At 65.5% G+C, this 49,539-nt stretch carries 40 protein-coding genes and 2 pseudogenes; 9 read left to right on the forward strand and 33 right to left on the reverse strand.

What is annotated here, in order from left to right; all coding sequences use genetic code 11:
• The 12 genes and pseudogenes from G7007_RS22035 to G7007_RS17735 all read right to left on the reverse strand — a co-directional run.
• Positions 1-83: helix-turn-helix domain-containing protein (locus tag G7007_RS22035; RefSeq protein ID WP_143510986.1), on the reverse strand; the 83-nt coding region annotated here is incomplete at its 3' end.
• Positions 84-501: 418 nt separating this feature from the next.
• Positions 502-1,245, reverse strand: a complete 744-nt coding sequence (locus G7007_RS17685; protein ID WP_181103717.1) for a hypothetical protein — start codon at positions 1,243-1,245, stop codon at positions 502-504.
• Positions 1,246-1,845: 600 nt separating this feature from the next.
• Positions 1,846-2,151, reverse strand: a pseudogene (gene tmk / locus G7007_RS17690) (dTMP kinase); the annotation flags it as partial.
• Positions 2,152-2,160: 9 nt separating this feature from the next.
• A complete protein-coding gene (gene mltG / locus G7007_RS17695; protein ID WP_181103721.1) occupies positions 2,161-3,378 on the reverse strand; it encodes an endolytic transglycosylase MltG in 1,218 nt (405 codons plus the stop codon).
• Between the two features lie 3 nt (positions 3,379-3,381).
• Positions 3,382-4,197 (reverse strand): aminodeoxychorismate lyase, encoded by an 816-nt coding sequence (pabC, locus tag G7007_RS17700; RefSeq protein WP_181103723.1) that lies wholly within the window; start codon positions 4,195-4,197, stop codon positions 3,382-3,384.
• Positions 4,197-5,441: a beta-ketoacyl-ACP synthase II gene (gene fabF / locus G7007_RS17705; RefSeq protein ID WP_181103725.1), complete on the reverse strand. Its 1,245-nt coding sequence runs from the start codon at positions 5,439-5,441 to the stop codon at positions 4,197-4,199. Before fabF ends, pabC begins: the two co-directional genes overlap by 1 nt.
• A gap of 144 nt (positions 5,442-5,585) precedes the next feature.
• A complete protein-coding gene (gene acpP / locus G7007_RS17710; protein WP_027914361.1) occupies positions 5,586-5,822 on the reverse strand; it encodes an acyl carrier protein in 237 nt (78 codons plus the stop codon).
• Between the two features lie 195 nt (positions 5,823-6,017).
• A complete protein-coding gene (fabG, locus tag G7007_RS17715) occupies positions 6,018-6,758 on the reverse strand; it encodes a 3-oxoacyl-ACP reductase FabG (RefSeq protein WP_181103728.1) in 741 nt (246 codons plus the stop codon).
• 16 nt (positions 6,759-6,774) lie between these two features.
• Positions 6,775-7,713: an ACP S-malonyltransferase gene (fabD, locus tag G7007_RS17720; protein ID WP_181103731.1), complete on the reverse strand. Its 939-nt coding sequence runs from the start codon at positions 7,711-7,713 to the stop codon at positions 6,775-6,777.
• A gap of 119 nt (positions 7,714-7,832) precedes the next feature.
• On the reverse strand, positions 7,833-8,843 hold the full coding sequence (gene plsX / locus G7007_RS17725) for a phosphate acyltransferase PlsX (RefSeq protein WP_181103733.1): 1,011 nt from the start codon (positions 8,841-8,843) through the stop codon (positions 7,833-7,835).
• 3 nt (positions 8,844-8,846) lie between these two features.
• Positions 8,847-9,029, reverse strand: a complete 183-nt coding sequence (rpmF, locus tag G7007_RS17730; RefSeq protein WP_060394502.1) for a 50S ribosomal protein L32 — start codon at positions 9,027-9,029, stop codon at positions 8,847-8,849.
• Between the two features lie 12 nt (positions 9,030-9,041).
• Positions 9,042-9,569, reverse strand: coding sequence for a YceD family protein (locus G7007_RS17735; RefSeq protein ID WP_181103736.1), 528 nt, complete (start codon positions 9,567-9,569; stop codon positions 9,042-9,044).
• Positions 9,570-9,664: 95 nt separating this feature from the next.
• On the opposite strand from G7007_RS17735, the gene G7007_RS17740 reads away from it, so the two are divergent.
• On the forward strand, positions 9,665-10,243 hold the full coding sequence (locus G7007_RS17740; RefSeq protein ID WP_181103739.1) for a Maf family protein: 579 nt from the start codon (positions 9,665-9,667) through the stop codon (positions 10,241-10,243).
• 45 nt (positions 10,244-10,288) lie between these two features.
• Here G7007_RS17740 and G7007_RS17745 read toward each other — a convergent pair whose 3' ends face one another.
• From G7007_RS17745 to rluC, 3 genes are read right to left on the reverse strand one after another with little or no spacing between them, the layout of a single operon-like run.
• Positions 10,289-11,353 (reverse strand): S49 family peptidase, encoded by a 1,065-nt coding sequence (locus tag G7007_RS17745; RefSeq protein ID WP_375139504.1) that lies wholly within the window; start codon positions 11,351-11,353, stop codon positions 10,289-10,291.
• A 2-nt stretch (positions 11,354-11,355) separates the two neighbouring features.
• Complete coding sequence (locus tag G7007_RS17750) at positions 11,356-12,036, reverse strand: HAD family hydrolase (protein WP_181103742.1); 681 nt, start codon at positions 12,034-12,036, stop codon at positions 11,356-11,358.
• Positions 12,026-12,982, reverse strand: a complete 957-nt coding sequence (gene rluC / locus G7007_RS17755; protein ID WP_181103744.1) for a 23S rRNA pseudouridine(955/2504/2580) synthase RluC — start codon at positions 12,980-12,982, stop codon at positions 12,026-12,028. Before rluC ends, G7007_RS17750 begins: the two co-directional genes overlap by 11 nt.
• A 769-nt stretch (positions 12,983-13,751) precedes the next feature.
• Between rluC and rne the strand changes: the two genes are divergently transcribed.
• On the forward strand, positions 13,752-17,369 hold the full coding sequence (rne, locus tag G7007_RS17760; RefSeq protein WP_181103746.1) for a ribonuclease E: 3,618 nt from the start codon (positions 13,752-13,754) through the stop codon (positions 17,367-17,369).
• Between the two features lie 228 nt (positions 17,370-17,597).
• Positions 17,598-19,151 (forward strand): sensor histidine kinase, encoded by a 1,554-nt coding sequence (locus G7007_RS17765; RefSeq protein ID WP_181103748.1) that lies wholly within the window; start codon positions 17,598-17,600, stop codon positions 19,149-19,151.
• A 295-nt stretch (positions 19,152-19,446) separates the two neighbouring features.
• Here G7007_RS17765 and G7007_RS17770 read toward each other — a convergent pair whose 3' ends face one another.
• The 9 genes from G7007_RS17770 to G7007_RS17810 all read right to left on the reverse strand — a co-directional run bounded on the left by G7007_RS17770 (position 19,447) and on the right by G7007_RS17810 (position 30,294).
• A complete protein-coding gene (locus G7007_RS17770; RefSeq protein ID WP_181103750.1) occupies positions 19,447-23,271 on the reverse strand; it encodes an ATP-binding response regulator in 3,825 nt (1,274 codons plus the stop codon).
• Between the two features lie 177 nt (positions 23,272-23,448).
• Positions 23,449-24,468, reverse strand: a complete 1,020-nt coding sequence (gene murB / locus G7007_RS17775) for a UDP-N-acetylmuramate dehydrogenase (RefSeq protein ID WP_181103752.1) — start codon at positions 24,466-24,468, stop codon at positions 23,449-23,451.
• A complete protein-coding gene (locus tag G7007_RS17780) occupies positions 24,465-24,929 on the reverse strand; it encodes a low molecular weight protein-tyrosine-phosphatase (RefSeq protein WP_181103754.1) in 465 nt (154 codons plus the stop codon). Before G7007_RS17780 ends, murB begins: the two co-directional genes overlap by 4 nt.
• Entirely contained in the window at positions 24,929-25,693 is a 765-nt protein-coding gene (kdsB, locus tag G7007_RS17785) for a 3-deoxy-manno-octulosonate cytidylyltransferase (protein WP_181103756.1), read from the reverse strand. The genes G7007_RS17780 and kdsB overlap by 1 nt, the downstream gene beginning before the upstream one ends.
• The gene (locus G7007_RS17790) at positions 25,690-25,875 is read right to left on the reverse strand and encodes a Trm112 family protein (protein WP_060394512.1); all 186 of its coding nucleotides are present in this window, start codon (positions 25,873-25,875) and stop codon (positions 25,690-25,692) included. The genes kdsB and G7007_RS17790 overlap by 4 nt, the downstream gene beginning before the upstream one ends.
• Positions 25,876-25,927: 52 nt before the next feature.
• Positions 25,928-26,935 carry a tetraacyldisaccharide 4'-kinase gene (gene lpxK / locus G7007_RS17795; RefSeq protein WP_181103759.1) on the reverse strand — a complete coding sequence of 336 codons (1,008 nt, stop codon included), beginning with the start codon at positions 26,933-26,935 and terminating at the stop codon, positions 25,928-25,930.
• On the reverse strand, positions 26,935-27,369 hold the full coding sequence (locus tag G7007_RS17800; RefSeq protein ID WP_181103761.1) for an ExbD/TolR family protein: 435 nt from the start codon (positions 27,367-27,369) through the stop codon (positions 26,935-26,937). The genes lpxK and G7007_RS17800 overlap by 1 nt, the downstream gene beginning before the upstream one ends.
• Entirely contained in the window at positions 27,366-28,001 is a 636-nt protein-coding gene (locus G7007_RS17805) for a MotA/TolQ/ExbB proton channel family protein (RefSeq protein WP_181103764.1), read from the reverse strand. The genes G7007_RS17800 and G7007_RS17805 overlap by 4 nt, the downstream gene beginning before the upstream one ends.
• A gap of 67 nt (positions 28,002-28,068) precedes the next feature.
• The gene (locus tag G7007_RS17810; protein WP_181103767.1) at positions 28,069-30,294 is read right to left on the reverse strand and encodes a DNA internalization-related competence protein ComEC/Rec2; all 2,226 of its coding nucleotides are present in this window, start codon (positions 30,292-30,294) and stop codon (positions 28,069-28,071) included.
• A gap of 142 nt (positions 30,295-30,436) precedes the next feature.
• On the opposite strand from G7007_RS17810, the pseudogene G7007_RS17815 reads away from it, so the two are divergent.
• Positions 30,437-30,934: pseudogene (locus G7007_RS17815) on the forward strand (DUF2062 domain-containing protein); the annotation flags it as partial.
• A 12-nt stretch (positions 30,935-30,946) separates the two neighbouring features.
• Here the strand turns inward: G7007_RS17815 and G7007_RS17820 are convergent.
• The 3 genes from G7007_RS17820 to G7007_RS17830 all read right to left on the reverse strand — a co-directional run bounded on the left by G7007_RS17820 (position 30,947) and on the right by G7007_RS17830 (position 33,418).
• A complete protein-coding gene (locus G7007_RS17820; protein ID WP_181103773.1) occupies positions 30,947-31,726 on the reverse strand; it encodes an ABC transporter permease in 780 nt (259 codons plus the stop codon).
• Positions 31,723-32,655 (reverse strand): ABC transporter ATP-binding protein, encoded by a 933-nt coding sequence (locus G7007_RS17825; RefSeq protein WP_181103776.1) that lies wholly within the window; start codon positions 32,653-32,655, stop codon positions 31,723-31,725. Before G7007_RS17825 ends, G7007_RS17820 begins: the two co-directional genes overlap by 4 nt.
• Positions 32,656-32,794: 139 nt before the next feature.
• Positions 32,795-33,418: a glutathione S-transferase gene (locus G7007_RS17830; RefSeq protein WP_181103779.1), complete on the reverse strand. Its 624-nt coding sequence runs from the start codon at positions 33,416-33,418 to the stop codon at positions 32,795-32,797.
• A gap of 175 nt (positions 33,419-33,593) precedes the next feature.
• Between G7007_RS17830 and G7007_RS17835 the strand changes: the two genes are divergently transcribed.
• Positions 33,594-36,041 carry an acyl-CoA dehydrogenase gene (locus tag G7007_RS17835; protein ID WP_181103781.1) on the forward strand — a complete coding sequence of 816 codons (2,448 nt, stop codon included), beginning with the start codon at positions 33,594-33,596 and terminating at the stop codon, positions 36,039-36,041.
• A 318-nt stretch (positions 36,042-36,359) separates the two neighbouring features.
• Here G7007_RS17835 and G7007_RS17840 read toward each other — a convergent pair whose 3' ends face one another.
• Positions 36,360-37,310 carry an NAD(P)H-quinone oxidoreductase gene (locus G7007_RS17840; protein ID WP_181103784.1) on the reverse strand — a complete coding sequence of 317 codons (951 nt, stop codon included), beginning with the start codon at positions 37,308-37,310 and terminating at the stop codon, positions 36,360-36,362.
• 142 nt (positions 37,311-37,452) lie between these two features.
• On the opposite strand from G7007_RS17840, the gene G7007_RS17845 reads away from it, so the two are divergent.
• Positions 37,453-39,525 (forward strand): carboxy terminal-processing peptidase, encoded by a 2,073-nt coding sequence (locus G7007_RS17845; protein ID WP_181103787.1) that lies wholly within the window; start codon positions 37,453-37,455, stop codon positions 39,523-39,525.
• A gap of 139 nt (positions 39,526-39,664) precedes the next feature.
• On the opposite strand, the gene G7007_RS17850 is transcribed toward G7007_RS17845, so the two are convergent.
• The 5 genes from G7007_RS17850 to pap all read right to left on the reverse strand — a co-directional run bounded on the left by G7007_RS17850 (position 39,665) and on the right by pap (position 44,136).
• Positions 39,665-40,033, reverse strand: coding sequence for a hypothetical protein (locus G7007_RS17850; protein WP_181103790.1), 369 nt, complete (start codon positions 40,031-40,033; stop codon positions 39,665-39,667).
• Positions 40,030-40,383 (reverse strand): helix-turn-helix domain-containing protein, encoded by a 354-nt coding sequence (locus tag G7007_RS17855; RefSeq protein WP_060394525.1) that lies wholly within the window; start codon positions 40,381-40,383, stop codon positions 40,030-40,032. The genes G7007_RS17850 and G7007_RS17855 overlap by 4 nt, the downstream gene beginning before the upstream one ends.
• Positions 40,384-40,467: 84 nt before the next feature.
• Positions 40,468-40,908, reverse strand: a complete 441-nt coding sequence (locus G7007_RS17860; protein ID WP_181103793.1) for a YkvA family protein — start codon at positions 40,906-40,908, stop codon at positions 40,468-40,470.
• A gap of 709 nt (positions 40,909-41,617) precedes the next feature.
• Positions 41,618-42,388 carry an FKBP-type peptidyl-prolyl cis-trans isomerase gene (locus tag G7007_RS17865; RefSeq protein ID WP_181103796.1) on the reverse strand — a complete coding sequence of 257 codons (771 nt, stop codon included), beginning with the start codon at positions 42,386-42,388 and terminating at the stop codon, positions 41,618-41,620.
• 263 nt (positions 42,389-42,651) lie between these two features.
• Positions 42,652-44,136 (reverse strand): polyphosphate:AMP phosphotransferase, encoded by a 1,485-nt coding sequence (gene pap / locus G7007_RS17870; protein ID WP_181103799.1) that lies wholly within the window; start codon positions 44,134-44,136, stop codon positions 42,652-42,654.
• A 150-nt stretch (positions 44,137-44,286) separates the two neighbouring features.
• Between pap and mnmC the strand changes: the two genes are divergently transcribed.
• The 3 genes from mnmC to G7007_RS17885 all read left to right on the forward strand — a co-directional run bounded on the left by mnmC (position 44,287) and on the right by G7007_RS17885 (position 49,394).
• On the forward strand, positions 44,287-46,299 hold the full coding sequence (gene mnmC / locus G7007_RS17875) for a bifunctional tRNA (5-methylaminomethyl-2-thiouridine)(34)-methyltransferase MnmD/FAD-dependent 5-carboxymethylaminomethyl-2-thiouridine(34) oxidoreductase MnmC (RefSeq protein ID WP_181103801.1): 2,013 nt from the start codon (positions 44,287-44,289) through the stop codon (positions 46,297-46,299).
• Between the two features lie 358 nt (positions 46,300-46,657).
• Entirely contained in the window at positions 46,658-48,031 is a 1,374-nt protein-coding gene (locus G7007_RS17880) for a TolC family outer membrane protein (RefSeq protein ID WP_181103804.1), read from the forward strand.
• 172 nt (positions 48,032-48,203) lie between these two features.
• Positions 48,204-49,394 carry a benzoate/H(+) symporter BenE family transporter gene (locus G7007_RS17885; RefSeq protein ID WP_181103807.1) on the forward strand — a complete coding sequence of 397 codons (1,191 nt, stop codon included), beginning with the start codon at positions 48,204-48,206 and terminating at the stop codon, positions 49,392-49,394.
• The last annotated feature ends 145 nt before the right edge of the window (positions 49,395-49,539 follow it).

Here is a 49,539-nt window from a genome sequence, read left to right on the forward strand (position 1 = left end):
GCTCGCAGCGAGGCGCCTTGCATACGCATGATCATTAGCGTTACGCGCTCTTCGATGGTCAAGTGGGTGTAGTGAGTAGTCATGCAGCACCTTACCTCGGGTGTTGCACTTGGTCACTGAGACCGCCGAGCCTTCCTCACAAGTGGAATGAAATCGTTATCCGCGCACGACGGGCGGGAATACATCTAACGCGCCTTCCTTCTTACAAAATAATTGACGAGATCAGGATCGTCAACAACAAGATCAAACACCTCTATATTGTTGACAATACACTTTGCAAATACAAAGGATTTTCACAGCACAAGGGCAAGAAGATGAGCGCTGTGGATTATCGCGTTCATGAGTATGCGATCGGTGCGCATCATTTCATGAACAGAGTAATTTGCTCAATGGGGCCGACTGTTAGGTACTGATACCGCTCGGGTACCTTGGGCGAGAATATTGAGCTATATGTTCTCGCCTCTAGGCTCGTAGAATCACCTACCTAAGGCCCTATAAAGACTACCCAATACGAGTTCGAATTTCAGCACAGACGGCATCATATTCGCGTCTCATGGCCTTAACATTCTGCACCATTTCCTTTTGTGCCATTTCATAGTTGTAGATTTTTTTGTAAAACTCCATGTGATTAATCAGCGAGCCCTTCTTTCCGATTGTTGCCTCTTCCATTTTTTTGGCTTCAATACATGCCCGAAATGCGCGGGTTTCTTGGCGCGCCTGAGCACATATCTGAGAGCACTTATCGTAAAAAGCATCCGAGTAGTAGAAGGGACGATTCTTCCTCAGCCAGTCCATGCATGAGATAATTGACTCTTCAGCCTTGAGGACTAACTCCTCATCACGAGATGCATAATAGGTAGTATAGAGACTGCTCAAGCGAGCAGTGTCATCCAGAGCAGTATCAAGCTTCCCCCATGTCTCCTTGTATATCGAGACTTCAGCATTTTTGACACGCACTTGATGACTATATGTCAGATAATTATGGGTTGTATTGTTAACTACACCCAGTAGCATACAACAAAATCCAGCGATGTATGTCGAGGTGCCTAGAGGCTCAACTCCCAAATCAACGCCAAGAAAATGCTTCAGTAGAGCGTTCGCAAACATGTGAAGAAGCAGGGGTGCGGTAACAATACCAGCGCCTGTGATCAAAAGAAATCTGGTGACTTTGTTGGAGAATGGGCTACGAATTTTTTTGGAAACCCACTCTATCGCCAGATCCCACAACTGGTTGGACTTACTCACAGATGCCTCGTGCAGAAAGTATGAATTCAGATAGACGAGCCTACCGTCCTATAAACGGTGACCCAATTCCCAGCTCGTGCCCCTTCGGTTCTCAGGGACAGAGCACCGTTAGCCTTCGTCGACCGATGGGGGCGTCATGGATTTTCAATCGGATGTTGCGAGATCGGACTGCCATTTGCGGGCGATGCGAGTCTTCGAGCGATGCGTATTTTTAAAGATCTGAGGTGGGTGCCACGAATGAGGACGTAGGTGCCTGAGGGCCGATGCCTCATCGGGAGGTGTGCTGCGATACGGCAGTAGACAGGCCTTAATCTGCCAGCCCGTGCTGGATCAATATGATCCATGAGGGGAAGGCTGAGAGGCAGGTTTACATTTTTGTGCCCAGCGCTTTCTGAATGAAGCGATTTCGGACAAAAAGCGTTTACATTCTAGCGAAAGGGCTAGTTAGACGGCTACAGGTTTACATTTTTACATGAAAAAACGGTGGCCGACGCTTTGAGAGGAGGAGAGCTTTAAAGAACCCTTGATTTCACGGGTTGAAGCTGACTATGCTGAGAAAAATTCGTAAGTCTTCATAGGTTTACAGTTTGAAGGCCTCCGAAATAGGGCGTCAGTGAAGCGATCGCACAGCACCACCGCACCGCGCGCCAGGGCCGGACGAATGACTTCGGCCAGGTGCTGGGCACGCGCGGCGAACACCAGCAGCAGTTCGGTGTCGGCGGCCATGGTTTCCTGGCTCGGGGCGAGCAGCAGTTCACGCACCTGCTCGGCCAGTGGCGTACCGCCTGGCTCACGGGTCAGGACCACGTCCAATCCCTGCTCGCGCAGACGCGCCGCCAGGTAGTCACGGTTAGTGCTCTTGCCCGCGCCTTCGGGGCCTTCCAAGGTAATGAACAAACCGCTCACGCGCAGTCCTTATCGAGAATGGGGCGCGTCCGCTTGCGGGGAACGCGCAGGTTCAACGGAATCGGGCGAGCCCTCGACCGGCGCCTGTTCAGGGGCCGGTTCGGTGGCATCGGTACGCGGCCCGGGTGTCGTGTCCGTCCGGGCATCCGGGTCGGGCACGGACTCGCTCGACGGGTTCGTCTCTGGCGTGGCGCGCGGTGCCGGGCTGGAGCGGTAGTCGGCGCGGCGCTTGAGCTGGTACTCGCGCACGGCCGTGTTGTGGTCGCCCAGGTCGTCGGAGAACACATGGCTGCCATCGCCACGGGCCACGAAATACAGGCTGCTGCCCGGCGCCGGGTTGAGCGCGGCATGGATGGCTTCACGGCCGACCATGGCGATCGGCGTCGGTGGCAGGCCAGTCATGGTGTAGGTGTTGTACGGGGTCGGCGCACGCAGATCGGCGCGGGTGATCTTGCCGTTGTAGCGCTGGCCCATGCCATAGATCACGGTCGGGTCGGTCTGCAGCATCATGCCCAGTCGCAGACGACGCACGAAGACACCGGCGATCTGTCCACGCTCCTGCGGCACGCCGGTTTCCTTCTCCACCAGCGAAGCCATGATCAAGGCCTGGTAAGGGTCGCGGTACGGCAGGTCGGTGGCCCGCTCGGCCCACTCGCGCGCCAGCACCTCTTCCAGGCGCATGTAGGCTTGCTGCAGCAGCTCGACATCGCTCATGCCACGCACGAAGCGGTAGGTGTCGGGGAAGAAGCGGCCTTCCGGGAACACGCCCGGATGGCCCAGGCGTTCCATGACCGCCTCGTCCGACACGTTGGCCAGGGTCTGTTCGATCTTGTCGTGGCGGGCGATCGCCGCACGCACCTGGCGGAAGGTCCAGCCTTCGACGATGGTCAGGTTGTACTGCACCACGTCGCCCCGCCGCCACGCGCCGAACAGGTCGTCGACGGTCATGCCGGGGGTCATGCGGTATTCACCGGTGTGCAGCGGTGTGCCGGCCAGGTTGAAACGCCAGTACAGGCGCAGCCAGAAGGCATCCTTCAGCAGGCCGTCTTCCTGCATGCGGTAGAACATGCGGTTGGGGGTCGTGCCGGTGGGCACGTCGAGCATGCGCTCCTGGCTCACGGCCAGGGGCTGATCGACCACCGAGGCCACTTTCCAGGCCGACCAGCCCAGGGCGAGCCCGGCCAGGATCAACAGGGCCTCCACGGTCAGGAGCAATAGGCGTCTCACGAATCAGGCATCCAATAACGTCTGGGCAAGGGCCTGCAGTTTACGGGTCACCGGCCCTGGCGACCAGCTCAGCTCGGCGTGACGCACCACCGGCCAGACGCCATACAGGCTGTTGCACAGAAAGACTTCGTCGGCCTGGGCGAGGTCCGTCAGCGCCAGGTCGGTGACATTGACGGCCATGCCTGCGGAACGGGCCGCCTCGAGCAAGGCCGCGCGCATGACACCCGCCACACCGCAGCGACTGAGGTCGGCCGTCAGCAGGTTGCCATCGCGCACCAGGAACAGGTTGCTGTAGACCCCCTCGATCACCCGGCCATGGGTATCGCGCATCAAGCCTTCGGCCGGATCGCTCCCCTGCCATTCGGCGCGCGCCAGGACCTGTTCGAGGCGGTTGAGGTGTTTGAGCCCGGCCAGGCGCGGCTGCTCGGCGAGCCGCGTCTGACAGGGAAAGAGCGTCACGCCGTGTTCGGCATGCCGGGCCGGGTAGGCCGGCGCCGGGCCGGCCAGCAGCACCCGGCGGGCAGGCACATCGGGCGCCGAGGCATAACCGCGCAGGCCGTCGCCACGGGTCACGACCAGCTTGGCCACGCCTTCGCCCAGGGCTTGGGCAAAGCGCAGCAGTTCGTCACGCACCAGCGTCAGGTCAAGGGGGATCGCCAGACGGCTGCACCCCAGCGCCAGACGTTCGAGGTGCAGGTCCAGCAGGCTGGGACGGCCCTGGCGCACGGCGATGGTTTCGAACACCCCATCGCCGTAGGCCAACCCGCGGTTGTGCAGGTCGATGCCGCTCGCCGGTCGACCGTCCAGCCAGTGCTGCATCAGTCGACGAACCGACGGAACACCAGCGACCCGTTGGTACCACCGAACCCGAAGGAGTTCGACAACACCACGTCGATGGGCATGCTGCGCGCCTGGTGCGGCACGAAGTCGAGGTCGCAGCCCTCGTCCGGCTCGTCCAGGTTGATGGTCGGCGGCGCGGTCTGGCTGTTGATCGCCAGCACGCTGAAGATCGCCTCGACGGCACCGGCGGCACCGAGCAGGTGACCGGTCATGGACTTGGTCGAACTGATCGCCACCTTGTACGCGTGTTCGCCGAAGACCTGCTTGATGGCCGCCACTTCCGCCAGGTCGCCCGCGGGCGTCGAGGTGCCGTGGGCGTTGATGTAGCTCACCTGCGCCGGCGCAAGCCCGGCATCGCGCAGGGCATTGGTCATGCAGCGGGCCGCCCCGGCGCCATCTTCGGGTGGCGAGGTCATGTGGTAGGCATCGCCGCTCATGCCGAAGCCCACCAGCTCGGCATGGATGACCGCGCCCCGGGCCTTGGCATGCTCGAGCTCTTCGAGTACCAGCGCGCCCGCGCCGTCGGACAGCACGAAGCCGTCGCGCCCCTTGTCCCACGGACGACTGGCACGCGCGGGTTCATCGTTGCGCGTGGACAGCGCACGGGACGCGCCGAAGCCGCCCATGCCCAGGCCACACGCGGCCATTTCGGCGCCACCGGCGATCATGACGTCGGCTTCGCCGTAGGCGATGTTGCGCGCGGCCATGCCGATGCAGTGGGTGCCCGTGGTGCAGGCGGTGGACACCGCGTAGTTCGGCCCCTGCAGACCCAGGTGGATCGACAGGAAGCCGGAAATCATGTTGATGATCGAGCCTGGCACGAAGAACGGCGAAATGCGCCGAGGCCCTTGGTCGTGCAAGGTCTTGCTGGTTTCCTGGATGTTGGTCAGGCCGCCAATGCCCGAACCCATGGCCACGCCAATGCGCTCCCGGTTCTCATCGTTGACTTCGAGACCGGCATTGCGGACCGCCTGGAACCCTGCGGCCAGGCCGTACTGGATGAACAGGTCGAGCTTGCGGGCCTCTTTGGCCGACAGGTACTGCTCGACATCGAACCCTTTCACCGAGCCGCCAAAACGGGTGGAGTAGGCAGACAGGTCCGTATGCTCGATCGGACCGATGCCACTGCGGCCAGCCAGAATGCCCTGCCAGGTGCTCGGTACATCCGTACCCAACGGTGACAGCATGCCCATACCGGTGACCACGACGCGTCTACGCGACACAGTACTCTCCTTATTTTATTGACAGATTCCGCCACGCGCCCGGTGTGACAGGGTCGGTGACGATCCTCGGTTCCCTCAAAGAAAAAACCGCACGCCTACGAAGGCAGTGCGGTTTTTCCGACAAGAAGCGACGACTACAGGCGATTAGGCCTGGTGGCTGTTAACGTAGTCGATGGCAGCTTGTACGGTAGTGATCTTCTCGGCTTCTTCGTCAGGAATCTCGGTCTCGAATTCCTCTTCCAGAGCCATCACCAGCTCTACGGTGTCAAGCGAGTCGGCACCCAGGTCGTCGACGAAGGACTTCTCATTGGTCACTTCTTCTTCTTTGACGCCCAGTTGCTCGGCGACGATTTTCTTGACGCGTTCTTCGATGGTGCTCATGTTTCACTCCTAGTGGACATATGTCAGGCGGCTGGCCGGCGACCAAGTTTATAGAAAGACGCCCGCTTTTCAAGCGGTTCGCATCCCTCCGACCTGGACCGTGCCCTACGCCTGGAATCTGATTACAGCGTTATGACGGATTTTCGAAACCGATTATGGATTTTTTCGAACGGATCCGCCAGATTGGTTCACACCTTACATGTACATCCCGCCGTTCACCGGCACGGTAGCGCCGGTCACGTAGGCCGCACCGTCGGAGGCCAGGAAGCCGACCACCTTGGCGATCTCCTCGGCCTGGCCCAGACGGCCCAGGGGAATCTGGCTCAGCAGGCCTTCGTGCTGTGCCTGCGGCAGCTCACGGGTCATGTCGGTATCGATGAAGCCCGGGGTCACCGCATTGACGGTGATGCCACGCGAGCCGACTTCACGCGCCAAGGCACGGCTGAAGCCTTCCAGACCGGCCTTGGCTGCCGCGTAGTTGGTCTGGCCGGCGTTGCCCATGGCGCCCACCACCGAACCGATGCTGATGATACGGCCCCAGCGCGCCTTGGTCATGCCACGCAGGACGCCCTTGGACAGACGGTAGAGGCTGTTGAGGTTGGTGTCGATCACGTCGAACCACTCGTCGTCCTTCATGCGCAGCATGAGGTTGTCGCGGGTGATGCCGGCATTGTTGATCAGGATCGCCGGTGCGCCGAACTGCTCCTGGATGGTGCTCAAGGTGGCGTCCACCGATTCGCTGGAGGTCACGTTCAGGGCCAGACCGGTGCCGGCGATGCCGTGCTCCTTGAGGGTCGCCGCGATACGCTCGGCACCCGAGGCCGTGGTGGCCGTGCCGATGACGGTAGCGCCCAGGCGACCCAGTTCAAGGGCGATTGCCTGACCGATGCCACGGCTGGCGCCCGTGACCAGTGCAACTTTGCCTTGCAGGCTCATGCAGGTTTCTCCGAATTCAGGCCAGCGCCGCACGGGTGGCGGCGAAGGCGTCAGGGGTGTTGAGGTTGTAGGTGGTCACGCCATCGGCGCAGCGCTTGTTCAGCCCGGCCAGGACCTTGCCCGGTCCGCATTCCACCAGGTTGACCGCGCCCTGCGCGGCCAATGCCTGCACGCACTCCACCCAGCGCACGGGCTGGTAAAGCTGGGCAAGCAGGTCTTGCTTGAGGATCGCGACGTCGGCGGCCACGGCAGCGCTGACGTTCTGCACTACCGGCACCTGGGGCGCGACCCAGTCGATGGCGTTGACGGACTCGGCGAAACGCTCGGCGGCCGGCTTCATCAAGGCACAGTGCGACGGTACGCTGACGGCCAGCGGCAAGGCACGCTTGGCGCCCTGGGCCTTGCACAGCTCGATGGCACGGTCGACGGCGGCCTTGTTGCCGGCGATCACGACCTGGCCTGGCGAGTTGAAGTTGACGGCACTGACCACCTCGTCTTCGGCGGCTTCGGCACAGATGCCGACCACCTGCTCGTCGCTCAGGCCGAGGATCGCGGCCATGGCGCCATGCCCGGCGGGTACGGCCTGCTGCATCAGCTGCCCACGACGCTCCACCAGTTTGACGGCGTCTGCCAGCGACAGGCTGCCGGCGGCGACCAATGCGCTGTACTCGCCCAGGCTGTGACCCGACACGTAGGCCGGCTGCGCGCCCCCTTCGGCCAGCCACAGACGCCACAGGGCGATCGAGGCGGTCAGGATGGCGGGCTGGGTCTTGTCGGTCTGGTTGAGCTGCTCTTCCGGCCCCTGCTGAATCAGGTGCCAGAGGTCATAACCCAGGGCCTCGGAAGCTTCCCCGAAGGTCTCGAGGATCAGCGGGTGCTGCTCGGCGAGCTCGGCCAGCATGCCCAGCGACTGGGAGCCTTGACCTGGAAAGACGAATGCGAGGGATGCGGACATGAAAACGAACCCTTGTGAACGTGTCGAAAAGCACACCCGATGCCGCCAGGTGCGCACGATGATGAAGCTTGGATGGAGAACGCGACCGTGTGGTCACATTCTCCGTGATGGCCACGCGTCTAGCGCAGCAGATCCCCCAGGCGCCCTTGCAGGCGGCGTGGCAGATCGTCCTGGATTTCGATGAACGCGCGATGGATCGCGCTCTGGAACGCCTCGGCACTGGCCGAACCATGACTCTTGATGACGATGCCCTGCAGACCCAACAGGCTCGCGCCGTTGTGCCGGGCCGGTGCCAGCTCCGTCTGCAGGCGACGCAACAGAGGCAGGGCGACGAAGCCCGCCAGCCGAGCCATTACCCCCGTGCGGAACAGCGACTGGATGCGCGCGCCGATCAAGGTGGCCAGCCCTTCGCTGGCCTTGAGCAGCACATTGCCGACGAACCCATCGCAGACCACCACGTCCGCCTCGCCTCGGTAGACCCCATCGCCTTCGATGAAGCCGACGTAGTTCAGCCCAGGCGCCTCCTGAAGCAACGCCGCGGCCTGCTTCACCTGCAGGTTGCCCTTGATGTCCTCGGTCCCCACGTTCAACAACGCCACCCGCGGACGCGCGATACCCAGCGCACGGGCAGCCTCCGACCCCATGAGCGCGAACTGGTACAGGTGCTCTGCGCTGCAATCGACGTTGGCCCCCAGATCCAGCAGCTGACAGCAGCCGACCTGGGTCGGAATCGCGGCGATCATGGCGGGGCGGTCAATGCCCGGCAGGGTCTTGAGCACCTGCCGCGACAAGGCCATCAGGGCCCCGGTATTGCCCGCGCTGACGCAGGCTTGGGCCTTGCCGTCGCGCACCAGCTCCAGTGCCACGCGCATGGAGGCATCGGGTTTACCGCGCAGCACTTGCGAAGGCCGCTCGTCCATACCGATCACTTCACTGGCCGCGACGATACGCAGGCGCGCGCGATCCGCGGCCACTGGGTTGCCGACGAGCTCTTCGAGGAGGGAGGCGTGACCCACCAGGGTCAGGTGAAGCGAGGGGGTGGAGCGCAGGCAGGCGAGACTCGCCTGAACAATGCTGCGGGGACCGAAGTCCCCGCCCATTGCGTCGATCGCGATGATCCGGGCAGACAAGATTTACTCGTCAGCGCCCTTGTCGATCACTTTGCGGCCACGGTAGACGCCTTCTGGCGAAACGTGGTGGCGCAGGTGAACGTCACCGGTGCTCTTGTCGACCGACAGTGCGTTTTCCGACAGGGCGTCGTGGGAACGGCGCATGTCGCGGGCAGAGCGGGATTTTTTGTTCTGCTGAACAGCCATAATGATTAACTCCTAAACGTTTGGGTCACGCTTTAACTGCGCCAAAACACTGAACGGGTTGGACCGCGATACCTCGTCCTCGCTCGGCTCGGGCTCGTTGGCACCCGCCGGCTGCTGGCATTCTTCCGGATGATGAGCAGGCACGATGGGCAGGGCGAGCAACAGCTCCTCCTCGACCAGCGCTTGCAGATCCAAAGGATCCTCGCCCAGTTCCAGCACGTCATAGCCTTTCGGCAACGACTGGGTGTTCGCACCCTCCTTCACCACGGCGTACGTACATTCGCTGTGGATCGGCAGGGTGACCAGTTCAAGACAACGCTGGCAGACCATCTTGACTTCGACGTCCAGCGCGCTGTGGATCACCACGGCGCCTTGCTCGTCTCGCTCAAAATCGAATTGTGCCTGCACCGTACCGACATCGTCGGACAGCGGGTCGCAGAGTCTTTCCAAATCGGCAAGCGCCAGCGAACCCTTGAGGGTTACGCCGCGATCAGCCAATTTGCGCGGGTCAACGTGAGATGGAATCGGGTCATTCAACATAGGCGCAGCATTCTAGGGATGCCCCTGGCACCTGTCAAAGGAAATTCGGTCCACCCTCGCATGTTAGACTCGCTCGATCTGACCAGGAGTCCGCCATGCTTCCCCTGTTACTGGCTTCGAGCTCGACCTATCGCCGCGACCTGCTGCATCGCCTGCGCCTGCCTTTCGACTGGGCCAGCCCGGATATCGACGAGGGCCGGCTGGGGGATGAACCTGCCGAGGCGCTGGTGCGACGCCTGGCCGCAGCGAAGGCCCGCGCCCTGGCCGCCACGCACCCGGCCCACCTGATCATCGGTTCCGATCAGGTCGCCGTGCTGGGCGAGCGGATCCTCGGCAAACCGCACACCTTCGAACGGGCGCGCGAGCAACTGCTGGCTGCCAGTGGCCAGGCCGTCACCTTCCTGACCGGCGTGGCGCTGCTCAACAGCGCCACGGGGCAGTGCCAGATCGATTGCGTGCCGTTCACGGTCACCCTGCGCGACCTGGACAGCGCCCAGGTCGAGCGCTACCTGCGGGCCGAGCAACCCTACGATTGCGCCGGCAGCTTCAAGGCCGAAGGGCTGGGTGTGAGCCTGTTCCGCGAGACGCAGGGCAGCGATGCCACCAGCCTGATCGGCCTGCCGCTGATCCGCCTGGTACGGATGCTGGCCGAAGAAGGCATCAGCGTGCCTTGAGCGGATGAGCGTGACAGCCCGAGACTGCCCTGCCGAGCGCCTGGATCAGCGCAACGAAGGCCCTGCAAAGCCCATCCACAGCGCCAGGTGCTCGGCCAGGCTCGCACCTAGACCCTTGGAGACCAACTCCAGAGGCGACTCCTTGACGGTGAAGTCGACCAGCTTCTCCGCCCCAACCACGTCACGCGCCACGTAGCCGACACTGCCCAGACCATCCACCAGACCCAGCGCCTTGGCCTGCTCGCCGGTCCAGATCAAGCCACTGAACAGCTCGGGATGCGCCTTGTCCTTGAGGCGCTCACCCCGGCCGGCCTTCACGCTGGCGATGAATTGCTGGTGCGTGGTGTTCAGCACACCCTGCCAGAACGCGGTCTCTTCAGGCTTTTGCGGCGAGAACGGATCGAGAAAGGCCTTGTGCTCCCCTGCCGTGTACGTGCGCCGCTCGATACCGAGCTTGTCCATGGCGCCGACGAAGCCGTAGCCGGCCGCCGTCACCCCGATCGAGCCGACCAGACTGGCCTTGTCGGCATAGATCTCGTCCGCGGCACTGGCGATGTAGTACGCCCCGGAGGCCCCCAGGTCGGTGATCACTGCATACAGCTTGATGGCCGGGTACTCGGCGCGCAGCCGACGGATCTCGTCATAGACGTACCCCGACTGCACCGGACTGCCGCCCGGGCTATTGATGCGCAATATCACCGCCTGGGTGTTGCTGTCCTTGAACGCCGCCCTCAGGCTGCCGGTGAGATTGTCGGCGCTGGCCATGGCCTTGTCGGCGATCATGCCGTTCACGTCTATCACGGCCGTGTGCCGACCGCCGCTCGCGGCGACGCCGTCGAAGCTCATGTGCGGCCAGAACAGCGCCAGCAGCCCGAACAGATAGGCGAAGGTCAGCAACTTGAAGAAGATGCCCCAGCGGCGCGAGCGACGCTGCTCGCGAATGCCGGCCTGCAAGGTGTCTTCCAACAGCTTCCAGCTGCGCCGGTCTTCGCGCTCCTCGCGCAACTGGTCCTTGTCCATGACCTCGACCCAGACTTCTTCCGTGTCGGAAGCAGCCTGCCTGGGCGCCTCGGGCTCACGTCGACCCGGCGCTTTCCATTCGTCCACCATGCTCACTCACCCTGAATTGAAAACCGCTCGGTGTGGGTCAGCCACGTGCGCAACTGGCTGAACCGTTCGATGCAGACCTGCGGCCCGAATTCGCTCAGCGCCTGGAGCGACATCGCGCCATAGCCCACGGCCACCGAATGCATGCCCGCATTGCGCGCCATCAGCAGGTCGAAGGCCGAGTCGCCGATCATCAGGGCGCGCTCGGCCGTCACCCCGCAATGCGCGAGGATCTGCTCGAGCATCAGAGGGTGGGGCTTGCCACGGGTTTCATCGGCCGCCCGCGTGACCTCGAAATAGTCCGTCCAGCCGTTGGCCTGCAGCACCCGATCGAGCCCACGCCGTGCCTTGCCGGTCGCCACGGCCAGCCGGTAGCCGTCGGCGCGCAGGGCCTCCAGCGTCTCGACCACGCCCTCGAACAGCGGCGAAGGGGTCCGATCCAGGCTGACATAGATGTCGGCGTAGTGCTGGCGAAAGACGGCGACCTGAGCAGGCGCCAGGTGCGGGTAGAGGGTCAGGATCGCTTCATCCAGCGCCAGGCCGATGATACCCTTGACCACCTGCTCGTCGCGCGTCACCTCGCCGAAACGTTCGGCGGCCGTGTTCATGGACGTGACGATACGCCCGATGGAATCGGCCAGCGTGCCATCCCAGTCGAAGATCAGCAGGTCGTAGTCAGGCCGCACCGAGGCGCTCCACGGCACTGGCCCACGTTTCGTCCACCGGCGCCTCGAGCTTGAGCTCACCGCCATCGGGCAACGGCACGGTCAGCGCATAGGCATGCAGAAACAGCCGCTTGCCGCCCAGTTCGCGGATCTCGCGGGTGAAGTCTTCGTCGCCGTACTTGCTGTCGCCGGCAATGCAGTGCCCGGCATGCAGCGTATGCACGCGAATCTGGTGGGTGCGCCCGGTCACCGGCCGCGCCTCGACCAGGGTGGCGAACTCGCCGAAGCGGCGCAGGACCCGGAACAGGGTCAGTGCCTCCTTGCCCTCGTCGTTGACCTCGACCATGCGCTCGCCGGAGCGCAGGTTGCTCTTCTGCAGCGGCGCGCTGACCTGCTTCTTCGACGTGGGCCAGTGACCGCGCACCAGCGCCATGTAGCGCTTGTCGACGCCGTCGCCGCGCAGGGCCGCGTGCAGGTGGCGCAGCATGCTGCGTTTCTTGGCGATCATCAGCAGCCCGGACGTGTCGCGGTCCAGGCGATGCACCAGCTCCAGCTCCTTGGCGTCCGGGCGCATCTGGCGCAGCGCCTCGATCACGCCGAAGCTCAGGCCACTGCCGCCGTGCACCGCGATGCCGGCCGGCTTGTTGAGCACGATCAGCGCCTTGTCCTCGTGGACGATCGCCGCTTCGAGGCGTTGCAACAGGCCCTGGGCGACCGGCGCCGGCTCGTCGCGTTCGGGCAGGCGCACTGGCGGCACGCGCACGATGTCGCCAGCCTGCAACTTGTACTCAGGCTTGATGCGGCCCTTGTTGACCCGCACCTCGCCCTTGCGCACGATGCGATAGACCAGCGTCTTGGGCACACCCTTGAGCGCAGTGATGAGGAAATTGTCGATGCGCTGGCCGGCAAGCTCAGGCGGGACCTCGATCAGCTGAACGCCGGAGGTCGGGGAAGTATTGGTCGTCATGGCCCGAATCATACAATTTTTATGGAATTGAAGCACTTAATCATTGCTGTTATAGTCGCGAGTGCCGCCAAAAGTGGCAGGTCAGCGGCAATTGGTGCGGCACGTGATGAAAAGCGACAGCTCGCCCGCCCCTGATCGACGCAATTCTCGAGGACGCGAGGCCGTCCGACGGAGCGTTGCCAGTTTAACGAATTGCCTGGAATCGCCACCAGCGCCACGTAGAGAAGCCCGAAAAAAAACGACAAGTGCGGTGTTTCACCTCCTTCCCCGTTGCTTTCAGTCCCTCTGCCAGCCTGGCGCTTCCACGCAGCGCACGGCGAACGCTTCGGAAATACCTGCCTCGGACACGAATCCGTCCGCGCTCCCATCGACGCGGGCGAACCATGCAACCCGTTGCGGATTCAGCGCGCGGCAGCACCCGAATTTTCAGGGACATGTGCAGGGTGGAGATGCACAGCTCCTCGGACCGTGTAGCACGGCGTCCGCCTCTCCTGGCCATTGCAAGGCCAGGCGGGTGAACCTGGTCTCGATGCAGATGCCCGCGGGCATCCACGGCCGAAAGCTGATTCCTCCTCCTGACTGAGTGCAGTAGGCACCGCAGCAAACAGGACGCGTCGTCGCGACCTCGGCCGCACCGGGCAACCGGTCGGTACCGTACGTCGCTGGACAAGAGCAGTGGCCCGCCACCGCTTGCGCACCTTGGCACCGACCATGAGAAGTCGTGTGTGCCGAACGCCGTTTCCGGCAGCCCGGAAACCGACGGTACTACATGAAAAGAATGCTGATTAACGCAACTCAACCCGAAGAGTTGCGTGTAGCTCTGGTGGATGGCCAGCGCCTCTACGACCTGGACATCGAGTCCGGTGCGCGCGAGCAGAAGAAGGCCAACATCTACAAGGGCCGCATCACCCGCATCGAGCCCAGCCTCGAAGCCGCCTTCGTCGACTTCGGCTCCGAACGCCACGGCTTCCTGCCGCTCAAGGAAATCTCCCGCGAGTACTTCAAGAAGACCCCCGAAGGCCGGGTCAACATCAAGGAAGTGCTCAGCGAAGGCCAGGAAGTCATCGTCCAGGTCGAGAAGGAGGAACGTGGCAACAAGGGCGCGGCCCTGACCACCTTCATCAGCCTGGCCGGCCGCTACCTGGTGCTGATGCCCAACAACCCGCGTGCCGGCGGCATCTCCCGCCGCATCGAAGGCGAAGAGCGCAACGAGCTGCGCGAAGCCCTCAACGGCCTGTCCATCCCGCCCGACATGGGCCTGATCGTGCGCACCGCCGGCCTGGGCCGCAGCAGCGAAGAGATGCAGTGGGACCTCGACTACCTGCTGCAACTGTGGACCGCGATCAAGGAAGCCTCGCTCGACCGCTCCGCGCCGTTCCTGATCTACCAGGAAAGCAACGTCATCATCCGTGCCATCCGCGACTACCTGCGCCAGGACATCGGCGAAGTGCTGATCGACAGCATCGACGCCCAGGAAGAAGCCCTCACCTTCATTCGCCAGGTGATGCCGCAGTACGCCAGCAAGGTCAAGCTCTACGAAGACAGCGTCCCGCTGTTCAACCGTTTCCAGATCGAAAGCCAGATCGAGACCGCCTTCCAGCGCGTCGTCGAGCTGCCGTCCGGCGGTTCGATCGTGATCGACCCCACCGAAGCCCTGGTCTCCATCGACATCAACTCGGCACGCGCCACCAAGGGTAGCGACATCGAGGAGACCGCACTGCAGACCAACCTGGAAGCGGCCGAAGAGATCGCACGCCAGCTGCGCCTGCGTGACATCGGCGGCCTGATCGTCATCGACTTCATCGACATGACCCCGGCGAAGAACCAGCGCGCCGTCGAAGAGCGCGTGCGCGAAGCCCTCGAGGCCGACCGCGCCCGCGTCCAGGTCGGCCGCATCTCGCGCTTCGGCCTGCTGGAAATGTCCCGTCAGCGCCTGCGTCCTTCGCTCGGCGAAAGCAGCGGCATCGTCTGCCCACGCTGCAGCGGCACCGGCATCATCCGTGACGTCGAGTCGCTGTCGCTGGCGATCCTGCGCCTGATCGAGGAAGAAGCCCTCAAGGACCGCACCGCCGAAGTCCGCGCCCAGGTACCGATCCCGGTCGCCGCCTTCCTGCTCAACGAAAAGCGCAACTCGATCACCAAGATCGAACTGCGTACCCGTGCACGCATCATCATCCTGCCGAACGATCACCTCGAAACGCCACACTTCGAAGTGCAGCGCCTGCGCGATGACAACCCGGACGTGCTGACCTGCCAGTCCAGCTACGAAATCGCCACCACCGAAGTCGAGGAAGCCCCGCAGGCGCCGGCCACGCGCACCCTGGTCCGTCAGGAAGCCGCCGTGAAGACCGCGCCACCGCGTGGCGATGCGCCAGTGCCTGCCACCGTCGAGCAAGCGCCTGCCGCGCCTGCGCCAGCGCCCGCCCCTGTCGCCAAGCCGCAGAGCGTGCCGGAGCCGAGCCTGTTCAAGGGTCTGGTCAAGTCCCTGGTCAGCTTGTTCGCCGGCAAGGAAGAACCTGCCCCGGCGCCGGTCGCCAAGGCCGAGAAGCCTGCCGAGCAGCCGCAGCAGCAGCGTTCGCAGCGCAACGAAGAGCGCCGCAATGGTCGCCAGCAGAGTCGCAACCGCAACGGTCGTCGCGACGAAGAGCGCAAGCCGCGCGAAGAGCGCAACGAGCGCACGTCCCGCGAAGAGCGCCAGCCTCGTGAAGACCGCCAACCGCGTGAAGAACGTGCGCCGCGTGAAGAGCGCAACAACCGTTCGCGTGACGACCGTCGCGGCAACCGCGAAGAGCGCCCGGTACGCGAACTGCGTGAGCCGCTGGACGCCACGCCTGTGGCACGTGAAGAGCGTCAGCCACGCGAAGAGCGCGTAGCCCGCGAGGAGCGTCCGGCCCGCGAAGAACGTGCACCACGCGAAGCCCGTGAAGAGCGCGCGCCACGCGAGGAACGCACCCCACGCGAAGAGCGTGCACCGCGCGAGGAACGTGCGCCCCGCGAAGAACGCGCCCCGCGTGAAGAGCGTGCGCCGCGCGAGGAGCGTGCCCCTCGGGAAGAACGTGCACCACGTGAAGAGCGTGTCGTGCGCGAAGAAGATGCCGCACCCGAAGCCCCTGTGCAGCAGGAAGAGCGCTCGCAGCCCGCAGCGCCTGTTTCTCGTGAAGAGCGTCCACAGCCGGAAGAGCGCACCGAACAGGAAGCCGCTGCCCCTCGCGAGGAGCGTCAGCCACGCCAGCCCCGTGAAGAGCGTCAACCCCGCGCAGCCGAACAGGCCCAAGAGCAGGAACAGGCCGCTGAAGCCGCTGCCGACGCCCTGCCCGCCGACGAAGCCCAGCAGGATGACGCGCAGGACGGCAATGACGAAGAGCGTCCGCGCCGCCGCTCGCGTGGCCAGCGTCGCCGCAGCAATCGCCGTGAGCGTCAGCGCAATGCCAATGGCGACCTGATCGAAGGCAGCGACGACGAGTCAGGTGACGAGCAGCCACGTCAGCACACGCCCTCTCCGCAGAGCACCGACCTGGCCGCGGGCCTGGCCGTGACCGCCGAAGTGGCCAGCAGCGCCGTCAGCAGCGAAGCGCATGCCCAGGCCAACGAGCAGGCCGAGCGCGCGACCGCGAGCGTCGAAGCCCCTGCCGTCGAGGTCTCGGCCGAAGCCGTCGCCGACGCCGCGCCCGTAGTGACCCAGTCCGACGAAATGGCCATTGCGCCAGCAGTCGAGCAGCCTGCTCAGGCGCCGGCCACTCGTGTCGAGCCAGGTCTGGAGCCAGTGGTCGAGGTGACTCCGCCGCCAGCCGCCGAGGCGCCAAGCGCCGCCGCCATTGCCGAAACAGGTGAGACCGAGTCCCAGCCAGCGGCACCGGCCGTCTCGGGCGAGGCCGATCCGGTACACGTTGTGCAGCCCACGGCCGACGTCGACGTGACGCCCGTTCCCGCCGCTGACGAGACCAACCTGCAGGCTGACGCCAAGGCCGACACCGAGCTGTCTTCGGTCGAGCCGTCCGCTGCTCCGGCAGCGCCAAGCGAAGCCGGTGAAGTCGAGAAGCAGGCAGCGGTCGAGGCCACGGCCCCGGTCGCCTCGCCTGCCATCGAGACGCCAGCAGCCGAGCCGGTGAGCGCCGAGGCGAAGCCCGAGGCCCAGCCTGAAGCTGCCCAGGCCGAAGCGGACCCTGTCGCGGCGGACCTGGCGACGGTGGAGCCTTCGACCGTCATGTTGCCCAATGGCCGCGCGCCGAACGACCCTCGTGAAGTGCGTCGCCGCAAGCGTGAAGCCGAAGCCGCTGCGGCTGCAGCGGCCGCCCAGGCCGCTGCCGACCAGGCCATCTCGGCTGCGCCAAGCGAACGGGCGTCGGAATTGCCTGCCCCGACCGAGGCGCACAAGCCAAACGGTTGAGGTGCCGGTAGCCTGAACAGGCCCCGTCAGTGCGAACTGGCGGGGCCTTTTTCGTTATGGCGCGCCAACCTGCTCCGCGCCGCTCGTCCGATGCCAGGTACGCCATGCAGCCCCTCTTCATTGAACCGCTATGCCATGGACGCGCGCTTGTGTACATTTGCGCGCTGTCATCGCTGGCCTGTCGATGACGTGATCGTTCCGAACAGTTCGCTACTCCCTGGATACTCCATGCCTGATACTTCTCCCGACGAAACGGTTCGTGCGGCGTTGCACATTTCCCATGCCCTGCTGCGCAAGCAACATGAGCTAGTCGTCAATTTTGGTGTGGGTTCGTTACACGCCACGGACCTCGATGTATTGCTGACGCAAGCATGCGCGGTCGTCGCCGAAGGCATGCGCACGGCGTATGCCAAGGTCCTGACCCCTCTCTCCGATGGCCAGCAGTTCCTGCTGTCCCATGGGGTGGGCTGGCATACACAGGACATCGGCAGCGCCACGGTCGGCGCAGACGAGGCCAGCCCGGCCGGCTATGCCTTCATGACTGATCGTCCAGTGATCTCCAACCATCTGGGCCAGGAAAATCGCTTCAGGACCCCCTCCCTACTCAGGCGCTATGGGATTCAACGTGCGATCAATGTCCCGATCCGCGGCCCGCTTAGCCCTTACGGCGTGCTGGAAGCCGACAATGGCGATGGCGCGGACTTCATCGAAAGCGACCTGGTCTTCATGGAAGGGATCGCCAACGTCATCGCGATGAGCGTCGAGCGCATGACCACGCGCACCGAAGAAGCGCACCGGCGCCCCTATTCGGAAAGCGTGCTCAACGCCAGCCCGGACTGCGTCAAGATTCTTTCGCCGTGCGGCACTATCGAGTTCTTCAACGAGCCAGGGCTGTGCCGCATGCAGCTCGAAAGCGCCGAGCAGGTCACCGGCTTGAACTGGGTGGAGCTGTGGCCCGAAGAGGCCAAGCCGGTCATCCGCAACGCCATGCAGCGTCTGGGATCGGGCGAATCGGTACGCTTCGAGTCGTTCTGCCCAACGGCCAAGGGCGAGCCGAAGTGGTGGGACGTCACGGCAGCGCCGATCTACGACGAGCAGAAGAACATCGACAAGATCATCGCGATCTCCCGGGATATCACCGAACGGCGCAATCATGAGCAGCAGTTGATCTCGCTGATCGATGCGCAGACCACCCAGATCAGCGAAAGCGATCTGCAACTCCATGAGATCCACCATCGCGTCAAGAACAGCCTGCAACTGGTCAACACCTTGCTGTTGCTGCAGGCCAACGTGGCGGTCGAGGACACGGTCAAGCTTCAGCTGCAGACCGCAGCCAATCGTGTGCTGGCCATCGCAGCCGTGCATGGGCGGCTTTATCTGGAGGAGCATTGCCACGAAATCAGCGTCGGCGAGTACCTGCATGCCTTGATGGACGACATCGGCACGTCGTTCGACGACCGTTCCATCCAGCTGTCGGTCGAACCCACCTCGATCAGGGCCGAGCGCCTGGCGCCCCTGGGCCTGGTGATTAGCGAGCTGGTGACCAATGCCCTGAAATATGGCAAGGGCAACGTCGTCGTACGGGTCGCGGACGTCGATGCCAAGGCCATCGAGGTGATCGTCACCGACGAGGGCGACGGCTTCCCCGACTCCTACCCCAAGCCCAGTGGCACAGGGTTGGGCATGCGCCTGGTCAAGGGCTATTCGGGCTTCGGCGAGCAGGCCATCTCGGTGGATCGCTCGGTCGCCAGCAGCACGATACACGTGCGCTTCAAGCGCTGAGGCCCAGACCTTTCAACGTCTTGGAAAAAGCCCTGAGACAGAGTCATGGTTGCACCCACAGCTTCACCGGCATGATACAGGCACGCGCAGTCCTCCTGTGGGGGGCTTGCCCGCGATGGCGTCCGGCCCACCACCGCCTGCATCGCGGGCAAGCCCGCTCCCACAGAGGGGATGAACCGCTCTGCCAGATCGGCGATGTGGTCCACCTCGTGTTAGGCAACGAGGTTGAAAGCCCTGGCACTGAGGCCGTATGCGCCAGCGCGCGTGACGAGCACCAGGGGCTGGCGAACGGCCCTCACAGGGTGTACAGCACGTCGCGGATCTTCATGGCCAGCGCTTGTACCGAGAAGGGTTTTTGCAGGATGTGCATGTCTTCGCCAAGGAACTGCCGCAGGTTACCGGCATCCTTGGTGTAGCCGGTGATCAGCAGCACCTTGATCGTCGGCTGGCGCGCCCGAATTCGATCGGCCAGTTCGCGCCCGCTCAGCCCTGGCAAGCCGACGTCGGACACCATCAGGTCGAACGCAGGTTCGCGGTCGATCAGCGCCAAGGCCGTCTGTGCGTCCTCGGCCTCGGCGACCTGGTAGCCCGCTTCCGTCAACAGTTCGGTGACCACCAGGCGGACGCTGGGCTCGTCCTCCACCAGCAGCACCCGTTCACCGGCGCCCTGGTTCAGCACGGTGGCCGCTGCGTGCGGCTCAGGGGCGCCAGGCACTGCCGTGTCCCGATGGCGTGGCAGCAGCAGGGTCATGCACGTGCCCTGCCCCAGGGTGCTGTGGACCTCGACGTGGCCACCGGTCTGCTTGACGAAGCCGTACACCATGGACAGGCCGAGCCCTGTGCCCTTGCCTTGCGGCTTGGTGGTGAAGAACGGCTCGAAGACCTTGTCCAGCAGCTCAGGAGCGATGCCTTCGCCGGTGTCGCTGACGTCGAGGGCCAGGTAATCTCCGGCCAGGGCACCATCGGCCTGCCCAGGCCCTGAGCGCACGACGTTGCGCGTGCAGACCCGCAACCGTCCTGTCTCACCCATCGCATCACGGGCATTGATGCACAGGTTCAGCAGCACGTTTTCCAGCTGATTGGCATCGGTGTGCACGGTCCAGGCATCGGGCTGCAAGACCAGCTCGACCTGCACGTTCTCGGTCACGGTGCGCTGAAGCAGAAAGGCCATGTCGGTGATCAGCCGGTTCACGTCCACCGGTCGCATGTCCAGTGCCTGGCGCCGGCTGAAACTGAGCAGGCGCTGGGTCAACGCGGCAGCCCGTTGCGCCGAGACGATGGCGTTGCCGATGTAGCGCTGGGCACGTGTGTCCTCTGGCCGCGCATGACGCTGCAGCATCTCCATCGACCCCATGATGCCGGTCAGCAGGTTGTTGAAGTCGTGGGCGATGCCCCCGGTCAGTTGCCCGATCGCTTCCATCTTCTGGCTCTGGCGCAAGGCGTCCTTGGCCTGTTCGAGTTCGGCCAGCCGGTCACGCTCGACCGTGACATCGCGCGCCACGCAATACAGCAACCCGCCTTCCGGCACGGCCGTCCAGTTGAGCGTGCGATAGCTGCCCAGGCGGGTACGGAAGCGGTTCTCGAAATTGAGGGTCGGCGCGCCGATGGCCAATGCCTGGATTTCTTCCCGCGTGCGCACGTTGTCGTCCGGGTGCTCCAGCCATGCCGAGGTCCTGCCGACGATCTGTTCCACCGGCCAGCCGAGCACCCGGGTCCAGGCCGGGTTGACGCTGAGCCATACCCCCTCGAAGTCGGCGATGCCGATCATGTCGTGGCTGAAGGCCCACATCTGGTCACGCTCGCGGGTCCGTTCGCGCACCCGCAGCTCCAGTACCTCGTTGGCCTGGCGCAACGCGGCGGCCGATTCCTGGCGCAGCTGGGCCAGGCGCAGTGCCCCTTCCACCCGGGCGATCAGCTCTCGGGCACTGAACGGCTTGACCAAATAATCGTCCGCCCCTGCGGCGATGCCTTCGATGGAGGCCTCTTCGCCGGCCCTGGCAGACAACAGGATGATGGGCAGCGCATGGGTCGCCGGGTCGTCGCGCAGGGCCCGGATCACCCCGAAACCGTCGAGCACCGGCATCATGATGTCCGACAGCACCAGGTCGGGCCGTGCCCGACGCGCCTGTTCGACGGCCTCACGTCCATCGGCCACGGCGGTCACCGTGAAACCGGCTTCGCTCAGCAGGCGCTGCACGTAGCCGCGCATGTCGGCGTTGTCGTCGGCCAACAGGACGCGCAGACCATTGCTGGGCCTGACCTGACCAGCCGTGCGGTCGAGGGTTGGCACGGGGTCGTCGCCGTGGCCGGACAGCCAGCGCAAGGCTTCGGCGACGAAGGTATCGGCATGGATGGCGGTCGAGGTCAGCGCATTGCCCTGGACCTTTCGCGCCGGCAGGTGCGCATGGCCGAACGGCAGCAACACCTCGAAGCAGGTGCCGACACCGATCTCGCTGCGCACGCCGACCTGCCCGCCGTGCAACCGGGTCAGGTCCTTGACCAGCGCCAGGCCGATCCCCGTGCCCTCGTGCGTTCGACCGACCTGGCCTTCGATGCGGTGGAAACGGTCGAAGATACGCTCGAGCTCCTGCTGCGGGATGCCGACCCCGGTGTCCCGTACCTGCAGGCGTGCGCCGTCGGGCACGCGCTCAAGGTGGACGCCGATGTGTCCGCTCAAGGTGTACTTGAAGGCATTGGAAATGAGGTTGAGGACGATCTTCTCCCACATCTCCTGATCGATCCACACGGGCTCGCCCAGCGCACCGCAGTCGATATGGTACGTCAGCCCGGCGCGCGTCATGGCCGAGCGAAAACTGCTGGCCAACTCTGCCGTAAAGGCGGCCAGATCGACCGGCGTGAAGTCGGCGCGTACCCGGCCCGCCTCGATGCGCGAGAAGTCCAGCAGTGTATTGACCAGGCGCAACAGCCGCTGACCGTTGCGGTGGACCAGGTGCAGCGACTCGCGCGCGACGGTCAACTGCCCAGGGGCCTCGGCCGGCTGGCCCAGCATGTCCTCCAGGGGGCCGAGCATGAGCGTCAACGGGGTACGGAACTCGTGGCTGGCGTTGGAAAAGAACACGGTCTTGGCCCGGTCCAGTTCGGCCAGTTCCTCCGAGCGCCGTCGCTCCTCTTCGTAGCGCTCGATGTTGCCCAACGCCGTACTCAGGTGCCCCGCCGCGCGCTGGAACAAGGTGGTGTAGTCCGCGTCGATGCGTCGCCGCGGGCTGATGCCGAGCACCAGGAAACCGTAGGGCACGCCGGCCCGTGTGCTCGGCACGGGTACCACCAGCGCCTGTTCCACCGGCTCGGGCCAGGGTCGCCCAGGCAGCCGCCCCGCGTAGCGTCGCTCGAGCCCTTCGACCGGCACCGGGGCGTTCAGCGCGTCGTGCAGGGGCCAAGGGGTCGCCTGCTCGGCTGGCAGGATCAACGCCGGCGCCAGGTCTTCGGCCGGCGTACAGCCTTCGAGGGCCGTGCGGCGGTAGCCCCCCGAGACGGGATCGGCCAGGTATACCAGCACGAACGGCGCCTCCTCTGGCACCGCCTGGAGCAGGCGAGCCACGCTCTCGCAGGCCTCGGTTGGCGTACGGGTCGCCGCCGTGACTTCGGCTACCTGGCGCAGCAGACGTTCGCGACGCGTGGCCAGCACGCGGTAGGTGGTCTCGGTGACCGCCGTGAAGATGCCCTCTACCCGCCCGTCCTCGCCGCGAACCGGGCTGTAGCTGTAATAGAAATAGCACTCTTCGGTGTAGCCGAAGCGGTTGAGCGGCAGCAGTTGGTCTTCGGACCAGGTGGCCTCACCGGTGTCCATCACGTGATCGAACATCGGCCCGATGATGTCCCAGATCTCCGCCCAGACCTCGGGCCCTGGCCTGCCCAGCGCCCACGGATGCTTGCGCCCTGGCACCGGGCTCCAGGCATCGTTGTAGATCAGGGCTCGGGTTTCACCCCAGTACAGCACCATCGGGAAGCGCGACCCCAGGCAGATGCTGACGGCCGAACGCAGGGCCTGGGACCAGCCATCGAGCGGGCCGAAGGGGGTGCTCGACCAGTCCTTCTCGCGCATCAGGCGCGCCATTTCGCCGGGAAAATCCAGAAAGGTGCAGGCAGGGGCTAGGGTCATGGGATACCGGGCGGTCGAGAACGATGGGTGAATGACGCACAGCACCCGCTACCAGGCATGCCGCCGCTCGGGGCTTGGGCAACAGGACACGGCAAAAATTTCGTGACCGGTTGCCCAGGCAGCCTGCCGGGTGGACAGGTGCGATACCGGGCGGGCCCTCCATGGCCCTGCCAGGTCCTAGACCACGTTGGGTTCCATCTCCAGCGCCACGCCGAAACGTGCCTGGATGTCTTGCTGGATGCTACGCGCCAGGGCATGCAGCTGCGCACCGGTGGCCTGCCCATGATTGACCAGCACCAGGGCCTGCAAGCCGTGCACACCGGCATCGCCTTGGCGATGGCCTTTCCAGCCGGCCTGCTCGATCAGCCAGCCGGCCGCCAGCTTGACCTGGCCATCGGCCTGGGGATAGGCGACCACGCCGGGATGGTCGCGCCGGATGCGCTCGGCCACCTGCGCAGGCACGACCGGGTTCTTGAAGAAACTGCCAGCATTGCCCAGCACCGCCGGGTCAGGCAGCTTTTCACGACGGATGCCGCAGATTGCCTCGCTGATGTGCTGGGCGGTCGCCTGCTCGATGCCCTGCTCAAGCAAGCGCTGGCGAACCGGGCCGTACTCGAGCTGCGCGCGCAGTTGTCGGTCCAGGGCAAAGCGCACGCGCAGGATGATCCAGCGGCCCGGTTCGCGCTTGAACACGCTGTCCCGGTAGCCGAAGCCGCAGTCCTGCGCGCTGAACTCGCGCACCTGGCCATCGTGGCGGTCCAGGGCGGTCAGGCCGGCGAACACGTCCTTGATCTCCACGCCATAGGCACCGACGTTCTGCATCGGCGCGGCGCCGACCGTGCCAGGAATCAGGCTGAGGTTCTCCAGACCGCTGAAGCCCTGGGCCAGCGTCCATTGCACGAAGGGATGCCAGGGCTCGCCCGCCTCGGCCTCGACGATGACCTGCTCGTCCGTTTCGGCCACCACACGACGGCCCTGGCTGAGCATGCGCAGCACCAGGGCGTGCACATTGGCGGTCAGCAGCAGGTTGCTGCCGCCGCCGATGACCATCAAGGGCAATTGCCGCCGCTCGGCTTCGTCGAGGGCTGCGCGCACCTCGTCGTCGCTGCGCGCCTCGGCCAGCACGCTGGCCTGCACATCGATGCCGAAGGTGTTGTAGGGCTTGAGCGACGCATGCTCACGCAACACGAGGGTCATGGATGCCCCCGCAGCTCGTTCACCAGGGTCTGGCAAGCGGCCTCGATCAGGTCCAGCACCTGCTCGAACCCGGCCGCGCCGCCATGATAAGGGTCCGGTACGTCGTCGCGTGCACCGCCGTAGCGGCGCAGGAACAGATCGACCTGCGCCGTCGAGGCGGGCGGACGCAGGGCCTGCAGGTGCGCGAGGTTGCTCGGGTCCATGGCCAGGATCAGGTCGTACTCGAAGAAGTCTTCGGGCCTGACCTGCTGGGCGCGCTGGCGCGACAGGTCGTAGCCCCGTGTCAGGGCTGCGCGGCAGGTCCGGCCGTCAGGCGGCTCGCCGACATGCCAGTCGCCTGTGCCGGCGGACGCTACCTCGACTCGCTTGGCCAACCCGGCCGCCTGCAACTGATGGCGCAGGACGCCTTCGGCAGTCGGTGAGCGGCAGATGTTGCCCAGGCACACGAACAGGATCCGCATCATGCCTCCAGCAGGCGTCGCACGCGCGCCAGGTCTTCGGCCGTGTCGACGCCGACCGCTGGCGCTTCCAGGGCATCGGCAACATGGATGCGCACGCCGTGCCAGAGGGCGCGCAACTGCTCCAGCGCCTCGGTCTGCTCGAGCCCGCACGGGCCCCAGCCGACGAAGTCCTGGAGAAAACTCACCCGGTAGGCGTACAGGCCGATATGGCGACGATAGGGCACGCCCTCGGGCAACCGGTCCTGGCCCTGGGCGAACAGGTCGCGGGCCCAGGGCAGCGGCGCCCGGCTGAACGTCAGGGCCATGCCGTGCCGGTCGCTGACCACCTTGACCGCATTGGGGTTGAACACCGTGTCGGGCTGCTCGATCGGTTCGGCCAGGGTCGCGATGCCGGCCTGCGGGTGAGCCGCCAGGTTGGCGGCGACCTGATCGATGATCACCGGTGGAATCAGCGGCTCGTCGCCCTGGACATTGACCACGATGGCGTCGGCGGGCAGCCCCAGCTGCGCTGCCACCTCGGCCAGCCGGTCGGTGCCGGACTCATGGTCGGCACGGGTCAGCAACACCTCGGCGCCGAACGCCTGACAAGCCTCGACGATGCTGGCGTCGTCGGTGGCGATCACCACGCGCGTGGCCGCGCTCTTGCAGGCCTGTTCCCAGACGTGCTGGACCATCGGCTTGCCGGCGATCGGCAGCAGCGGCTTGCCCGGCAGGCGCGTGGAGCGCAGCCGGGCGGGAATCACCACGGTGAAGGCGGTGCTCATTTATCCAGGCGCTCGTCGTCGGTCAGGGTGCGCGCCTCGCTTTCCAGCATCACTGGGATGCCGTCACGGATCGGGTAGGCCACGCCGGCGCCCTTGCTGATCAGCTCGGTCTTGTCGGCGCTGAGCTTGAGCGGGCCTTTGGTGATCGGGCAAGCCAGGATGTCGAGCAGTTTGGTGTCCATGGATACGTCCTAGAGGTGTGTAGCCAGAAGAAGGAGGAGGAACATCGACGCGTCACGCACGTCGGTGTGGCAGCAACCGCTCGAGCTGGGCGTCGAACCAGGCAACGAAGGCAGGCGAAGGCTCGGCCTCCACCGCCAGGTACCACCAGTCGTCGGCTGCGAAGGCACGGCACTTCACCGCGTCCTTTTCGGTCATCAGCAGCGGCAAGGCCGGGCTGAACGTCAACGCCTCGCGACTGAACCGGGCATGGTCGGCGAACGGGTGCGCGATCGGTTGCCAGTCTAGCGCTTGCACGGTCTTGAAGAAACGCTCGGGGTTGCCGATGCCCGCCACCGCATGCACGGCCTGGCCTGGCGGAAACTGCGTGAGCGACCGACGCTCGCCGGTGCGCACGTTGACCAGCGCGCTGGGCCGCAGGCCAAAGGCGTAGCCCTCGGCACGGTCGACCGGAGCACCGTTGAACAGCACGGCATCGACCTCGGCCAGACGCTCGGGCGGCTCGCGCAGGGGGCCGGCGGGCAGGCAACGCCCATTGCCCAGGCCGCGGGCGGCATCGATCAGCACCAGTTCCAGGTCACGGGCCAGCCGATAGTGCTGCAAGCCGTCGTCGCACAGGATCAGGTCCAGTGGCTCGGCCGCCAGCAGGCCACGCACGGCGCGTGAGCGATCTGGGTCGATCATCAGCGGCACGCCGGTGCGCTGCACGATCAGCAGCGGCTCGTCCCCCGCCTGCTCGGCGCCCTGCCCCGCCTCGACGCGCCAGGGCAACTGCGGCGGCCGGGCACCGTAGCCACGGCTGACCACACCGACCCGCAACCCCTGGCGGCGGCACTGGTCGATCAGCCAGAGAATCATGGGGGTCTTGCCCGTGCCGCCCACGGTCACGTTGCCGACCACGAGCACCGGCACCGGCGCCCGGTAGGCGGTGCGGCGACCGTCGAGAAAGCGTGCCCGCTTGCCCGCCACGACGCGGCGGTAGAGGCATTCCAGGGGGCGCAGCAGGGTCAGGGCCGGATGCCCGGTGTACCAGGCAGCGAGCAGGCGTTCGCCCAGGGCCATCACTTCGCTCCTTGAGCTGCCTCGACGGTGGTCATGCGCAGGCGGCTGAAGCCCAGCTTGCCGGCGGCGTCCATGGCGGTCACCACGGCCTGGTGCGGCGTCTTGCCGTCGGCGCTGATCGCCAGCGGCAACTGGTTGTCGCCGCCGGATTCGCGCTGCAGCGCCTCGGTGAGGGTCGCCAGGTCACTGCTGGGCAGCAGGTGGTTGTTCACCGAATAGACCCCGTCGGCGCTGATGGTGATTTCCACCACCTTGCCCTCGTCGGTCGGCGCCGCTTCGGCACTGGCGGCCTCGGGCAGCTCCACGCGCAATTGGGTCTCGCGGGTGAAGGTCGTGGTGACGACGAAGAACAGCAGCAGGACGAAGACCACGTCGATCAACGACGCCAGGTTGATGTCGACGTTCTCGCGGGCACGGTTGCGTCGGAACTTCACGCCGCGCCTCCGGCCACCTCGACCTCGCGATCGCCCTGCACGACCTCGACCAGCTTGATCGCCTCCTGCTCCATGCCCACCACCAGCTCGTCGATGCGGCGCAGCAGGAAGCGGTGGAAGAACACGGCCGGGATACCGACCATCAGGCCGGCCGCGGTGGTGACCAGGGCCTTGGAGATACCGCCGGCCAGCACGGCGGCGTTGGCGGTCATCTGCGTGCCCATGAAGGCGCTGAAGATGTCGATCATGCCCAGCACGGTGCCGAGCAGGCCGAGCAGCGGCGCCATGGCAGCGATGGTGCCGAGGGTGCTGATGTAGCGCTCCAGGTCATGGATGACCCGCGAGGCGGCTTCCTCGATGCATTCCTTCATGATCTCGCGCCCGTGCCGGGAGTTGGCCAGGCCCGCTGCGAGGATCTCGCCCAGGGGCGAGTCGGCGCGCAAGGCCTTGAGCTTGTCGCCGGTCAGTTGCTTGTCGCGGATCCACATCCAGACCTGGCCCAGCAGGTGCGGCGGGGTCACCCGACTGGCACGCAGGACCCACAGGCGTTCGACGACGATAGCCATGGCAGCGATGGAACTGAGGATGATCGGCAACATCATCCAACCGCCGGACTTGACCAACTCCCACACAGCAATCACCCCTCGGAAAAGTTCGCCACTCTACCACATGCGTCACACGGCGCTCAGCCACCGGACGTCACGCGTCAGGGTCGCGCCAGAAGCGGCGCTCGCCACGCAGACGATGGACCTCGCCGCCGCTGCCCAGGCGCAGGCGCAAGGCGCCGTGCAGAGCCGTGTCGTGAACGACGATGCCTCGGCGCTGGTAGCGCGCCAGCACACCGGGGTGGGGATGGCCGAAGCCGTTGTGTCGTCCACGCGAGATCAGGGCACCGCGCGGCGCCGTGGCGCGCAGGAAGACGTCGGTGGACGAGGTTCGGCTACCGTGATGAGGGGCCTGCAACCAGTCGATGCGCGGGTCCGGGTTCTGCGCCAGCCACAGCCGCTCGGCGGCCGCTTCCAGGTCGCCGGTCAACAGCAGGCGCTCGCCGCTGGCCTCGACCAGCAGGACGCACGAGCGCTGATTGCTGTCCGGTGCGTCAGGCCACTGCCAGAGCGCGAACGCGACGCCATCCCACTGCCAGCGCTCGCCTGCCCGACAAGCCTGACCGGGCAGCGCCGCCGGCAGTGCGTCGGGCTCACCAGCCAGTGTCCGCGCAGGCGGCAGCCCGGCGGCCACGGCCGGCGCACCCCCGGCATGGTCGGCGTGCGCGTGGCTGACGATCAACAGGTCGAGCCGGCGTACGCCCAGCCTGTGCAGCGTCGGCAGCACCACCCGCTCGCCCAGGTCGATGTCGCCATACGCAGGACCGGCATCGAACAGCAGGGTATGGGTCCGGGTGCGCAGCAGCGTGGCCAGGCCCTGGCCGACGTCCAGTTGCCAGACTTCGACCTGGCCCTGGGGCACGGGAGCATTCGGCAGCCACAGGGCGCTCGCCATCAACACCGCCCCCGGCAGGCGCAGCGGTACGCCACGGGGCAGCAAGACCAAGACGCTGCCGAGCCCGACCAGGCACCCTGCCCCCAGGGACAAGGCCGGTGGCTGCCAGGCGGGCCGCCACTGCGCAAGCTGCCCCAACCCCTCGAACAGCACGGCGAGCAGCCCGCCGGCCAGCCACAGCAAGGCCTCGCCCACCGGCGGCAGGCCGATCAGCAGTGTGCCGAGCAAGGCCAGGGGCAGTACCAGCAGGCTGATCGCAGGCACGGCCAGCAGGTTGGCCACCGGCCCGCTCAGGCTGACCGGCAGACCGAGCGCGAGCAAGGCCGGCAGCAGGCCCAGGGCGATCACCCCTTGTGCACGGGTCCAGGCCTGCCACGGCCGCCAGCCGCCCAGGCGGCCGCTGAAGCAGAACAACAGCACGGCCACCGCGCCGAACGACAGCCAGAAACCGGGCGACAGGCTGGCCAGGGGCTCGACCAGCAACACCCCGACCAGCGCCGTCCACCACGGCAGGCTGGCGCCTAAATGACGAAAACGCAGGCGCCAGACCAGCACCATCGCCAGCATGGCGCAGGCCCGCTGGACCGGCACCTGAAAGCCGGCGAGCGCGCCGTAGGCCAAGGCGGCGCCCAGCGCCAGGGCGCAGGCCCACGGCAGCCACGGCAGGCGCGCCGGCCACAGGCCCAGCCGCGCCGCCCCTGCCACCAGGGCGTAGACCAGCCCGGCCAGCAGGCCGATGTGCTGCCCGGAAATGACCATCAGGTGCACCGTGCCGGTCGCTCGCAGGGTGTCCCAGTCGGCTGGGGACAGGCCGCTGCCATCACCCAGCACCAGCGCCACCAGGGTGGCCTGCCGCCCGTGCGCCTCGACCGCCAGCAGCCGCTGCCGCAGGCCGTCGCGCCAGCCCAGGTCACTGGCGCTCAGCCGCTCGCCGGCCTTGACCGCACCGGTGGCGCCGATGCGCCGCGCCAGCAAGGTCGCCTCCTGGTCAGGCCCGTGGGGGTTGAGCAGCCCGTGGGGGCGTTTGAGCGTCACCGCCAGGCGCCAGCGTTCGCCGCTGCGCACGGGCGGCCCGTCGAACCAGCTCAGTTGCAGGCGAGACGGCAACGAGGCGCGTCGCGACCGGGCTTCGCTCAATTCGAAGTGCACCCCTTGGCCAGTCTGCCGCGGCAGCCCACTCACCGTGCCCTCGAGCCATAGCGTTCGGCCGTCCTGGGCCATGGGCAGACGATCGTCCAAGGCGCCTTGCGCGGACCAGCATGCCCAGCACAGCCCTAGGCCGAACCAGCCTATCGACCACGCCCGCGTCATCAGGCAACCCAACGAGACCAACAGCCCTGCCCACCACCATCCGACCGAAGGCAAGGTCGGCAGAAACCGCAGACAGACCAACCCCAATGCCAGCGCCACCATCCGTGTGCGCATGCCAGAGCCCTCCCAGACAACTTCACCTGATCAGGCATAGCTGCCTCATGGGCTGCGGTTGCTCAAGAATTGTCACAATCTCTGTCGAAGGCGCCTTTGGCAATGCGGGCATACTGGCCGCTCGACACCCGCGAGAGCCCCCATGCCGCGCCGAATCTTCAAACGCTACATGCCGGACCCGACCAGCATTCGCGAACACAAGTCGTTGCGATTTCTGGGCAAGCTGCTGCACGACCCCAACCTCTGGCACCTGAACCGCCACTCGGTCGCACGGGCCATGGGGGTGGGCTTGTTCGCGGCGCTGATTCCCATGCCGATGCAGATGCTGCTGGCGGCGGCCCTGGCCATCGGTGTGCGCGGCAACCTGCCGATCGCGGTCAGCCTGGTCTGGCTCACCAACCCGCTGACCATGCCACCGGTGTTTCTGGTCACCTACCTGACCGGCGCCTGGCTGATGCAGGTGCCGCCACGCAGCCTGCCCGACGAGCTGACCTTCGCCTGGATCACCGAGCAGCTGTCGACGGTCTGGCAACCGTTCCTGCTCGGCTCGGTGGTCTGCGGGGTGATCCTCGGGCTGCTGGGCTACAGCCTGACCCTGCTGTACTGGCGCTGGTGGGTCGGCCGGCAGTGGCGCCGGCGCAAGGCCCGGGTCTCAGGTACGCATGCCACGGCCACTGACCAGCAGGCGCACGCAGACGCTGTACAGCACCGCCGTGGCCACCAGCATGAAGGTGATGGCCGTGCCGATCCGGATGTCTGAGACACCGAGGATGCCGTAGCGGAACGAGTTGACCATGTGCAGCACCGGGTTGGCGAGCGACACGGTCTGCCAGAACGGCGGCAGCAGCGTGATCGAGTAGAACACGCCGCCCAGGTAGGTCAGCGGGGTCAGCACGAAGGTCGGGATGATCGAGATGTCGTCGAAGTTGCGGGCGAACACCGCATTGACGAACCCCAGCAGCGAGAAGATCGTCGCGGTGAGCAGCACGACCAGCACGGTCACGCCCAGGTGATGCACCTGCAGGTCGGTGAAGAACCCTGACAGCACGGTGACGATCACGCCGACAGCCAGCCCACGCAGGATGCCGCCCAGGGCGTAGCCGATCAGGATGGTGTGAGGCGAGACCGGCGAGACCATCAGTTCCTCGATCGAGCGCTGGAACTTGCTGCCGAAGAAGCTCGAGACCACGTTGCCGTAGGAATTGGTGATCACCGACATCATGATCAGTCCCGGGACGATGTACTGCATGTAGGTGAAGCCGCCCATGTCGCCGATCTGGCGGCCGATCAGGTTCCCGAAGATCACGAAGTACAGCACCATGGTGATCGCCGGGGGCAGCAGCGTCTGCGGCCAGATGCGCAGAAAGCGTCGCACTTCCCGGTAGACGATGGTGTTGAGGGCAACCCAGTTGTTGCGCAGATCCAGGCTCATACCGCCACCTTCGACAGGTTCTTTTCCACCAGGGACACGAACAGCTCCTCGAGCCGGTTGGTCTTGTTGCGCAGGCTCAGCACCTCGATGCCCTGCAAGGCCAGTTGGCCGAACAGCGCGGTGACGCCCACCGCCTTGTCCACCTGCACTTCCAGCGTGTGCGGGGTGATCAGCCGGCACGGGTAGCCCTCGAGCATCGGGGCCTGGGCCAAGTCACGGCGCAGGTCGAGCACGAAGGTCTCCACGTGCAGCTTGCCGAGCAGGTCGCGCATGCTGGTATTCTCGACGAGGGTGCCCTTGTCGATGATGCCGATGTGGCGGCACAGCTGCTCGGCTTCCTCCAGGTAGTGGGTGGTGAGGATGATGGCGATGCCTTTCTGGTTCAGCTCGGTGAGGAAGGTCCACATCGACCGACGCAGCTCGATGTCGACCCCGGCGGTGGGTTCGTCGAGGATCAGCAGACGTGGTTCGTGCACCAGCGCACGGGCGATCATCAGGCGCCGCTTCATGCCGCCGGACAGCGAGCGCGAAGGCACGTCGCGCTTGTCCCACAGGCCCAGCTGGGTCAGGTACTGCTCGGCGCGGGCCTTGGCCAGCTTCGGCGGGATGCCATAGTAGCCGGCCTGGGTCACGACGATGTCGAAGGTCTTCTCGAACTGGTTGAAGTTGAATTCCTGGGGCACCACGCCAATGGCGCGCTTGAGCGCTGCCGGGTCGCGGTCCAGATCATGGCCGAACACGTTGACCGTGCCGCTGGTCTTGTTGACCAGGGTCGAGAGGATGCCGATGGTGGTGGACTTGCCGGCGCCGTTGGGGCCGAGCAAGGCGAAGAAGTCTCCTTCGGCGACGTCCAGGTCGATGCCCTTGAGGGCCTGGAAACCGTTGCCGTAGGTCTTGGTCAGCTGTCGAATGGACAGAGCGGAACTCATAACAGGTCAGTTACCGGGAAAGAGAGATCGGAGCGCGCCGGCCCTGGGCCGGCGCAGTGGTAGGCGGCCATGGTGCGGGGCCGGGCCGCTCAAGTACAGTCACCTGTATCGATAGTGACTATCGAATCGGCCTGGGTGTTCAGCTCAGCTCGGTCATGACCCCGGTTTGGTAGGCCGGCCGCGCCTTGAGACGCTCGTACCAGGCGCGCAAGTGCGTCATGGGCGGATGCTCGATGGGCATCTCGAACCAGGCATAGGCGAAGGCGCCCAGTGGCACGTCACCCATGCCGACGGTCTCGCCCGACAGGTAAGGCTGCTCGGCCAGCGCCTGGTCGGCGATCGACAGCAGGCTGGCGCAGGCCTTGTGCGCGGCGTTGATGGCGATCCAGTCCTGCTGTTCGGCCGGCGTGCGCAGCAAGCCCCAGAACAGCGGCTTGAAGGGTGCGGCGAGCGACGAGGTGGTCCAGTCCATCCACTTGTCCGCCTGGGCGCGCTGGCGCGGGTCCTCGATGTACCAACCCTGTTTGCGCCCGTATTCGGCGCAGAGATAGCGCACGATGGCGTTGGATTCCCAGAGCACGGTGTCGCCGTCTTCCAGCATCGGCACCAGGCCGTTGGGGTTGAGGGCCCGGTAACGTGGCTCGTCGACCACGCCGAAACGACCGCCTGCGTCGATCGACTCGACGTCGAGCCACAGCTCCTGAGCGATCCACTGCACCTTGCGCACGTTGCTCGAATTCTTGCGGCCCCAGATCTTCAGCATGGCGATATCCTGTCAAGTACGCGGAAGATCCCAGTCTACTCCAGACACATTCTCTGGCAATCGCCTGCGAACTCCCCGCGTGCGGACAGGTCACTGTTCACACCAGCCGTTCGACGAACGCACTTTCCGGTTCCGAGACATGGCTCGATTCGAACTGTTCACGGAGGAAAGGCGTATGTGGCTGTTGTGGGTGGTGGTTCTGGTGATCGGTGCGGCGTACCTCACGCACCGGCGTCTCGCGCCGACGGCGATCCTGGCGATCCTGGCGCTGTACCTGGTGGCGATGGGGGTGTTCAGTCATACGTCCGGCTGGCTGCTGACGGTGTTCTGGATCGCGCTGGCGGCCACCGCGACCCTGGTGCTGTTGCCCGACCTGCGCCGCAAGCGGTTCACGGCGCCCATCTTCGATTGGTTCCGCAAGACCCTGCCGCCGATGTCGCAGACCGAGAGCGAAGCCATCGACGCCGGCACGGTGTGGTGGGATGGCCAGCTGTTCAGCGGACGCCCCGACTGGAACACCCTGCTGCACTACCCCGCCCCGCGCCTGACCGAGGAAGAACAGGCGTTCATCGATGGCCCGACCGAGGAGCTCTGCGCGCTGGTCAGCGACTGGCAAATCGGTCAGGACATGGACCTGCCGCCCGAGGCCTGGGCGCACATCAAGCGCCACGGCTTTTTCGCCCTGATCATCCCCAAGGCGTACGGCGGCAAGGGCTTTTCCGCCTATGCCCACTCCCAAGTGGCGATGAAGCTGGCCACACGCAGCGGTGATCTGGCCTCGACGGTCATGGTGCCCAACTCCCTGGGCCCGGCCGAGTTGCTGCTGCACTACGGCACCGACGCCCAGCGCGATCACTACCTGCCCCGTCTGGCCCGTGGCGAGGACATCCCCTGCTTCGCCCTGACCGGCCCGCTGGCCGGCTCGGACGCAGGCGCCATGCCGGATACCGGTGTCGTGTGCAAGGGTCAGTGGCAGGGTGAGGAGGTGATCGGCCTGCGCCTGAACTGGGACAAACGCTACATCACCCTCGGCCCGGTCGCGACGCTGCTCGGCGTGGCCTTCAAGGCCTACGACCCGGACCACCTGCTGGGCGACCAGGAAACCCTGGGCATCAGCCTGGCGCTGATCCCCACCGACACCCCTGGCGTCACCATCGGCCGCCGCCACGCCCCCCTGGGCGCCGCGTTCATGAACGGGCCCAACAGCGGCAAGGACGTGTTCATCCCCCTGGACTACCTGATCGGGGGCCAACCCATGCTCGGCAAGGGCTGGATGATGCTGATGAACTGCCTGTCGGTGGGCCGCTCGATCTCGCTGCCCGCCGTGGGCACAGGCGCGGCCAAGTTCACCAGCCTGGTGACCGGCCAATATGCGCGGATCCGCGAACAGTTCAACGTGCCCCTGGCGGCGTTCGAGGGCATCCAGGAATCCATGGCGCGCATCGGCGGCAACGCCTGGCTGATGGACAGCGCGCGTCTGCTCACCGCACAGGCAGTCGATCTGGGCGAAAAGCCCTCGGTGCTGTCGGCGATCCTCAAGTACCACCTGACCGAGCGTGGCCGCGAATGCATCCAGCACGCCATGGACGTGCATGCCGGCAAGGGCATCATCATGGGCCCGAACAACTACCTGGCGCGCAACTGGCAAGGAGCGCCGATCTTCATCACCGTGGAGGGCGCGAACATCCTGTCGCGCAACCTGATGATCTTCGGCCAGGGTGCCATCCGCTGCCATCCATTCGTGCTCAAGGAAATGGCCGCCGCGGCGCATGAGGATCCTCACCAGGCCTTGCGCACGTTCGATGACCTGCTCGGCCAGCACATCCTTTTCGCCCTGCGCAACGCCGCCAGCACCCTGGTGCTCGGCCTGGGGCTGGGTCGTTTCGAACGTGCACCGGGCGATGCCCTGAGCCAAGGCTATTTCCGTGCGCTCGACCGTCAGGCTGCCGCTTTCGCCTTGCTGGCCGACCTGTCGATGATGCTGCTGGGCGGCTCGCTCAAGCGTCGCGAGCGCCTGAGTGCGCGCCTGGGCGACGTGCTCAGCTACCTGTACCTGTCGTCGGCGGCGCTCAAGCGCTACCACGACCTCGGCTCGCCCGAGCACATGCAGCCGCTGCTGCGCTGGGCGATGGAAGAGAGCCTGGGCCAGGCGGAGAACGCACTGTCGACCCTGCTGGACAACTTCCCCAACCGCTTCGTCGGTGGCGCCTTGCGGGTGCTGGTGTTCCCGTTCGGCCGCCGGCACACAGGGCCGAGCGATGCGCTGGATGCCGAAGTGGCGGCGTTGATCGGTCGCAATCAGGGCGATCCAGCCCTGGAAGAGTTGCTCACCGGTTGCTACCGCCCGACCCACGAAGGCGACGCGGTCGGAGCGCTGCAGCAGGCGTGCGACCAGCTCGACCTGGCTGCGCCCTTGCAGCGCACGTTGCACAAGGCCCTCAAGGAAGGCCGGTTCGTGCCGGCACCCGAGGAGCCCCTGCTCGATGCAGCGGTGCGGGCGGGCGTGCTCGATGCCGAGCAGGCGGCGACCGTGCAACGGGCCGAGACGGCGCGCCGGAAGGTCATCGATGTGGATGATTTCGACAAGGAGGCGTTGTTGCCGACGGCGGGCAAGGTGCGGTGAAGCGGCAAGCGGCAAGCGGCAAGCGGCAAGCGGCAAGCGGCAAGCGAGGGCTGATCGTACAGAGGTATCCTGCTTGCAAGGGTGCAGCTGATTTTACGGCCTCTCGCGAGGCCGATCGCGGCACAGGGGCCGCTCCCACAGTGACCGCGATGGCCTGCAACACCGTGGTGCGGCTACGGGTGTAGGAGCGGCCCCAGTGCCGCGATCGGCCCCGCCGGGGCCGTAAAGTCAGCCCTTGCGTCCTCACAGGCGTCCTCGAACGATCAGCCACCTACTTACCGCTTGCCGCTTGCAGCTCACGGCTTGGCGCCCTCCCCCTTACCCCAACACCACCACCAACTTGCCCGACACCTGATTCCCCGCCAACTCGGCATAAGCCGCTTCGGCCTCCGCAGCCGGATAAGCCCGCACCAGTTGCGGCTTGGCCCGCCCTTCGGCGAACAGCGGCCACACCTGCTCGTGCAAGGCCTGCAACAGCTGTGCCTTGAACCCATCATCACGGTTGCGCAGGGTCGAGCCGGTCACCTGTAGACGCTTGGCCAGGACCTGGGCCAGGTCGACTTCGGCACTACGCCCCCCCATCAGGCCGATGATCACCCAGCGACCGTCACGGGCGAGCAGCTTGAGGTTGAGCGCCGCGTAGCTGGCCCCAACCGGATCGAGCACGACGTCGAACGGCCCATGGGCTTCGAGCGCCTGGAGGTCCTCACCGCGCAGCACGCCGCCTGCGGCGCCCAGGTCCTGGCAGTAGGCCAGGCGCTCGGCCGAGCCCACGCTGACCCAGACCGGGTTGCCGAACGCCTTGCACAACTGGATCGCTGCCGAACCGACACCACTGGCGCCCGCGTGCACCAGCACCTTTTCACCCGCTTTCAGGTCGCCGAGCTGGAACAGGTTGAGCCAGGCGGTGGCGTACACCTCGGGGATGGCAGCCGCTTCCTCCAGCGTGACGCCCTCCGGCACCGGCAGCACATGACGGGCATCGACCACCACCTCGTCCGCCATGCCACCACCGGCGAGCAGCGCGCACACGCGATCGCCCACGCGCCAATCGGCACCGGCACCGACCTCGCTGATCACACCCGCGCACTCCAGGCCCAGGTAGGGGCTGGCACCTGGCGGGGGTGGGTAGGCGCCGGCGATCTGCAACAGGTCGGCGCGGTTCAATCCAGCCGCCGTCACACGGATGCGCACCTGGCCCGCGTCGCATTCCGGGGCCTGCACCTCGACCCAGCTCAGTTGCCCTTCAACGCCTTGCAATGCCTTCACAGTGCCTCCATAGTTGACCGATGAATGAGCCTGGGCACGTTTGCACCAGGCTTTTTTTGCAGTATGCGACCGGTCAGATGGAACCGGCCAAAGGAAAAGACGGCCTACTATGCGTGATCAATTGCCCCAGAGTCGAATCAGCATGAAGCACTTTCTGCCCGGCACCGCCCTCGCCCTGATGCTCGGCCTCGGCAGCCTGTCACTCTCCGGCAATGTCGCGGCCGCCAACAAGTGGGATGGCCTGCAACCTGACCGCGACGAGATCGTCGCCAGCCTGAACGTGGTCGAGCTGCTCAAGCGCCACCACTACAGCAAGCCGCCGTTGGACGATGCACGCTCGGTCATCATCTACGACAGCTACCTGAAGTTGCTCGACCCCTCGCGCAGCTACTTCACCGCGAGCGACATCGCCGAATTCGACAAGTGGAAGACCCAGTTCGACGACTTCCTCAAGAAGGGCGAGCTGCAACCGGGCTTCATCATCTACAAGCGCTACCTCGATCGGGTGAAGGCGCGTCTGGACTTCGCCCTGGCCGAACTGGACAAGGGCGTCGACAAGATCGACTTCACCACCCACGAGCAGTTGCTGGTCGACCGCAAGGACGCGCCCTGGCTGAAGAACACCGCCGAGCTCGACGACCTGTGGCGCAAGCGCGTCAAAGACGAGGTGCTGCGCCAGAAGATCGCCGGCAAGGACCTCAAGCAGATCCAGGAGACCCTGACCAAGCGCTACAAGAACCAGCTGGCGCGCCTCGACCAGACCCGTGCCGAGGACATCTTCCAGGCCTACATCAACACCTTCGCGCAGTCCTACGACCCGCACACCAACTACCTCTCGCCGGACAACGCCGAGAACTTCGACATCAACATGAGCCTGTCGCTGGAGGGCATCGGCGCGGTGCTGCAGAGCGACAACGACCAGGTGAAGATCGTGCGCCTGGTGCCGGCGGGCCCTGCGGCCAAGACCAAGCAGGTGTCGCCGGCGGACAAGATCATCGGCGTCGCCCAGGGCGACAAGGAAATGGTCGACGTGGTCGGCTGGCGCCTGGACGAAGTGGTCAAGCTGATCCGCGGGCCCAAGGGCTCGGTGGTGCGCCTGGACATCATCCCGGCCAGCAACGCACCGAACGACCAGACCAGCAAGGTGGTGTCGATCACCCGCGAGGCGGTCAAGCTCGAAGAGCAGGCGGCCAAGAAGTCGATCCTCAACCTCAAGCAGGACGGGCGTGACTACAAGCTGGGGATCATCGAGATCCCGGCCTTCTACCTGGACTTCAAGGCCTACCGTGCCGGGGACCCTGAGTACAAGAGCACCACGCGCGACGTGAAGAAGCTGCTGACCGAGCTGCAGAAGGAGAAGGTCGACGGCGTGGTCATCGACCTGCGCAACAACGGCGGTGGTTCGCTTCAGGAAGCGACCGAACTGACCAGCCTGTTCATCGACAAGGGCCCGACGGTCCTGGTGCGCAACAGCGATGGCCGCGTCGACGTACTGGAAGACGAGCACAAGGGCGCGTTCTACAAAGGCCCGCTGACCTTGCTGGTCAACCGCCTGTCCGCCTCTGCGTCGGAGATCTTCGCCGGCGCCATGCAGGACTATCACCGTGCGCTGATCATCGGTGGGCAGACCTTCGGCAAGGGGACGGTGCAGACCATCCAGCCGCTGAACCACGGCGAGCTCAAGCTGACCCTGGCCAAGTTCTACCGGGTGTCCGGGCAGAGCACCCAGCACCAGGGCGTGCTGCCGGACATCGCCTACCCGTCGATCATCGATACCAAGGAGATCGGGGAAAGCGCCCTGCCCGAGGCCATGCCCTGGGATACCATCCGTCCTGTCGTGAAGCCTGCTTCCGATCCGTTCAAGCCGTACCTGGCGCAGCTCAAGGCGCGTCATGAGGCGCGCAGCCTGAAGGATCCGGAGTTCGCCTACATCCGCGATCGCCTGGCGTTGACCCAACAGCTGATGAACGAGAAGACCGTCAGCCTGAACGAGCAGGAGCGCCGCGCCCGCCACGACGAGATCGATGCCAAGCAACTGGCCCTCGAGAACGTGCGCCGCAAGGCCAAGGGCGAAGAGCCGCTCAAGGAGCTGAAGAAGGAAGACGAGGACGCCTTGCCGAGCGAGCCGGAAGACACCAAGCCGGAAGACGATGCCTACCTGGCAGAGACTGGCCGGATCCTGCTGGACTACCTGAGCCTGAGCAAAAGCCGGTGAAGCGCTGAACGTGCGTGCTTGACCCAAGGGGCCGCTTTTGCGGCCCCTTTTTCATGGGTCATGAACCCTCGATGTAGACGGGCCCTACCCCCTCACCGTCTGCGGCATGAATGCCCGTCAGGTCATCGTCCGGTGCGGCTCACGTCTCGTCCGGGTAGGCATGTTCGAACACCCGTACCACTTCCGACGCATGCCAGGCCGCGGCTTCCAGCCCATCGGCCGGCCCGGCGAAACGCCCGAGCCGTTCGGCACACTCGAAGAACCCAGGCCGCGGCAGACGGCTGGCGCCCTGGCTGATCACCAGCGCGCTGCGCAGAGGCTGGTCGGCCCGAGCGTCGATCAGCGCCAGGTGCTCCAGCGCAGCGGTAAGCGTCTGCATGGCAGGCGTGGGCAGTTGCAGGCGCTCGATCAACGCACGGTAGGTCAACAGGTGACGTTGACGACGGGCCAGGTCAAGCGCATCCAGCAGGCTTTGCCAATGCTGGCGGCTGATCCTGACCTGACTCAAGAGGGCTCGCTCCATCCCGGCAGCCCCAGCTCCCACGCCAGGCTGCGGCGGATGGCAGCATCCGGTTGACGCTCGCCGGACTCGATCATCGCCAGATAGGCCGGGCTGATGCCGACGCTGCGTGCCAGCGCTTCACGGGCCAGACCCTTGGCTTCGCGCAGGCGCGGCAGTTCGGTCAGAGGCTGGAGGGTGGGCTGGGCAACGGTTTCAGGCGCTGGATCAGCCTGCGCTGCAAGCGGCGTCTCGCGTTCGGTTGCATGCCCGGCGGCCTTGAGCAAGGCCTGGTAGTGCTCCCAGGGCAACACCGCGTACTGCGGTTTGCCTTCGTGAATGATGACCTGTACATCCATGACGAAAACCCCTTTTCTCCGCGCGCCACGGCGTGTGGCGCTTCGGTACGACTGGGTGGCAAGTATATCAGGCGATACGGATGCCTACGGCTGGCCGCGCTCCAGGCGAAGCGCCTCGGGCGTGTCGGGCAGGCATTCCACCACGCGCAGCTTCTCGGGCGCCTGGGTATCGCGCCAGGTCTTGAACTTGGTCAGCTCGTCGCCAACGGTCTTGATGACCCAGCCCAGCACGGCGATGTCGTCGAGAAAGCCCACGCCGAGCAGCCAGTCGGGAATGGCATCGAGCGGGCTGACGAAGTACAGCAGGCCGGCCACGATCGTGATGATGGATTTCTTGCTGATGTCGCGGTATTCGCCACGCCACCAGGCCAGACAGAGCGACTGCATGAGCTTGACGTCATGACGCAGTTGGCCGAGCTTCGGCCCCTTGCGCGCCACGGCGAACAGCAAGGCCGGCAGACGGCCACGGCTGAGCAGGCGCTCGGCCAGGGGGAGGAAGCGACTGAAATTCCACGGTGCGTTCATTGAACCTCCAGCAGGAACGGGTAGGTTATCCACATTTACTGTGGATAACCTTGTGAACAGGGGGGCGTTTCCACGGTTTGGCCCCTGCACGGCAAGGGTCGCACTCGAATCGGGCGTTTTTTACACACTTGTTTCAAAGCCAGCCAAGGTGTGTGACAGGGGTCGAGGTCGCAGGTGCCGACTGCATGTCGACCTTGGAAGGTGAGCGGGGTTCGCCCAGCCTGTCGAGCTGGAGGCCTGCCGTGCACGATAGGACTTGCGCAAATTGGTCACCGTCCAGAACTGAGCGACAGGCAGGGCTTTGGGCCTCTGCCCTGCAAGGGGCAGCCTGTGGGAGCCGGCTTGCCGGCGATGGCGATGGTGGCTGCACTGCCGTCATCGCCGGCAAGCCGGCTCCTACAGGGGCGGGTACATGGGCTTGAAGACGTCTGTGCGAATCGATCGAGACTGGCACTGCCATGCCTGTCACCGCCCCCAGAACTGAGCAGCAGGCAGGGCTTCGGGTCTCTGCCCTGCAAGGGGCAGACTGTGGGAGCCGGCTTGCCGGCGATGGCGATAGTGGCTGCACTGCCGTCATCGCCGGCAAGCCGGCTCCCACAAGATAGGCGCATGGACTTGAAGGCATTCGCGCAGACCGATCGAGGCTGCTCCCTGAAACGAAAACGCCCCGTCGGAACGGGGCATTTTCAGGCGGAGTGCGTCTGGCTGCTTACTGAGCAGGCGTCTCGGCCGGGGCGTCGGCAGGTGCTTCAGCCGGTGCCTGGGCCGGATCGACCGGGGCTTGGCCCTGGTCCTTGATGCCCAGCAGTTCGAGATCGAACACCAAGACCGAGTTCGCCGGGATCAACGGGCTCGGGCTCTGGGCGCCGTAGGCCAGCTCAGCTGGGATGAACAGCTTGTACTTCTCGCCGACGTGCATCAGTTGCAGGCCTTCGACCCAGCCTGGGATGACGCCGCTGACCGGCAGGTCGATCGGACTGCCGCGCTCGACGGAGCTGTCGAACACCTTGCCATCGATCAGCTTGCCTTCGTAATGCACGGTCACGACATCGGTCGGCTTGGGCTGCGGGCCGTCGGCCTTCTTGATGACTTGGTACTGCAGGCCCGAGGCGGTGGTGACCACGCCGTCCTTCTTGCCGTTTTCCTCGAGGAACTTCTTGCCGGCGGCAGAGGCCTCTTCGCTGGCCTTGGCCTGACGCTCCTCGGCACGCTTCTGCAGGTCGCTGAAGGCGGCGACCAGCTCCTCGTCCTTCAGGCGCTGGTCTTTCTTGCCGACCGCGTCTTCGATCCCGAGGGCCACGGCCTTGGAATCCAGATCGTCCATGCCTTCCTGAGCCAGGCTCTTGCCCATGTTCAGGCCGATGCCGTACGAGGCTTTCTGGGAAGACGTCTTGAGCTCGACGTCGCTGGCCTGCTTGTCGCAGCCGGCGAGAACCAGGCTGACCAGGGCAACCGCGGCCGCCAAACGATGCTGTTTCATGCTAGATCCTTGTTCATGCGCCATAAGGGCAATCAGGGTAAAGCCGCGAGCTTAGCAGGCGGTCATCACCAATGGCTACCGGGATCAGAGCGCCTTTGGCTGCAGAAGTTCAGCCCTGGCCGGCAGGAAGACGGTTCGGCTTCGACGGCCGCTGTCGTGTCCTGCCAGCATCGCCTTGAAGCTGCCTGACACCCCCAGCGGCCAAACGCACTTCACCCACCCCTTGCAGCTTGCAGCTTGCAGCTTGCAGCGCCCACCAGCTTCTACCCCTCGAACGCCGCCTCCAAGGCGTCGTTGATCGTGCGCAGCACCTTGACCCTGGCCCAGCGCTTGTCGTTGGCCTCCACCAAGGTCCACGGTGCGATCGTGGTACTGGTGCGGTCGACCATGTCGCCGACCGCCTCGGCGTACTGGTCCCATTTCTCACGGTTGCGCCAGTCTTCCTCGGTGATTTTGAAGCGTTTGAACGGCACCGCTTCACGCGCCTCGAACCGCTCCAGCTGGGTCTGCTGGTCGATCGACAGCCAGAACTTCACCACCACGACCCCAGCGTCGCGCAACTGCTCTTCGAAGTCGTTGATCTCGCCGTAGGCGCGCTGCCAGTCGCTCGGCGGGCAGAAGCCTTCCACCCGTTCCACCAGCACCCGCCCATACCAGGAACGGTCGAAGACGGTGAACTTGCCCCGGGCCGGGATGTGTCGCCAGAACCGCCACAGGTAAGGCTGCGCGCGCTCTTCCTCGGTCGGCGCGGCGATCGGGACGATGCGGTACTGACGCGGGTCCAGCGCGGCGGCCACACGACGAATGGCGCCGCCCTTGCCCGCAGCGTCGTTGCCTTCGAACACGGCCACCAGCGCGTGCCGACGCATCTTCTTGTGCCGCAGCAACCCCGACAGGCGCGCCTGCTCCGCGATCAGTTGACGCTGGTAATCGTCCTTGTCCAGGCGCAAGGTCAGGTCCAGGCTGCCCAACAGGCTGCGCTGGTCGAGGCTGCGCCCCGGAGGTGCGCTATGGCCGGTCGAGGTGGGCGGGGCGTCCTTGGCCAGCGCATTCTGCAAGGCCTCCAGGATGATGCGTCCGACCGCCAGGCTGCGGTAGTACGGGTCCGCCCCTTCGATGATGTGCCAGGGCGCATAATCGCGGCTGGTGCGACGCAGCACGCGCTCGCCATAGCGCACGAAGCGGTCGTAGGTCCGCGACTGCTGCCAGTCCAACGGGCTGATGCGCCAGCTGTGCAACGGGTCGTCCGCCAGCGCCTTGAGCCGGGCCTTCATCTGCTGCTTGGAGAGGTGGAACCAGAACTTGATGATCAGCGCGCCTTCGTCGCAGAGCATCTGCTCCAGGCGCTCGGCACCGGCGATCGCCTGGTCCAGCACGGCGTTCTTGAAGTCGCCCTGCACGCGTCCTTGCAGCATCTGGCTGTACCAGTTGCCGAAGAACACCCCGGTACGCCCCTTGGGCGGCAGGGCCCGCCAGTAGCGCCAGGCCGGTGGACGGGCCAGTTCTTCGTCGGTCTTCTCGTCGAAGGTGCGCACCTCGATGAGTCGAGGGTCCATCCATTCGTTGAGCAGCCTCACCGTCTCGCCCTTGCCGGCGCCCTCGATGCCGTTGATCAAGATGATCAGCGGGAAGCGGGCCTGCGCCTTGAGTTCGTACTGCGCCTCCAGCAACGCTTCGCGCAGGGCCGGCTCTTCGGCGTCGAACACCGCCTTGTCGATGCAGTGGCCGATCTCCGCGGATTCGAACATGTCTGGCTCCTTCGATGATGAACAGGGCCGACGCCTCGGCCTGGGTCGTTGGCGGTTGGACACGCCAATCGTGTCGGTTGTTAGATCGTCTTGCGTGAATTCGCGCCAGAAGCCCCTTAAAATGATCGCTTCGTTGCCGTCGAGCCGCTCATGTCAGACTCTCCCGCTTCCCCCGCCCCACTGCACGCCCAGATCGACTGGGACGATCAGGGCCTGCCCCATTCGCGTCATTACGATGACATCTACTTCTCCCGCGAACAGGGCATCGCCGAAACGCACTACGTGTTTCTGGAGCAGAATCGGCTGCCTGAGCGCTTCGCGGCCCTGGCGCCCCACGAATGCCTGGTGATCGGCGAAACCGGCTTCGGCACAGGGTTGAACTTCTACTGCGCCTGGCAGTGCTTCGCTGAACACGCCCCGGCCGAAGCACGGCTGCACATGATCAGTGTGGAGAAATTCCCGCTCACCGGTGTTGACCTGGAGCGGGCCGCGCGCCTCTGGCCCAGCCTGGCGGCGTTTTCCGAACCGCTGCTGGCGCAGTACGTCGCGGTGCACCCCGGCTTCCAACAGTTCAGCTTCGACGAGGGTCGGGTTACCTTGACCCTGCTGATCGGCGACGTGCTCGAGCAGTTGCCGACCCTCGACGCCCGGATCGACGCCTGGTTCCTGGACGGTTTCGCACCGGCCAAGAACCCGGACATGTGGACCCCGGCGCTGTTCGAACAGATGGCGCGGCTCTCGGTGCCCGGCACCACGCTGGGCACCTTCACCACCACCGGTTGGGTACGGCGTGCGCTGATGGCGGCAGGCTTCACCTTGCGCAAGGTACCGGGACTGGGCAAGAAGTGGGAGATCATGGGCGGCACGTTCACCGGGGCGTCGACCGATGGCGTACCGACGGATCCCATCGCACCCTGGTACCGTCGCCCCCCTGCCGTGCCAGGCCCGCGTCAGGCGTTGGTGATCGGTGCCGGGCTGGCGGGCAGCGCCACGGCCCGCAGCCTGGCCAGCCGTGGCTGGCAGGTCGAGGTGCTGGAACGCCACACGGACGTGGCCCAGGAAGCCTCCGGCAACCCCCAGGGGGTGTTGTACCTGAAGCTGTCGGCCCATGGCACGGCATTGTCCCGGTTGATCCTGGCCGGTTTCGGCTATACCCGACGCTGGCTGACCCACCTGCAACGCGGCCACGACTGGGACGCCTGCGGTGTGCTGCAATTGGCGTTCGATGCCGCGGAAGCTGCCCGTCAGGCCAAGCTGGCCGACGCTTTCGACCCCAGCCTGCTGGCGACGGTATCGCGCGCGCAGGCCGAAGCGATCGCCGGGGTGGCGCTGTCGACGGGCGGCCTGTTCTACCCCGAGGGTGGCTGGGTGCATCCACCGGCGTTGTGCCAGGCGCAGCTGGCGCACCCACGGATCCAGGTCCGTGCCCATCGCCAGGTCCTGCGCCTGGCGCGGGTCGACGGCCTGTGGCAGGCCTGGGACGGCGAGCGACTGCTGGCCAGTGCGCCGGTGGTGGTGCTGGCCGGTGCCGCGGACGTCCGGCGTTTCGACGGCTGCGCCGACTTGCCGCTCAAGCGCATCCGTGGACAGATCACCCGGCTGCCCGCCACCGAAGGCAGTCAGGCACTGCGCACGGTACTGTGCGCACACGGCTACGTGGCGCCGCCTCGTGCCGGCGAACACACCCTTGGCGCCAGTTTCGACTTCCATAACCAGGACCTCACGCCCACCGTCCAGGAGCACCAAGGCAACCTGGACCTGTTGCACGAGATCTCCGACGACGTGCACACGCGCTTGCTCGGGGACGGCGCGTCGCCCGATCGCCTGCAAGGCCGTGCGGCCTTTCGCTGCACCAGCCCCGACTACCTGCCGATCGTGGGCCCCCTGGCCGACCGCGGCCTCTTCGATGACCGGTACGGCGCCGTGCGCAAGGACGCCCGCCAAGTACCCGACCTGCCCTGCCCCTGGCTCGAAGGCCTGTACGTCAACAGTGGCCACGGCTCTCGAGGCCTGATCACGGCGCCCTTGTGCGGGGAACTGGTCGCCGCCTGGGTGACGGCAGAGCCGCTTCCGGTGCCACGTGAGGTGGCGCAGGCCTGCCACCCTAACCGGTTTGCTCTGCGCACGCTGATCCGAGGTGAACGTACGGCAGGCCACCGTTGAGGCGCTGGCCGTTTGTCAGCTCGCCCTGCCGGACTTCAGTTGCCTTTGTACAAGGTGATAGAAAAAAGCCATTATTCACCTGACAAAATATTGTCGTACTGTACCAGCCAAGTAACACTACACTGGGTTTCAACAATAAGAGTGCGCGGAACCTTCCATCCCGCCTACCTATCGCAGTGTGGCACTCGATCAGGACATCGCCTGTCGGGAGGCTCTCCGATAGGGCTCGCGGTGCCTGATCCCATGGGCACGGCAGGCACGCTTGGACAGTCTTTCGGTGCAGAGCCGCATCGATCCGCCCGATAGCCAATTTTTTGGCGACTGAAGAACGTCACTTATTCCAGGGAGAAGCAACCCCATGCGCGTCATGACCCCCATCGCCAGCGCCGTGCTGCTGGCCAGCCTGTGTACGCACGCTCAGGCGATGTCGATCACCGAGGCCATTCAGACCGCGGTCGACCAACATCCGGAGGTCAGCTCCAACCGCAACAACCGCTTGTCCGCCGATGAGGACGTGAAATTCGCCAAAGGGGGCTTCTACCCGACCGTCGACCTGGTCGGTGGCTATGGGCGTCAGCGTTCCGACAACGCCAACACCCGTCGCCTCAATACCGATGGCACCACCAGCCGCGCCAAGGAAACCCTGACCTACAACCAGATCGATCTGCGCCTGCGCCAGCTGATCTTCGATGGCTTCGGCACCTCCAACGAAGTGGGTCGTACCCAGGCGGTGGTCGACTCGCGCGCCTACTACACCCAGGCCATCGCCCAGGACGTCGCCCTGCGTGCCATCGAGGTCTACCTGGAAGTGCTGCGCCGTCGCGAGGCGGTGACCCTGGCCAAGAACAACCTGCAGGCGCACCTGCGGGTCAACGACCAGATCGGCCTGCGCAGTGAGCGTGGGGTGGGCAGCACCGCCGACCTGGACCAGTCCCGCGCGCGTCTGGCCCTGGCCCAGACCAACCTGGACACCGCCGAGGTCGACCTGGCCGATGCCGAAGCCAACTTCTTCAGCGCCGTCGGCCGCATGCCCGACGAGCTGGAAACGCCGATCGACATCCAGCCGCAACTGCCGGCCACCCTCGACGAGGCCCGCCAGGAGCTGCAGGAGAACAACCCGTACCTGAAGTCGGCACAGGCCGACGTCAACGCGGCCGAGAAGCAGTACCAGGTCGCCCGCTCGACGCTCTACCCACGTCTGGACGCCGTGCTGGCCACCGGCACCACCGACAACCTGGGCGGCCAGCGCGGCCACACCAGCAATGATTGGCAGGCCGGCGTCGAGCTGAACTACAACATCTCCCGCGGCGGCAGCGACCGGGCGCGCGTGCAGTCGGACGCGTACAAGGTCAACCAGGCGCTGGACATCCGCAACAACGCCCTGCGCCAGCTCAACGAGAACCTGAGCCTGTCGTGGAACGCCATGAACAACGCCATCAAGCAGCTGCCCAAGGCCCGCGAGTACGCCGAGACCACCACCCGCGTGCGCCTGGCCTATCAGGAGCAGTTCGGCATCGGCCAGCGGACCCTGCTCGACGTGCTGGACAGCGAGAACGAGTTGTACACCGCGGCTTTGCGCCTGAACGAAGTGCGCTACACCGGCGAATACTCCAAGTACCGCGTGCTGGCGACCATGGGCGACCTGTTGAGCAAGCAGCGGATCGTGCTGCCGGCCGAAGCGGTCGCGCGCAACGAGGTGCGCAACGAGGCCAGACTGCCGGCCATGCAATAAGGCAGGCCTTTCGACCGACTGTACGGTCGATTGCAGCCCTGGCTGTATGGCAAGGCCTGCCTGAGGGCGCGCTAGGCTTCGAAGGTGATCGCGCAAGGGGATGGACGCTGACGACAAGTGCCCGCCTCCTGATCGGTCACCTTCATGTTCGCCGCGTAAAGGATCTACCCTCATGTCCAGCGTCACCCCCATCCCCCGTCACCTGCTCGCCGACACCTCGCCCTCGGCCCTGGTCGCGGGCTTCATCGCCATGCTCACCGCCTACACCAGTTCGCTGGTGCTGATGTTCCAGGCCGGCCAGGCCGCCGGGCTGAGCAGCGTGCAGATCTCGTCCTGGATCTGGGCCTTGTCGATCGGCATGGCGATCTGCAGTGTCGGCTTGTCGCTGCGCTATCGCATGCCCATCACCGTGGCCTGGTCGACCCCTGGGGCGGCGCTGCTGATCACCAGCCTGGGCGGCGTCGCCTACAGCGAGGCGATCGGCGCCTACATCGTCAGCGCACTGCTGGTGCTGGTCTGCGGGCTCACCGGCAGTTTCGAGCGGCTGGTGCGGCGCATCCCGGCGTCGCTGGCCTCTGCCTTGCTGGCCGGAATCCTGTTCAAGATCGGCAGCGAACTGTTCGTGGCGGCCGAGCACCGCACCCTGCTGGTGCTGGGCATGTTCTTCAGTTACCTGCTGGTCAAGCGCCTGTCGCCACGTTACTGCGTGCTCGCGGCACTGGTGGTCGGCACCGCCTTGTCCGGCGCGCTCGGCCTGCTCGACTTCAGCGGCTTCAGCCTGGAACTGGCCCGACCGGTGTGGACCACGCCGACCTTCTCGCTGGCGGCGACCATCAGCATCGCCCTGCCGCTGTTCGTGGTGGCGATGACCTCCCAGAACATGCCGGGCATGGCCGTGCTGCGCGCCGATGGCTACACCGTACCGGCGTCACCCCTGATCAGCGCCACCGGCCTGATGTCGTTGCTGGTCGCCCCGTTCGGGGCCCATGGCGTCAACCTGGCGGCCATCAGCGCAGCGATCTGCACCGGGCCCCATGCGCACGAGGATCCTTCCAAGCGCTATGTCGCGGCGGTGTGGTGCGGGCTGCTGTACGCCGTGGCCGGGGTGTTCGGTGCGACCTTGGCGGCCCTGTTCGCGGCGCTGCCCAAGGAGCTGGTGCTGTCGATCGCCGCGCTGGCGCTGTTCGGCTCGATCATGAACGGGTTGAGCATGGCCATGGCCGAGGCGCGCGAGCGCGAGGCGGCGCTGATCACCTTCATGGTCACGGCGTCGGGGCTGACGCTGTTTTCGGTGGGATCGGCGTTCTGGGGGATCGTGGCGGGGTTGGTCGCGCAGGCGATTCTGACGGGGCGCAGGGGGTGAGTGGCGAGTGGCGTTGGATGGGGATTTTTGAAAAGGGCAGGCTTCTGTGTTGATTTTGTGTATGTCGGGGGCCGCTTTGCGGCCCATCGCGGCCGGTCCGGCGCCCCGGCAGAGGCCGCTCCACCCGCAACGCGCCCCCTGCAGG

The sequence above is a fragment of the Pseudomonas entomophila genome, assembly GCF_013523125.1.
Taxonomy (GTDB): domain Bacteria; phylum Pseudomonadota; class Gammaproteobacteria; order Pseudomonadales; family Pseudomonadaceae; genus Aquipseudomonas; species Aquipseudomonas entomophila_B.

Bases quoted from the DNA above. Each gene is read 5' to 3' on its own strand.
- murB (WP_181103752.1), bottom strand. From the start codon at position 24,468: ATGACCCTCGTGTTGCGTGAGCATGCGTCGCTCAAGCCCTACAACACC.
- G7007_RS17790 (WP_060394512.1), bottom strand. From the start codon at position 25,875: ATGGACACCAAACTGCTCGACATCCTGGCTTGCCCGATCACCAAAGGC.
- pap (WP_181103799.1), bottom strand. From the start codon at position 44,136: ATGTTCGAATCCGCGGAGATCGGCCACTGCATCGACAAGGCGGTGTTC.
- G7007_RS17825 (WP_181103776.1), bottom strand. From the start codon at position 32,655: ATGAGTTCCGCTCTGTCCATTCGACAGCTGACCAAGACCTACGGCAAC.
- kdsB (WP_181103756.1), bottom strand. From the start codon at position 25,693: ATGAGCACCGCCTTCACCGTGGTGATTCCCGCCCGGCTGCGCTCCACG.
- G7007_RS17845 (WP_181103787.1), top strand. From the start codon at position 37,453: ATGAAGCACTTTCTGCCCGGCACCGCCCTCGCCCTGATGCTCGGCCTC.
- acpP (WP_027914361.1), bottom strand. From the start codon at position 5,822: ATGAGCACCATCGAAGAACGCGTCAAGAAAATCGTCGCCGAGCAACTG.
- rpmF (WP_060394502.1), bottom strand. From the start codon at position 9,029: ATGGCTGTTCAGCAGAACAAAAAATCCCGCTCTGCCCGCGACATGCGC.
- fabD (WP_181103731.1), bottom strand. From the start codon at position 7,713: ATGTCCGCATCCCTCGCATTCGTCTTTCCAGGTCAAGGCTCCCAGTCG.
- rne (WP_181103746.1), top strand. From the start codon at position 13,752: ATGAAAAGAATGCTGATTAACGCAACTCAACCCGAAGAGTTGCGTGTA.
- mnmC (WP_181103801.1), top strand. From the start codon at position 44,287: ATGTCAGACTCTCCCGCTTCCCCCGCCCCACTGCACGCCCAGATCGAC.
- G7007_RS17880 (WP_181103804.1), top strand. From the start codon at position 46,658: ATGCGCGTCATGACCCCCATCGCCAGCGCCGTGCTGCTGGCCAGCCTG.
- G7007_RS17855 (WP_060394525.1), bottom strand. From the start codon at position 40,383: ATGGATGTACAGGTCATCATTCACGAAGGCAAACCGCAGTACGCGGTG.
- G7007_RS17860 (WP_181103793.1), bottom strand. From the start codon at position 40,908: ATGAACGCACCGTGGAATTTCAGTCGCTTCCTCCCCCTGGCCGAGCGC.
- rluC (WP_181103744.1), bottom strand. From the start codon at position 12,982: ATGACGACCAATACTTCCCCGACCTCCGGCGTTCAGCTGATCGAGGTC.
- G7007_RS17820 (WP_181103773.1), bottom strand. From the start codon at position 31,726: ATGAGCCTGGATCTGCGCAACAACTGGGTTGCCCTCAACACCATCGTC.
- G7007_RS17780 (WP_181103754.1), bottom strand. From the start codon at position 24,929: ATGCGGATCCTGTTCGTGTGCCTGGGCAACATCTGCCGCTCACCGACT.
- G7007_RS17735 (WP_181103736.1), bottom strand. From the start codon at position 9,569: ATGTTGAATGACCCGATTCCATCTCACGTTGACCCGCGCAAATTGGCT.
- G7007_RS17745 (WP_375139504.1), bottom strand. From the start codon at position 11,353: ATGGTGGACGAATGGAAAGCGCCGGGTCGACGTGAGCCCGAGGCGCCC.
- G7007_RS17835 (WP_181103781.1), top strand. From the start codon at position 33,594: ATGTGGCTGTTGTGGGTGGTGGTTCTGGTGATCGGTGCGGCGTACCTC.
- G7007_RS17865 (WP_181103796.1), bottom strand. From the start codon at position 42,388: ATGAAACAGCATCGTTTGGCGGCCGCGGTTGCCCTGGTCAGCCTGGTT.
- G7007_RS17740 (WP_181103739.1), top strand. From the start codon at position 9,665: ATGCTTCCCCTGTTACTGGCTTCGAGCTCGACCTATCGCCGCGACCTG.
- fabG (WP_181103728.1), bottom strand. From the start codon at position 6,758: ATGAGCCTGCAAGGCAAAGTTGCACTGGTCACGGGCGCCAGCCGTGGC.
- G7007_RS17765 (WP_181103748.1), top strand. From the start codon at position 17,598: ATGCCTGATACTTCTCCCGACGAAACGGTTCGTGCGGCGTTGCACATT.
- G7007_RS17830 (WP_181103779.1), bottom strand. From the start codon at position 33,418: ATGCTGAAGATCTGGGGCCGCAAGAATTCGAGCAACGTGCGCAAGGTG.
- G7007_RS17885 (WP_181103807.1), top strand. From the start codon at position 48,204: ATGTCCAGCGTCACCCCCATCCCCCGTCACCTGCTCGCCGACACCTCG.
- pabC (WP_181103723.1), bottom strand. From the start codon at position 4,197: ATGCAGCACTGGCTGGACGGTCGACCGGCGAGCGGCATCGACCTGCAC.
- lpxK (WP_181103759.1), bottom strand. From the start codon at position 26,935: ATGGCCCTGGGCGAACGCCTGCTCGCTGCCTGGTACACCGGGCATCCG.
- G7007_RS17810 (WP_181103767.1), bottom strand. From the start codon at position 30,294: ATGCGCACACGGATGGTGGCGCTGGCATTGGGGTTGGTCTGTCTGCGG.
- G7007_RS17770 (WP_181103750.1), bottom strand. From the start codon at position 23,271: ATGACCCTAGCCCCTGCCTGCACCTTTCTGGATTTTCCCGGCGAAATG.